This window comes from Variovorax sp. DAIF25 (assembly GCF_050711835.1).
Lineage (GTDB): Bacteria > Pseudomonadota > Gammaproteobacteria > Burkholderiales > Burkholderiaceae_C > Variovorax.
The window spans coordinates 1,629,593-1,686,384 of record NZ_CP136636.1; the positions used below are offsets into that span (position 1 = coordinate 1,629,593).

Here is a 56,792-nt window from a genome sequence, read left to right on the forward strand (position 1 = left end):
GGGGTCGATCACGGTCGACAGCTCGCCGCAGGCCTTCGCGCGGATGATGGCCGGCGAGCGCATCCGCTGGCAGCAACTGATCCGCGAGGCCGGCATCAAGCTGGATTGAGGTCGCGCGCCATGCCCCACATCGTTGTCGAGGCATCGCCTCCTCTGCTCGCGGCCATCGATTGGCCGCGGACCCTGCGGACGCTGCACCGCGCGCTCGCGGACAGCGGATCGGCCGCGCTCGGCGATCTGAAGTCGCGCGTGCAACCCATCGTGGCCGAACTCTGCGGCGACGAGCCCGGCGCGCAGCAACTGATCGCCACGCTGGTGCTCACGAATCCGCGTGCGAGCCAGGTGAGCCAGCGGATGGCCGACACCGCGTTCACGGTGCTGTCCCGCGCGGTCGAGGCGCTGTCGCCCGACCAATGGGTGCAGTGCTGCGTGTTCCTGCGCGAGCACCCCAAGGCGAACTACTGGAAGCAGCAGTGGAACCCGCCGTCGAACCCCCACCATCCATGAAAGGGATCCTCCAGATGAACGCCAACCCCTCCATCGGCAGCCTCGAGCGCCGCAACATCCTGCGCGGCGGCGCGGGCACGGTGGCGGCCGCCGCGCTGTCCGGCCTCGCGGCCGGCGAAGCGCGGGCCCAGGCGCGGCCGAAGGCTGCAGCCACGGCCGGTACCGGCCGCCACTGGCCGAACGGCGCGCGGCTCGTGATCTCGGTATCGATGCAGTTCGAGTCGGGCGCGCAGAGCGAGCACGACAACGGCTCGCCGTTTCCGCCGATGGATGCGAAGTACCCGGACCTGCCGGCGCGCACCTGGTTCGAATACGGCGTGCGCGAAGGCATCCCGCGGCTGCTCGACCTGTGGGACCGGCATGGCGTGAAGGTGACTTCGCACATGACCGGCCAGGCCGTGGAGCGCAACCCGCAGCTCGCGCGCGAGATCGTGCAGCGCGGCCACGAAGCCGCCGCGCATGGCCAGACCTGGACCCCGCATTGGGACATCTCGCCCGAGCAGGAGCGCGCCTCCTACCAGGCCAACATCGATGCGCTGGTCAAGGCCACCGGCACCCGTCCCGCGGGCTACAACGCGTTCTGGCTGCGCGGCACGCCACGCACGCTCGGCATCCTGCAGGAACTGGGCTTCACGTACCACATCGATGACCTCTCGGCCGACGAGCCGATGACCACGCAGGTCAACGGCAAGCCCTTCGCGGTCGTGCCCTACACGCTGCGCATGAACGACATCGCCCGCTTCGGTGCGGAGGGGCCGCTCACGGCCGCGGCCTTCGGCCAGGAGCTCAAGGACGAGTTCGACCAGCTCTATGCCGAGGCGGCCGGACGCCGGCGGATGATGTCGATCTCCACCCACGACCGCATCGGAGGCACGCCCGCGCGCGTGAAGGCGCTGGGCGAGTTCCTGGCCTATGCGAACAAGCACCCGGGCGTGGCCTTCGAGCGCAAGGACCGGATCGCGCAGTGGGCGCTGTCGATGTCGGGCGTGCCGAACCGCACCTATTGAGCGGGAGCCTCGGCTCAGGGACTGAAGAGGAGCAGCCCGAAGATCGCGAACAGCGCCAGGTGCATCCAGCCCTGGACCGCCGAGGTCTTCTGGCCGTTGAAGCTCAGCATGCCCAGCGCCACGGTGGCGATGTAGAGCACGGTCTCCGTGTTCGAGATGCCCATGATCACCTGCTTGCCGGTCACGAGGCCGATCACGAGCACGGCCGGCACCGTCAGTCCCACGGTGGAGACGAAGGCGCCGAGGCACAGGTTGATGGCGCGCTGCATCTCGTTGTTCATCGCGGCCTTCACGGCCGTGATGGACTCGGGCGTGAACACGATGATGGCGATCAGGACACCGCCCAGGGCGGTGGGCGCGCCCGCCGCCGCGATGCCGTAGTCGGTGACCACCGCGAGATGGTGGGCGAGCAGCACGATCGGCAGGATCAGCGCGATCAGCAGGGCCGAGCGCAGCACGAGGAACTTCGTGTCCGTCCGCGCGGGCTGGGGCAGCAGGCCGACGGCATGGCGGGCCGGCTCGGCATCGACGCCCGGTGCGGGTTCCATGTAGAGCTTGCGGTGGCTTCGCATCTGCAGGCCGAGGAAGACCGCGTAGACCACGGCCGTGACCCCCGTGATGCCGATGGCCTGGAAGGTCGTGAACTCGCCCGCGCCGCTCAGGTACTTCGGCAGCACCAGTGCGATGCTGGCCAGCAGCACCACCATCGACAGGTACGACGCGGTGCCTTGCGCGTTGTAGCCCTGATGGCCGTTGCGGCCGTAGCCCGCGATGAGGCACAGGCCCATCACGAGGTTCATGATGATCATCATGACGGCGAAGATCGAGTCGCGGCCGATGGTGGGGAAGTCGCCCGGCCCCAGCAGCACGGAGGCGATCAGCACCACCTCGATCAGCACGATCGACAGCGTCAGGATCAGGGTGCCGTAGGGCTCGCCGAGCGCATGCGCGAGATGGTCGGCCTCCCTCACCACGCCGAAGGACGCGGCCAGGATCGTGACGAACAGCGCCGCGAACGCGATGCCCGCCGTGACCGGTGTCATCGAGGGGCCGAGCCAGCCGGCGCCGAAGACGGTGAACGCGCCGACGACGGCCCATGCTGCGATCAGCAGCAGCCAGGTCTGCGGTGGGATGGAGATGGTGGCAGCGGTGAGGGGCTGCGCGCTACGAGGATGGACCATGGTTGAACTTCACAGGAAGTGCAGGGTCGTCCCCGGGCGGCGATCGCGCCCTGGAGTCGTCCCCGGGGCCGAGCGTGGCAGTGGCAGTCACGCTGCGGCGGACTCTATCACGCGGAGCGCGCGCCGCCGAGACCCGGCTGCCCTCAGGTCGCCTTGCGTGGCGGCGAAGGGACCACCATGGCCATGAGGCTGTCCATGCTCTTCTCGACGATCTCCATGTCGAGGTCGGGCTCGCGCGCCGCGCGAAGCACCAGGCCGTCGATGAAGCATCCGAGGGCCATGGCGCGGATCTGGATCTCCTTCTCGCTCACTGTCTCCCCGGCCTGGGTGGAGAGGTCCGTCAGCCAGGCGATCAGCGATGCCCTGGCTTCCTTGTCGGCGTCGACGACGTGCTTGGCGATCGCTTCGTTGCGCGTGCTTTCCGCGCTCATTTCCAGGATCAGCGGCGGGCTTGGAACATCGGGGTCGCCCGCGAGCCACCGGCGCAGGTATTCGCAGATGCGGGCCGTCACCACCTTCGGCGTCAGTCCGGCGATGCCCGGGCCGAAGCCGGCCTTGACCTGCAGGCGCATGAGGCCGAGAACGATCTCCTCCCGGCTCGAGAAGTAGCGGTAGATCAGCCCCGGGCTCATCTGCGCGGTTTCGCTGATGCGGGCGATGGTGCCCGCATGCAGCCCGTCCTGGATGAAGCAGGTTCTCGCGGCCTTCAGGATCCTCAGCTTCTGCAACTCGGCCCGCTGTTCGCTGCTGGGAGACGAGCGCTTGATCTTGTTATTCACGCGTGAATTTCCTTGAGGTGTGGTGTCGGCTGGCTGGGGAGCTTACGTCGGCGCTCATGGAGTAAAGAAAGTATAAATGCTCATTCATTTTTCATGATCTGAGAGGCAAGCTTTCCGGCGCTGGCGCCCTTGTCTCTGCCGGTTCGTGGTTGCATTCGTTTTCCCCGAAGAAGGCCGCTGTTTGCTGACAATCGACTGATCTTGCCGAGGGGTGGCCGAGAACTAGTTCCTCCTTTCCGGGGAAATATGACACTTGTCCCTAGGATTTGGGCCGGCAATGCCGTGGTCGTGCGGAGACTGGAGTAACCTAACAAAAACTGAATGTTCACTCTCTTTTCGTGAGGCGGATTCTGTCTACGAAGAAGTGGGCCGAAAGGATTCAATTGCAGGGAAATAAATTGCAGGCGGCTGGCACGGGAAGGGAAGGCGCGGTCCGCGACCGCATTCTCCTGGCCGCAAGCGCGTGCTTCGCGGAGCGCGGCATTCGGCCTGTCTCCATGGTGCATATCTGCGACGCGGTCGGCATGAGCCCTTCCGAGATTCGCCTTCACTTCGAGACCAAGGACGACATCGTGCTGGCCTTGCTGGAGCGCCTGCAGGGCCTGGGCCTCGGCGACTTGCCGGATCTGCGGCCCGAGACCGTGGCGGCGTTCGTCTGCGAGCGGCTGCGCAGTTGGCGCGCAACGGGGGCTTCGAATGCCGCCTTCGTGCTGGAGGCGGTCGCGGAGGGCACTCGCAGGGCGCGCGTGGCCGGCGCCACGGCCGAAGCCCTGGCGGGCGAGCGTCATGCGCTCGTCGCGCTGTTGCAGGCCCGCATGCGCCAGGCCTGCCATGCACTGCCCGAGGCCGAAGTGCGCGGCCGGGTGTTCGCCTTGCAGTGCTTCGTCGAAGGCGTGGTGCTGCGTGTGGCTCGCGAGCCGGACATGGACCTCGAGATCGTCGGCGAAAGCGTCAGGCGCTTCGTCGCCCAGGCGGTTCCGAACTTCGAGCCGGAAACCTCGACCCTGGGAGTTTGCGCATCATGAGTCCCACCACGAACACCGGGCTGGGCTTGCCCAGGTCCATTTCCTCGCTGGCGCTGGTCTTCGGCGACGAGCGCAACCGTGGCACCTTGCGCAGCGCGCTCGACTCGCAGGGCTTCGCCTCGGCGGCCTTCGATTCGGTGCAGACCCTGTGGGAGTCGATGTCCTCGGGCCGTCACTACGACGCGCTGATCGCCTGTGCCGACAAGGGATGGAGCCAGCGGCGCTGGGCGAACCTTCGGACCATGGTGAAGCTGCCCATGCTGGTCGTCGTGTCGCGCGATGCATTGGAACTCGCGGCCACCTTCGACGAGGACTCGCTGAATGGAGAGCGGATCGAATTCGCCACGGCGCCGGTGGACGGTGCCGAACTGGCGATGAGATTGCGATTGCTCCACACGCGCAGGCAAGGGGGGCAGGTGCCGCCGGCCGAGGAAGACCTGATCTGGGGGAGCTTCCATTTCAAGCGATTGGCGCGCGTGGTGCTGGTCGATGGCGTGGAAGTGCGCTTGCAGCCGCGCGAATTCGAGGTCGCCTGCATCCTGTTCCAGAACCTCGGCAAGGTCGTCGCCCGCACCGAGATCGAGGAACGGCTCTTCGACCGGCCCAGCAGCCCCGGTTCGCGGGTGCTCGACGTGCACGTGACGCGCGTGCGCCGCAAGTTGGGACTGGGCCCTGAGAAGGGCATCCGGCTGTTGACGATCTACGGGGTGGGGTACCGCCTGGTGGCCCTGAATCCATCGTCCTAGTCGCCGGCTGCGCGAGCCCGCCCGAGCGCCGTCGTGGGTGGGCAGCGTGGTCGACGGTCATCCGTGACGAGGGCCATTGGCAGCGTCATCGCGACTCAATGGCCTGAATTGACGCCAATCAATCTGTGATTCCTGCTCAATTCAACTCAATGGGAGATCAATGATCGAAAAACCGTAGTCAAAAAAATTAACCAAGGAATATTAATTCACCGCCGGGCTCTCTGTGTTTCCGCAGCAGCCGGCGATGTTGTCTTGCAGGGCCTGCCGCCATGGAGCGGGCTCTCATCGATTGAAATCAAGGAATCAAATGCTCAAGCATCCCCTCGCCAAGTTCTTCGCCCTCGCCGCTGTCGGCGCCCTCTCGCAAGCCGCGATGGCCTTTGACGGCACCATCAACTTCCAGGGCGACATCATCGACGCCACCTGCTCGGTGGCGCCCAGCAGCCAGAACAAGACCGTGCAACTCGGCAAAGTCGTGAGCCGGAAGTTCACCGGCACCGGCAGCATTTCCACGCCGGTCGACTTCAGCATCGATCTGCTCGACTGCGACACCGCCTCGGCCAAGAATGCCCAGGTCACTTTCTCCGGCACCGCCGATGGCGAGAACCTGGCCATTGCAAATTCCGGGCAGACCGTGGCGGCCGCAACGGGCGTAGCGATCCAGTTGAAGGATTCGACCGGCAAGGTGATCCCGATGGGCAAGGCGTCTTCCCAATACATCCTGGGCAACGGCACCAACTCGCTGCAATTCAAGGCGAACTACTTCGCAACGAAGGACGTGGTCACGGTCGGCCCGGCCAACGGCATGGCCCAGTTCACCGTCGCCTACAACTAAGTCCGGCGGTCCACGGCCGCGGCTCCTGCAGCCTCCGGCCGTTGGCGCCGCCCTGCGGCGGCGCCCCCGTTCTCCTTCTTTGTTCATGTTTCGTACGGCGGCGTACCGCCGCATGGGGCGCGTGCGCCCGAAAACTCCTATGTGCAGCAAGCAGACATTCGGTTGGGTCCTGGCCATGGCATCGGGGCTGGGCTTTTCATGGCACGCCGATGCGGCGGTGTCGCTCAGCGGCACGCGCGTGATCCTCGGCGAGAAAGAGCGCGAAGCCTCGATCCCCATGCGCAACACCGGCAGTGCGCCCTATGTCATCCAGGCCTGGGTCGATGCGGGCGAGGGTCTGACCGACGTGCCGCTGATGGTCACGCCGCCGCTGTCGCGGCTCGATCCCGGCAAGGAAAACATCCTGCGCATCCTGCGGATGCCCGGTGAATTTCCCCGCGACCGCGAATCGGTGTACTGGCTCAACGTCAAGGAGATCCCCGAGAAGACGCAGGAAGAAAACGTGCTGCAGATCGCGGTGCGTACCCGCATCAAGCTGTTCTATCGTCCCGCCGCGCTGTCGGGCCAGCCGGTGGACGCGCGCGCGCAGCTGCGGTGGAGCGTCGGTCCCGGTGCGCCGGACCAGGGCCCCGTGCTGAAGATCCGCAATCCAACGGTCTATCACGTGACCTTCACCGGCTTGACCGTCAACGCCGGTCAGCAGGTGATTCGAGCCGTCATGGTCGCGCCGCTCGCCGAGTCGAGCTTTCCGCTCGAGGCCATGAAGACGCCGCAACCGATCGAGGTCCGGTTCACCACGATCAACGACTACGGTGGCGAGACGCCCGAGGAACGCGTGCGCGTGCCCGTGGCCGTCGATCCCGTGGCATTGACGCCCGAGGTCGTCGATGCGCCATCCACGAGCGATGCAGCGCGCTGAGGCCATGCGCCGCATCCTGTGCGCCGCGCCGTTCCGCCGCACGCTGTGCGCGACGGTCATCGCGAGCCTCGGCATCCCTGCGTTGGCGCAGCAGGTCGCCGGTTCGCGTTTCGAGGAGGAATTCCTCGGCATCGGCGGCGGCAAGCAACCGCGCGCCGATCTCTCGATCTTCGCCTTCGGCAATCGGGTGCTGCCCGGCACCTATGCCGTCGACGTGACGATCAACGGGCGGGCCGCCGGCCGCAGCACCATCCGTTTCGACGACGTGCCGGGCAAGAACGATGCCGTGGCCTGCCTCACGCGCGGCATGCTGGGCGGATGGGGCGTCAACGTGGAGGCCTTCCCCCCGCTGGCCGGTGCGGCCGACGATGCCTGCGTGGATCTGCCGGGCAGCATTCCCGAGGCGACCGTGAGCTACGACGCGGGTCAGCTCGCGCTGTCGATCGGCATTCCGCAGGCCGCGCTCAAGCGCACGGCGCGCGGCGCGGTCGAGCCCGCGCGATGGGACAGGGGCATCACCGCCGCCATGCTCGATTACCAGTTGAACTTCGCGCGCCATGGCGGCGACAACCAGCGCGAGCGGCAGAACCTCTTCGCGAATTCGCCGAGCCTCTTCGACGGCAATCCTTTCCTCGACCGCAGGCGCCAGGACACCCGGCGCAACACGTTGTTCGCGGGCCTGCGCGGCGGCTTCAACATCGGTGACTGGCGCTTGCGCCACTACTCGACCTACAACCGCGATACCGACGGCCGCGGCCGCTGGCAGGCCGTCACCACCACGCTGCAGCGCGACCTGCCCTCGATCCAGGGGCAACTGCAGATCGGCGACGGCAACACGCCCGGCAACTTCTTCGACAGCGTTCCGTTTCGCGGCGTGCAGATCGGCACCGACGAGGCCATGCTGTCCGATAGCCAGCAGGGCTACGCGCCCACCATTCGCGGCATCGCGCAGACGAACGCGCGCGTCACGGTGCGCCAGAGCGGCTACATCGTCTACAGCACCTTCGTCGCGCCGGGGCCGTTCGTGATCGACGACCTCTATCCCACGGACTCCGGCGGCGACCTCGAAGTCACGGTCACCGAAGCCGACGGGCGCGAAAGCAGATACATCCAGGCCTTCTCGGCGGTGCCGACGCTGCTGCGCGAAGGCACCTGGCGCTACGGTGCCACGGTGGGCAAGTACCGCAGCGCCTTCGGCTACAGCAGCAGCTACATCGACGACACGCGCCTGGGTGGCGCCGGCATGCTGCTGGCACCGTGGCTGCGGGAGCAGGGCGCGCGCATCGAGCCGGTCTTCGTGCAGGCGACACTGGCGCGCGGCCTGGGCGGCGACTACACGGTCTATGGCGGCTTCATGGCCTCGAGCCGCTACCAGTCGATGCTGGCCGGCGTGGGCAAGAACATGCGCAGCTTCGGCGCGTTGTCGGTCGACCTCTCGACCGCCAGCACCACGGCGCCGCGTAGCCTGCCGACCGATCCGGCGGGAACGCCGATGGCGCTCGTGCCTGGCGGGAAGGAGCGCCAGAGCGGCCAGTCGCTGCGCTTTCTCTACGCCAAGTCCTTCGTCGACAGCGGCACCAATTTTCGCGTGGCGGGCTACCGCTATTCCACCAGCGGCTACCGCACCTTCCAGGAAGCCATGGACATGCAGGCGCTGTCGCCGTCCGAGCGCCTGCACGGCCGCCGCAACGAGCTGCGCTTCGAGCTCGCGCAGAAGATCGGAAGCTGGGGCTCGGTCTTCGCCTCCGCGCGCCAGCAGAGCTATTGGGGAACCTCTCTCAAGGACCGGCTGGTGCAGGTGGGTTGGTCGGGCAACTACAAGCAGTTCAGCTACAGCGTCTTCTACAACCGCAGCGCCTACCAGGACCGCCGGGCCACGAGCCAGCTCATGTTCACGCTGAGCATTCCGCTCGGCACTTCCGCGGCCAGCGCGCAGTACGCGGTCTCGCGTGATCGCGAGGGCAACACCAGCCAGCAGGTGAGCCTGTACGGCGCGGCCCTGGAGGATCGCCGCCTCAGCTACAGCGTGAGCGCCAGCCATGCGAGCGAGCAGGGCGCCGGCGGCAGCGTCGGTGCCGGCTACCTCGCGCCGTTCGGCCGCTTCGACCTCGGCCACTCGCAGGGCCGGGGCTTCCGCCAGACCACCTTCGGCATGGCGGGCGGGCTGCTGGTGCATGGCGGCGGCATCACGCTGTCGCAGCCCCTGGGCGAGACGGTCGCGCTGGTGCAGGTGCCCAAGGCCGGTGGCGTCGGTTTCGACGCGCGTCCGGGCGTGGTGACCGATGGCTCGGGCCGTGCCGTCATCCCCAACCTCAGCCCCTACAGGCTCAACCGCGTGGCCCTGCGCACGCAGGACCTGGGCGACACGACCGAAGTGAAGTCCGCCGCCACCGAACTCGTGCCGACGCGCGGCGCGGTGGTGCTGACGACCTTCGAGACCTCGGTGGGCTACCGGCTGATGCTGACGCTCACCGACGGCCGCGGAAAGCCGCTGCCCTTCGGTGCGCGCATCGAGAACGACGCCGGCCAGGAGGTCGGCATCGTCGGGCCCGAGGGCCGGGCCTATGTGACCGGCGCGGGCCAGAGCGGCCGCCTCGCGGTGCGCTGGGGCCAGCAGTCGGCGAACCAATGCGCGGTGTCGTACAGCCTGCCCGAGGAGGCCAGTCCGCTGCCCGTTCGCCAGTTCGCGGGCCGGTGCGTCGACGAAGCGCAGGCCGTGTCGCTCAAGGGCCGGCGATGAGCGCGTATCGGTCGTCCGTCCGGGCGGATTGCCACCGCGGCCATGCGTGCCCTAACTCCCACCTCTCGTGAAGTAGAGAAGACATGTCAATCAGAACGATGGTGCGAAAGATCCGCGTGTTGACGCTCTGGGCTGCCGTCGCCATGGCGGCGACCGTGGCGCAAGCGGCGGAATGCTTCTATTCGGAAGGCATCCGGATCGGCGAATTCAGCTTCGACTTCGGCCAGGTGGTCGTGGACAACAACCAGCCTGTCGGCGCTGTCCTGGCGCATCGACAAGGCGCGCTCAGAAATGCCTGGATTGCCAACTGCAACTTCGGAGAGACGTTGACCGTTCAACTGCGAGGAACCCAAGGAGCGCTCGTGAGCAACACCTCCATGTGGGAGCGAATCTACTCCACCAACGTACCGGGGGTCGGCTATCGGATACAGGTCTTCGGAGGGCGGGAAAGCGCCACGGGCGCTCTTCCCTTCGAGTTCTCGGTCGAGGGCACCACGCCGAGTTCCACCACGTCGAACTATCGAGGCTGGGTCCAGTTCAACTTCGACCTGATCAAGACGGCAAAGCGCGTCGGCAACGGGCTGTTGACGCCCGGACTCTATGGGCACGCGATCGTCGCCAACAAGCCGCGGGACTACTACTTTCGAGTCAGCCTCAGCGGCGGCAAGATCGTCGCACCTTCGTGCACCCTGAGCGAGTTGTCGCGCAATCCCACAGTCCGAATGGGCCGCGTGCCGATCCGCGATTTCGCCGCCGGCATCGGAACCGTTGCACGCGATACGCCGTTCAACATCGAGGTCGCGTGCCAGGCGGCACCGGGCACCGTGCAGTCCACCGTCTCGATGACCATGGACCCCACGCGCGCGACGACGTTGCCGGGCGTGCTGGCGATCAATGAGGGCGGCCCGGGGCAGATCACTGCCAGCGGCGTCGGCATCCAGGTGCTCGACGCGCAGCGCCGACCCGTGGAGTTCGGCAAGGCCGCGACGGTGGGCCAGTCGAGGGACTCCACCTACGTCGTGCCTTTCGTCGCGCGCTACATGCGCACCGGCAGCGAGCTGAAGCCGGGCATTGCCAACGCGACCGCGACGATCACGCTGACGCATCAGTAGTCGGCCACACCGTGCCTGGGACGCGACGACCGGACGCGTGACGCCGATCGCATGCGTTGGTTACCGAACGTGTCGGCCTCCTCCCGAAATCATGCGGATTCGACGCTTGCGCGCAAGCGCTCGACCGCATCGAAAATTAACAAATACGATGCAATTTTCTTGATGAAAATGAATTGACTTTTTTGAGTTCACATTTGTCATTGAATGGGCAACGATAGTTAATCACGGTTTCCTGATGTATTGTTCTATTCGACCTGTTCATCCTCAATTCATTGATAGCATTTCGACGGTCTGCAATTGATGTGCAGGCAATTTTCATATCAATCTTTAGGATATCCATGTCGAAAAAATATCTTTCCAAGTTCGCAGTGATCGCGGCCGTGGCCGCTGCATCGCAAGGCGCCTTCGCGGCCGCCAATGACACCGGCACCGTCAACTTCGAAGGCGAAATCGTCAACAGCATCTGCTCGATCGCACCGGAGAGCCAGAACATGAAGGTTTTCCTCGGCAAGATCGCGGCCAAGACCTTCAAGGCGGCAGGTGACGAGTCGTTGCCGCAAGATTTCACCATCAAGCTGCTCGACTGCCCCGCTCCCGACGCGGCCACTGGCAAGGCCAGCGTTGCGACCGTGACGTTCCTGGGCCAGAAGGACCGTACCGACGCCACGCTGCTGCTGATCGACAACTCGGGTCAGGTCGGCGGCGTGGATGCCGCCAAGGGTGTCGGTATCGAGATCTCCGACTCCGCCAACACGCGCATCGACATGGGCGCGGCCTCGGGTGGCTACAACCTGGGCGAAGGCACCAACTCGCTGAGGTTCAAGGCCAACTACAAGTCGACCGTCGCAGCGGTCACGGCCGGCCCGGCGAACGCGAGCACGACCTTCCAGGTCGACTACAAGTAAGTCGTTCGACGACGCGAGGCCCTTGCGGCTTCGCGTTGCTGCTGGCGCGGCGAGCAGCGGTGCAAGGCCGTTCGGCATTCGCGCCAGCATTTATTTCAGCTTCTCCGGTTTGTTTTTTCTTCAGTGCGCCGCAAGGCGTGCGGAGTGTTTGCGTGCGTGCCGCGGCTGCGGCTTGCACCGGGAATACAGATGCATATGTGCAGCAATCAACGCATTCGCAGGGTCTTCCTCGCCATCGCGCTGCTCGGTTTTCAATGGACCGCCGACGCCAGCATCATGCTCAGCGGCACGCGCGTGATCCTGCGCGAGACGGACCGCGAGGCCGCCCTGCCGATGAAGAACTACGGGACCTTGCCCTATGTGGTGCAGGCCTGGATCGATGGCGGTGAAGGCAAGAGCAAGGTCCCGCTGCTGGTCACGCCGCCGCTGTCGCGGCTCGATCCCGGCAAGGAGAACATCCTGCGCGTCATGCGCATGGGCGGCGAGCTGCCGTCCGACCGCGAGTCGGTGTTCTGGATCAATGTGCGTGAAATCCCCCAGAAGGCGACGGAAGAGAACGTGCTGCAGATCGCGATACAGAACCGGCTCAAGGTTTTCTATCGTCCGACAGGCCTCGAGGGCACGGCCGCGCGCGCGCGGGCCCAGCTCAAGTGGGTCGTGAGCCCCGGCGCGCAAGGGCAGGGTGCAGTGCTTCGCATCGCCAACCCGACCGGCTATCACATCACGCTCTTGCAACTGGACATCAACAACGGCCAGCAGGTCATCGACCCCGGCATGGTTCCGCCCTTCGGCGAGTTGTCCTATCCGCTGAAGGCGATCAAGACGCCGCAAGCCGTCCAGGTCAACTTCATGACGATCAACGACTACGGCGCCGCGACCCCCGAGGAAGTCGTGAAGGTCCCCGAGGGCGCGGAGCCCGTGGCGATCCAGGCCGAGGTGGTGCCGAAGAAGAAGCCCGAGACTCCCGCGGCCGATGGCGGTGGGCGCTAGTTCCATGGAACGGGTTTTCTCCGCGCGCGTGCCGTCCCGCCTCAGTCTGTGTGCCGCCGCGATCGGTGCGCTCGTCGCTCCGGCCGTCGCGCAGCCATTGCAAACGGCGCCGGTGCCGAAGCAGCCGCCCACCTCGGTCTTCAACGATGCATTGCTCGATACCGGCAGTGGCCAGAAGAGCGTCGACCTGTCGCTCTTCGCGTTCGGCAATCGGATCTTGCCGGGGCGCTACACCGTCGACGTTTCGCTCAACGAGCGCAATGTCGGCAGGGTCGCGATCCAGTTCGACAACAAGGAAGGCGCGAGTGATGCCGTGCCCTGCCTGACGCGGCGCATGCTGGAAGAGTGGGGCGTCAACGTGCCCGCGTTTCCGGCCCTCGCGGCGCTCGCGGATGACGCGTGCGTGGCCGATCTGGGCGCCGCCGTCCCCGACGCGTTCTTCGGCTACGACGGGGTCAAGCAGCGTTTGACGCTCAGCATTCCGCAAGCGGCACTGCACCGATCGGCGCGCGGCACGGTGGATCCGAGCAAGTGGGACAGGGGGATCAATGCGGGGATGCTGGACTACCAGATCAACTTCTCCCGCTATGGTGGCGATGGCTATCGGCGCGAGCCGGATCAGTTCGCGCTGACGCGCAGTCTCTTCGACAACAACCCGTTCGCGCCCCGTCCCCGGGACCCGGAGCGAAACACGCTGTTCGTCGGCTTGCGCGCCGGGTTCAATTACGGAGACTGGCGTTTCCGCCACTATTCCACCTACAGCCGCGGCGTGAGCGGGGCCGGTGGCTGGCAGGCCGTCGAGACCTATGCGCAGCGGGATCTCGCATCGCTCAAGGGCCGCCTGCTGATCGGCGACGGCAGCACGCCGGGCAACTTCTTCGACAGCGTGCCGTTCCGCGGCGTGCAGCTCGCTTCCGACGAATCGATGCTGCCCAACAGCCAGCAGGGCTACGCACCCACCATCCGCGGCATTGCGCAGACGAATGCGCGGGTCACGGTGCGGCAGAACGGCTACGTGATCTACAGCACCTTCGTCGCGCCGGGTGCATTCGTGATCGACGACCTCAATCCCACGGGCTCCGGCAGCGACCTGGAAGTGATCGTGACCGAGGCCGATGGCCGCGAGACGCGGAATTTCCAGAGCTTCGCCACGGTGCCCACGCTGCTGCGCGAAGATGCCTGGCGCTATTCGGCGACGGTCGGCAAGTACCGGCGCGCCTCGGGCCTGGGGCGCAGCTACAACAGCTGGGGCGGCCTGTCGCAATGGCCGTGGACCCAGTATCGCCAGCCGCTGGCGGAGCCGGCCTTCGTGCAGGCTTCGCTGGCACGCGGGCTGAACGACGACTACACGATCTACGGCGGCCTGATCGCCTCGGGGCGCTACCAGTCGCTGCTGGCCGGCGTGGGCAGGAACCTGCGGGCGTTCGGTGCCGTCTCCGCCGACATCACGGCCGCGCGCACCTTGGTGCCGATGCCGCTGCTCGTCGACCGGACCTACAACGGCCAATCGATCCGCTTCCTGTACTCCAAGGCTTTCGATGCCGGGACCAGCATCCGCGTGGCCGGCTACCGCTACTCCACGGGGGGCTACCGTACCTTCCAGGAGGCGGTGGACATGCAGGGCCTGCTGCCGTTCGAGCGGCTCAACAACCGTCGCAACGAACTGCGGCTGGATCTCTCGCAACCGCTGGGCGACGACTGGGGCGCGCTGTACGTTTCGGCGCGCCAGCAAAGCTACTGGGACGAGCCTCGCAAGGATCGCGCGGTGCAGATCGGCTGGACCGGCAACTACAAGCAGGTCGGCTTCAGCGTGAACTACAGCCGGGGCGTCTATCAGAACTTCCGGCCCAGCAGCCAGGTCATGTTCACGGTCAGCGTGCCGCTGGGCGACTCGGGCGTGCGTTCCCAATACTCGGCAACGCGGGAGAGGGATGGTCGCACCAACCATCAAGCCAGCGTTTCTGGATCGGCGCTGGACGACTCCCGGCTCAACTACAACGTGATGGTGGGTCGCGACGACACCCAGGGATCGACTGGTGCCGCCAGTGCCAGCTATCTCTCGCCCGTCGGGCGCTTCGATCTGGGTCATTCGCAGGGCAGGAACTACAGGCAGACCACCGTTGGCATGGCCGGCGGACTGGTGGTCCATGCGGGTGGCGCGACGCTCTCGCAGTCCTTGGGCGAAACGATTGCGCTGGCGCAGCTGCCCAAGGCCTCGAACGTGGGCTTCGAATCGCGCCCCGGGATACGGACCGACTGGGCAGGCAATGCGGTCCTTCCCAGCCTCTCGCCCTACCGCATGAACCGGCTGGCGGTGCGCACGCAGGACCTGGGCGACAACATCGATGTCAAGAATGCGGCGACCGAGGTGGCTCCCACGCGCGGGGCCGTGGTGCTGGTGAATTTCGAGACCGCTGTGGGTTACCGGCTGATGCTCACTTTGACCGGGCGAACCGGGGAGCCGCTGCCCTTCGGCGCCAGGATCGAGAACGAGGCAGGCGTGGAGATCGGCATGGTGGGTGCCGAGGGCCAGTCCTTCGTGAGCGGTGCCGAAGCCAAGGGGCGCATGACCGTGCGTTGGGGACAGGGTTCAGCGGACCAATGCACCCTGAGCTACGAATTGCCGGAAGAAGCCAATCCGCCGCCCATCCGAGAGTTGAGCGCGGTCTGCGGATGAAAAAGCACGATGCAAGAAAAGAGACGGCTCGCCGCAGAAAGATCGAGTGCTGGAACCCGCCGCCGGAAGCCAGAGCAGGTCGTTTCGATGGGGCTCGTTCGTCGAATGCGACCAACGAGAGGCAAAACACTGCCCGAGGTCCGGTGAGAAACAAATCCTTCCTGTTTCGTTGGTGTCGAACAGGTCACATTGCCGAAAATTGAAATGAAAAATGCTTGGATGAAATTATTCCGCTATGAAAATCCTGGTCGAACGAATTTCTTTTGTCGGACATGCGCTTTTCTTGCGTTGATTGCGGCGAGCATTCTGCTTCCCAAATATGCAGGCGCTGCTTGCATGGGTACCGTAGGCATGGCTCCTTACAGAATTTTTCTTGGAGATGTCAACGTGCCCGTCTCTGCCGCGATAGGTGTTCCTTTTTATTCTCGAACATGGTATATCCCCACCAATGACATGGCCCCGATTGGACGTTGTTTCAACGGGGGCTACCTAGTCTACAACGTAGGATATGGAAGACCTGTTCCAGGATTCGACAGCGTATATGAAACCAATTTGAGGGGGATTGGGTATAGGATCAAGTATGCGTTTGGCAGGGCCGAATGGTCCAATCCCAGGACAATGCCATTTTCACAATATCTGGCTGGAAACACACCGTACGGTTTGGGAAATCCCCAGATGTTTCAGGTCGAACTCATCCTCACGGCCAATGAGGTGGAGACAGGAAATTTATTCAGCGGCAACATGTTCACGGGAGCTGCTGATGGGAATGGTTTCGTCAATATTCTTGCCGAAATTGACGGAAGTGCGAGCAGAGTTATTCTGCCTACCTGCGAGGTCGACAACGTCAATCGAAAAATTACCGTCCCGCTGGGTTCGGCGAACAGGAGCAATTTTACCGGTATAGGCAAGACGTCCAACGATACGGATTTCCTCATCAAACTGCAGTGCAGGGCGGGACTGAATGCACAAAGAACCATTACCTTGCGCCTGGACGGCATAGTGGCTGATCGGGAAAATGGCGTGCTGCGATTGACCAATCCCAATGACAGTTCGACCGCAAAAGGCGTGGGTATTCAGGTGCTAAAGGACACCCGGCCGGTCAGATTTGGCGATCGGGTTCCACTGACCGTGTCGAGCACCGGGGTTCTGTCATTGAAATACAGCGCGCGCTTCTATCAGATCGACAATGCGGTTTCTGGTGGTAAAGCCAATTCGACCGCCACTTTCACGATCGAATACCGTTAAGAAGTGATTTCGCTCGGCTCCATCGAGCCGGGTTCTCCGGCTCTTACAACTGATCCGTTGGCACGAGCCACGAGAACAGCAGCCGCGTCAGCATGCTCGAGTGGGGCTCGCTGTCGAGCACCTCGTTGTTGACGTCCCCCGTACCGATCCACTGCACGTTCTCGCCGTCGGGCTTGAGCACGACCCGGTAGACGCCCTCGATGTCGTCGAACTGGCAGGCATAGAGCAGGGCCTGGGTCAGGTCGAAGCTGCGCACGCGCACGCCGAACTCGGTGTTGAGCAGCACCGAGCACGGGTCGAGGTTCATGGAGCCCAGCATCACCCATTCGCGGTCGATCAGCGCGAGCTTGGCATGCAGCCGGCCGCGCGCCTTCTTCAGCAGGCCGCGGAACTGGCCGTTGCGCTTGAGCTGCTGGGTGCTGACTTCGTAGAGCTCCACGCCTAGCTTGAGCATGTCGACGCGGTAGCGGTTGTCGTTGATGTCGACCAGCGGCTCGTCGCTGTCGGAGCATCGAAGAACGGCCGCGGCGACGTGCCGTTCGTCGTGCACGACATGCAGACCGTGCGCTCGGGCTGGGACTTGCCAACGGCACCCCGAACGTCGCGCTGATCCTTCAAGGCCGGTCGCGCTTTCTCACGCTTTTCCCCTGCGGCCCGGAGTCTGCATACCGGGGTCAAGCTTCGCGGCGCGTGACGCAATAGATCAACAATTGGAAATTAACAACAAATAAAAAATTCAATTGACTAAGATAGTGCATCTTATAATTAATTAATTGCAAACATAATTAATCACAGTTGTCTGGGTAATTATTCCTCGAGGAATTCTTTCTTGGGTTTTGTTTCTATGATCGATTTGACGTGCTTCATTTTGTAGGCATGTCAATCATCGATACGTAATATTCACTAAGGAATTAAATGCTCAGAAGTTCATTGACCAAACTCGCTGTGATCGCCGCTATCGGTGGCATGTCGCAAGCGGCCCTGGCGGACGGTGGCGTGATCAACTTCACGGGATCGATCACCGACAGCATCTGCTCGGTGGCGCCCGAAAGCCAGAACATGACCGTGCCGCTCGGCGATGTCTCCATCAAGGTTTTCCCGACGGTGGGTACGCGCGCTCCCACCCCGGGCAAGTTCACCATCAACCTGAAGGATTGCCCTGCGGGCGCCGCAAAGGCCAAGGTGACTTTCACCGGCACGCCCGATCCTGACAACGCGACCCTGTTGAAGACCAACAACGCAGGCTCCGGCGTCTTGGCTGCTCAGGGCGTCGGCATCGAGATCGGTGACTTTGCGGGTACCAAGATCGACCTGGCTTCGGCCTCGGGCGAATACCAACTGGGCCAAGGCGACAACAACCTCAAGTTCGAGGCGCGCTACGTCTCGACCCTGCCGGTGGCGCCGGTCGCCCCGTCGACCCGGAAGATCGCACCCGGCGAGGCCAGCGGTACCGCGCAATTCACGGTTGCCTATAACTAACTAGGCGCGACGGCGTGAGGTCTTCGCGACCTCATGCCGTCATGAACGCGTTGGTCGGCGGCGGAAGGCCGCGCAACTTTCGCGTTCATCTCCCATGGATCGATTTTTCTTCGAGGCGCCGCCATCGGTGCGTTGGAGTGCCTGTGCGCGCGCGTTGTGGGCGTGGGTCGCACCGAGGAAGACATATGTGCAGCAACAAACGAATTCGATGGGCCTTCGGCATTCTGGTGATGCTGGGGCTTCAGTGCTCGGCGAGCGCGAGCGTGATGCTCTCCGGCACGCGCGTGATCCTGGGCGAGAAGGCCCGCGAGACCTCTCTGCCGATGAAGAATACCGGCACGTCGCCCTACGTGGTCCAGGCCTGGATCGATGCCGGTGAAGGCAAGAACAAGACCCCGCTGCTCGTCACGCCGCCGTTGTCTAGGCTTGATCCAGGCAAGGAAAATCTCTTGCGCATCATGCGCGTCGGCGGCGAATTGCCGGCCGACCGCGAATCGGTTTTCTGGCTCAACGTCAAGGAGATCCCCCAGACTCCGACCCAGGAGAACGTGCTGCAGGTAGCGATACGCAGCCGGCTCAAGGTGTTTTATCGGCCCGCGAGTCTTCCGGGCTCGTCCGTCGAGGCCCGCACCCTGCTCAGGTGGGCGGTGAGCGCGGGTCCGCAAGGCCAAGGCGTCGTGCTCAAGGTCGGCAATGCAAGCGCTTATCACGTCACTCTGCTGAAACTGACGGTCAATAAGGGCCAAGGTCCGGACAAGAAGGACCAGGAAGAGCTCGATGCGGGCATGGTGCCGCCGTTCGGCGAGTTGCGCTTTCCGCTCAAGACCCTCAAGGCCCCGCAGGCCGTCCAGATCAACTTCACGACGATCCACGACTACGGCGGCGAAACGCCGGAAGAATTCGTCAAGGTGCCCGAAGGTATCGAACCCGTGCCCTTGAAGCCCGAGCCGGCGCTCAAGCCAGAGGCTCCCTCCATCGCCCTCGGCGGTGCGCAACGCTGAGCCATGCGACGCATGCCTTCCTCGCGGCCGCGCCCGGCTGCTCCGTTTCGCCTGGGCTTGTGCGCCGCCGCGCTTGGCGCCCTGGGTTCTCCCGTTTTTGCTCAGGAGTTCGCCGCCTCGACCTTCAACAAGGATTTTCTCGGCGTCGGTGGCGATCAGCAGAACGCCGACCTCTCGTTGTTCGCCTTCGGCAATCGCGTGTTGCCAGGGCGGTACACCATCGACGTATCGGTCAACGATCGGCGTGTCGGGCAGGCCGTGATCGATTTCGATGCCAAGAAAGGCAAGACCGACGCCGAGCCTTGCCTCACGCGCAGCATGCTCGACGACTGGGGCGTCAACGTCGCGGTGTTTTCGTCTCTGACCTCGCTTGCGGGCGACGCCTGCGTGGACCTGGGCACGGCCATTCCCGACGCCTCCTTCAGTTACGACAGCGGCAAGTTGCACCTGGCGGTCAGCATTCCGCAGGCAGCGATGAAGCGTTCGGTGCGCGGAGCCGTCGACCCCAGCAAGTGGGATCGGGGCATCACGGCCGGCATGGTCGACTACCAAGTCAATTTCGCGCGTCATGGTGGCGATGACTACCGCCGCGGGCCCGATCCCTTCGCAATTCCGAACGGCGTGTTCGATGGCAATCCCTTCCGCGAGCGCCGCAAAGAGCCTCGGCGCGACATCCTGTTCCTCGGCCTGCGCGGCGGCTTCAATTACGGCGACTGGCGCCTGCGCCACTTCTCGACCTACAGTCGCGGGACAGACGGGCGAGCCCGCTGGCAGGCGGTCAACACCTACGCCCAACGCGACCTGCACTCGCTCCACGCCCAGTTGCTGATCGGCGATGGAAGCACGCCCGGCAATCTGTTCGACAGCGTGCCGTTCCGCGGCGTGCAACTCGCCTCCGACGAGTCCATGCTGCCCGACAGCCAACAGGGCTATGCACCCACCATCCGCGGCATTGCGCAGACCAACGCGCGCGTGACGGTGCGGCAGAACGGCTATGCGATCTACAGCACCTTCGTGGCCCCCGGGGCCTTCGTGATCGACGATCTCTATCCCACGGCGTCGAGCGGCGATCTCGAGGTGGTCGTCACCGAGGCCGACGGCCGCGAGATCAAATTCATCCAGGCCTTTTCCGCGGTGCCCACGCTGTTGCGCGAAGGAACGTGGCGCTTTTCGGCCACCGTCGGCAAGTACCGCCGTGCGCCTGGCGACGAGTTCATTCCTTCTTACCACGGCGATGGTGGCCTTTCGTCATGGCCATGGATCCGGTCGCAGCGATCGCGTGCCGAACCGGCCTTCGTGCAAGGCACGGTGGCGCGTGGCCTGAGCGACGGCTACAGCGTCTATGGCGGGCTGATCGCTGCGGGGCGTTACCAGTCGGTGATGGCAGGGGTGGGCAAGAACATGCGTGCCTTCGGCGCCGTCTCTGCCGACCTGGCGGCCGCGCGCGCCGTGGTGCCGCAGCCGCTGCTGACCGACCGGACCTACAACGGCCAGTCGGTGCGCTTCCTGTATGCGAAGGCTTTCGACGCGGGGACCACCGTGCGCGTGGCTGGCTATCGCTATTCCACCAGCGGCTACCGGACCTTCCAGGAGGCGGCGGACATGCAGGGCCTCGATCCCCGGGAGCGCCTCCACAACAGGCGCAACGAATTGCGCCTGGAACTCTCGCAGTCGCTGGGCGAATGGGGTGCGGTGTTCGCCTCGGCGCGCCAGCAAAGCTACTGGGGTACGAGCGCCAAGGACAGCTTGGTGCAGATCGGCTATTCGGGCAACTACAAGCAATTCGGCTACAGCGTCTACTACAACCGCAGCAGCAGCTACCTGGGGCGTGCGCCGAGCAACCAGATCATGTTCAGCTTGAGCATTCCGCTGGGCAGCTTCGGAACCAGCGCCCAGTATGCGGTGACGCACGATCGCGACGGCCGCACCAACCAGCAGGTCAGCCTGTTCGGTACCGCGCTCGAGGATTCGCGCCTCAGCTACAGCGTGTCGGCCAATCATGTCGAACAGCAGGGTTCCACCGGTAGCGCCAGCGTCAGCTATCTGGCGCCCGTGGGGCGATTCGACCTCAGTCATTCCCAAGGCTCGAACTATCGGCAGACCAGCTTCAGCATGGCCGGAGGATTGCTGGCGCATGGCGGCGGCGTGACGCTGTCGCAGCCGCTGGGCGACACCATCGCGCTGGTTCAGCTTCCCAAGGCTTCGGGTGTGGGCATCGAGTCGCAGCCCGGCGTGGCGACCGATTGGGCCGGCAATGCGGTCGTCTCCAACGTCAGCCCCTACCGTGCCAACCGCCTCGCGGTTCGCACGCAGGATTTGGGCGACACCATGGACGTCAAGAACGCGGCGACCGAGGTGGTGCCGACACGCGGCGCCGTGGTGCGAGCGGTGTTCGAGACAGCTGTGGGCTATCGAGTGATGCTGACGTTGACGCGGGCCAATGGCGAGCCCTTGCCTTTCGGCTCCAGGGTCGAAAGCGAAACAGGCCAGGAAATGGGCATCGTGGGCCCCGATGGCCAGGCCTTCGTGTCCGGCGTGGAACAAAGCGGACGATTGATCGTGCGTTGGGGCCAGCGTGAGGAGGACCGGTGCACCGTGTCTTATAGCTTGCCCGACGAGCCGAGTCCTTCGCCGATTCGGGAAGCGAAAAGCAGTTGCGCGGTACTTGTGCCCGACGAGCCCAAACAGAAAGGTACACCGTGAACCACCTCCCCAGCGTCCGGCGGATTGTCAACCGGCCATCTGTCGAGAGGTCTCGAATGACGGTCCCGCAAGCAAGACGAGTCCTCTCGAAATTCGGGAGATGCCTTCGCTGCAGCCACAACAACTACGACCAGGTCGGCGAATGCCGCAATGGTCGCGATAGTACGGAGCAAAAGGCATGAGCCGATTTCCCATATCTCCCTCGCACCTGCGACACGGCGCCTTGCTGAGCCTTACCGTGTTCGGTTTGTTGATTGGCGCAAAGGACGCCTTAGCTTACTGCGGGGCAAACCCGGCCTACCCGACCAAGGATATCCTCATGCAGGTAGGAAAGGTGGTCATCCGGCCAACCGACCCGGTGGGTACGGTTTATCCGGCAGGTCCCAGCGGTGCTGGCTGGGAGTTCCCGGCCTCTGCGTCAACTACCATCAAGCCCTTTGTCTGCGACATGGCCGTAGGCGGCGCATTGAAGGGTTCGATTCTGAAAGGTGTGGCCGACGGGGACGGTTGGGTCCAAACCAACGTTCCGGGTATCGCGATGCAGATGTACCGCAATCGTGGTGGTGTAACAGTGGAAACGCGATATCCGCATACCATTGTCTTTCCGCCAGGATATGACGTGGGTTTTTTCGAATCCAATCTGAAGTTCGGCCTGCGGTTGAAGAAAATTGCGCCAGCGACTGGAAGTGGCCCTCTGAGCGAGGGGCAGTACAGCCAATATACGGGGGACGATCCCAGTTCTCGGAGGTCGGTGCTGAACACCTACGTCTTCGGTGAAGCCATCACCATCGTCACGCCGACCTGCGAAGTCGATCATCCCAGCAGGAACCTGACCGTACCTCTGGGCCAGCAACCCAAGAATCTGTTCACCGGCGTGAACAGCGTTTCGCCTGCCGTTCCCTTTCAGATTCGCCTGAAGTGCAATGCCGGCCTGGGTGAACCGCGAAGAAACAAGATCTACCTGCGCATGGAAGCGAAAGAGCCCGTCGCTGGACAGCCCGGGGTGATGAAGCTGGCGCGCGAAGACAACGCGGCCACGGGCATCGGCATCCAGATTCGCGACTGGAATTCCCAGCCGGTCGAGTTCAATGGAGAAGGGACCTATGTCGGCGAGACGGCGGATCGCAACTTCGATCTGCGTTACACCGCCAGGTACTACCAGACCGGCGCCGCGGTCACGGCGGGCAAGGGTAACGGTACCGCCACCTTCACCATCGAGTACGACTAGAGCTGGTCCGTCGGCACGAACCAGGAAAACAGCAATAACTGCAGCCGCGTCAGCAGGCTCGAATCGGGCTCGCTGTCGAGCACCTCGTTGTTGACGTCGCCCGTGCCGATCCACTGCACGTTCTCGCCATCGGGCTTGAGCACGACGCGGTAGACGCCCTCGATGTCGTCGAGCTGGTAGGCATAGAGCAGGGCCTGGGTCAGGTCGAAGCTGCGCACGCGCACGCCGAACTCGGTGTTGAGCAGGGCCGAGCGCGGGTCGAGGTTCATGGAGCCCAGCATCACCCATTCGCGGTCGATCAGCGCGAGCTTGGCATGCAGCCGGCCGCGTGCCTTCTTCAGCAGGTCGCGGAACTGGCCGCTGCGCTTGAGCTGCTGGGTGCTGACCTCGTAGAGCTCCACGCCGAGCTTGAGCATGTCGACGCGGTAGCGGTTGTAGTTGATGTTGACCAGCGGTTCGTCGCTGTCGGCCAGCGAGTTGGTGATCACGCTGACCTGCACGCCGCGCCGGCGGCCTTCGCGGATGCGCGCCATGCCTTCGTCGCCCGGGATGAAGTAGGGCGAGATCACGAGCACGCTCGAGCGCGCGGTGGCCGCCAGTTCGTGGAAGCGTTGCGCCACCGATTCGGTGGGGTGACGCATCACGCCCAGCGCCTTGTTCGGGCTGTCGGCGCTGGCGTGCGCGTCGGCGCGCATCCATTGCAGGGTGGGGATGTTCAGCAGTTGCAGGCCCAGCGGCGGATCGCCGAGCACATCGCTGTCGCCCGGTGGATCGGGCCAGGGCGCGAAGCGCAACGAGGTGGCGGTTTCGAAGTCGGCCTTCAGCACGGCCGGCGTGCGGTGGTTGATGGCCACCGTCTCGATCGGATAGACGACGTCGCTGTTCCAGTAGGTGTCGAAGACCGCGGCCGATTCGGCCACCACCGGGCCGGCCATCAGCAGTTCGAAGTCGATGAAGTTGGCGACTTCGCTGCGCAGGAAGTATTCGTCCGCGAGGTTGCGCCCGCCCGCGATGGCGATGGCGCCGTCGGCCACGAACAGCTTGTTGTGCATGCGGTGGTTGAGCCGCCGGAAGTCGCCGAGGAACTCCATCCAGCGCGTGGCCGAGTGGTCGCGCGCATTCACGAAGGGGTTGAACAGCCGCACCGAGGCGTTCGACTCGGCCGCCAGGCCGAGCAGCAGCGGGTCCATGCCGGAGGTATAGAAGTCGTCGAGCAGGAGCCGCACGCGAACGCCGCGGCGCGCGGCATCGCGCAGTTCGCGCAGCAGCAGGCGGCCGGTCTTGTCGTTGCCGAGCTGGTAGGTCTGGACGTCGAGCGAGCTCTGGGCGCGGCGGATCAGCTCGAGCCGCGCATCGAGCGCGAACGAGGCCTCGATCAGCGGCCGGACGCTCGAGAGCCCGTCGCGCGGCGCGTCGAGATGGGCGGCGGCGCGGCCGAGCAGGGTGGCATTGGAGGCCGGAATGGCGAGCACCGGCGTGTCGGCGGTCCGCGGCGGCAGGCCGGCACAGCCCGCGAGCACGAAGGCGGTCGCCAGCGCGAGCAGCCATGCCGCGGCGCCGCGCAGGGCGAGGAACCGGGAGGCGAGGGTGGTGTGCATGACGGCGGACGCGCGAATGTTGCAGGGACGGCGGAAGAAGCTTGACGGGACTATCCCGCGCCTGGCGCGCGCCGATGCTAGCTGTGTTGCGCCGAAACCACGAGTCGCAAGATCAGGTGGCACCCCTTGCACCCACCCGGATTTGTCGGAAATGTGAATTATTCCGTTTTAGAATGAGAATGGTTCTTAATATCTAGAGGAGTGGAGTCGGAATGGCGGTCTTGTTGACGCAGCGCAATGCCTTGGCGCTGATGGGGTGTCTGGCGATCTACGCGAACCAGCAGGTGCTGGCGCAGACGGCCGCCACGACGGCACTGCCCGAAATCCGGGTCGAGGCCCCGGCCGAAACGGCGACCACGCCGGTGAACGGCTACCGCGCGAGGAATGCGGCGACCGCCACCAAGACCGATACGCCGCTGGCCGAGACGCCGCAGTCGGTGACGGTCGTGACCCGCGACCAGATCCTGGACCAGGGCGCCACCAACCTGCAGGATGCGCTCACTTACGCAGCCGGCGTGCGCTCCGATGCCTACGGCCTGGACTCGCGCTCCGACAGCTTCCTTGTGCGCGGCAGCGATGCCTCGGTCTATCTCGACGGGCTGCAGCTCTTCTCCGCGGGCTGGTACACCGCGACCGCGCGGCCCGATCCCTACACGCTCGAGCGCCTCGAGGTGCTGCGCGGCCCGTCGGGCATGCTGTTCGGCGCCGGCACGGCGGGCGGCGTGATCAACATGGTCAGCAAGCGGCCGCAGACGCAGGCCGCGCGCGAAGTGGGCGTGCAGTTCGGCTCCTGGGGCCGCAAGCAGATCCAGGCCGACCTGACCGGCCCGCTGACGGCCGACGGCGACTGGTCGTACCGCCTGGTGGCGCTGCAGCGCAAGGCCGACACCCAGGTCGACTACGTGCCCGACGACCGCACGCTGGTCATGCCCTCGCTGACCTGGCGCCCGAGCGCCGCCACCTCGCTGACCCTGCAGGGCCTCTACCAGAAGGACAAGACCGGCAGCACCTCGCAGTTCCTGCCGTGGCAGGGCACGATCCTGCCGAACGTCAACGGCAAGCTGCCCGTGAGCCGCTTCATCGGCGAGCCCGGCGACGGCTACGACACCGAGCGCAAGACCTTCGGCTGGCTGTTCGAGCACCAGTTCAACGACCACTGGTCCTTCCGGCAAAACTTCCGGATGTCGCGCACCTACAACGACTCGCACTACCACTATGCGGACTTCTTCTCCATCCCCGGCGGCTGGGGCATGGACCCGATCGGCCAGCGCGTGATCGGCCGCATCAACGACAAGTCGCTGACCTGGACCCGCATGACGGGCATCGACAACCACGTCGAGGGCCACTTCGACACCGGCGCGCTGCGCCACACGCTGCTGGTGGGCGCCGAGTACTCGCGCCAGCGCCAGGACAAGTACGAAGGCTCGGCCTACAGCGCCATCGATGCCTATACCCCGGTCTACGGTCTGGGCTATGTGCCCGTGACCGACCTGAGCTGGAAGCCCCGCACCACGCAGCGCAATGCCGGCGTGTACCTGCAGGACCAGATGAAGCTCGACAACTGGATCTTCGTCGCGGGCCTGCGCTACGACCGCAGCACGGCCGGCACCGAAGGCAGTGCCTCGGAGACCACCACCGCCACCTCGCGCCGGCTCGGCGTGATGTACACGCTGCCCTCGGGCTGGGCGCCTTACCTGAGCTACACCGAGTCGTTCACGCCGCAGGCCGGCACCGACGCCAACGGCCGGCTGTTCAAGCCGCTGCGCGGCGAGCAGGTCGAGGCCGGCGTCAAGTACCAGCCCGCGGGTTCGCCGACCAGCTTCACGGCCTCGGTCTTCTCGCTCAAGGAAAAGAACCGCACCGTCTCCGACAGCACCAACCCGAACTACGGCCGCCAGGTCGATTCGAGCAAGAACAAGGGCCTCGAGCTCGAGCTCAAGACCACGCTCGCGCGCGACCTCGACCTGATCGCCAACTACACCTACATCGAGGTCGATCCCAAGCTCACCGACACGCCGCGCAACCAGTTCTCGGTCTGGGGCAAGTACCGCTTCGCCGTCGGCGGCATCACGGGCTTCTCGGCCGGCGCCGGCGTGCGCTACATGAGCGGCTTCCGAGACATCGAAAGCACGGGCGCGGGCCCGCGCGTGCCGTCGGTGGCGCTGCTCGACCTGATGCTGGCCTACGAGTCGGACAAGTGGCGCTATGCGCTGAACATCAACAACGTGACCGACAAGATCTACTTCAGCACCTGTCTGGCCCGCGGCGACTGCTGGTACGGCACGCGCCGCAACGTGGTCGCCACCGCGACTTACAAGTTCTGAGGCTTTTCGAGCCGCCGCCACACCGAGCCTCGGGGACAATTCCGCCATGTCGATGAACAGCCGAAAGATCAAGACCTGGGCCTGGGTGCACAAGTGGAGCAGCCTCGTGTGCACGGTCTTCATGCTGCTGCTGTGCCTGACGGGATTGCCGCTGATCTTCCACCACGAGATCGGCCACCTGCTGGGCACCGAGGTCGAGGCGCCGAAGATGCCCGCGGGCACGCCGCGCGTGAGCCTCGACCGCGTGCTCGAGGTGGCGCGCGCGCAGCATCCCGACCGCGTGGTGCAGTTCGCCTCGCAGCCCGAGGACGACGACGGCCTGTGGTTCGTCACGCTCACGCCCACGCCCGCGCCCACCGACGACTTCAAGTCGGTCGCGGTCGATGCGCGCACCGGCGTCATCCTCGCGCAGCCGAAGTTCGACGAGGGCTTCATGTACGTGATGTTCAAGCTGCACGTCGACCTGTTCGCGGGCCTGCCGGGCAAGCTGTTCCTCGGCTTCATGGGCTTCCTGCTGCTGGTCGCGATCGTCTCGGGCGTGGTGCTGTATTCGCCGTTCATGCGCAAGCTCGACTTCGGCACGGTGCGCCGCGAGAAGCGGCCGCGCCTCAAGTGGCTCGACCTGCACAACCTGCTGGGCATCGTCACGCTGGTGTGGCTGTTCGTGGTCGGCGCCACCGGCATGATCAACACCTGGGCCGACCTGGTGATCAAGTACTGGCAGTACGACCAGCTCACCACGCTGCTGGCGCCCTACAAGAACGAGCCCGTGGTCGCCGTGAGCGAGCGCGGCTCGGTGCAGCGCTCCTACGAGGCGGCGATGCAGCAGGCGCCGGGCAACCGGCTGTCGTTCATCGCCTTCCCGGGCACCTCGTTCTCGAGCCCGCACCACACCACCTTCTTCCTGCAGGGCAAGGAGCCTTTCACCTCGAAGCTGCTGCAGCCGGTGCTGGTCGATGCGAAGACCGCGCAGGTCACGGCGGCGCCGAAGCTGCCCTGGTACCTCACGGCGCTGCTGGTGTCGCAGCCGCTGCACTTCGGCGACTACGGCGGCATGCCGATGCAGATCCTCTGGGCGCTGCTCGACATCGCGACCATCATCGTGCTGGGCAGCGGCCTGTACCTGTGGCTCAAGCGCGGCAACACCGTGCCCGCGGCGGCTTCCAGGGCGACCGCCGAACGTCCGCAGCGCGAGGAGGGCGGCGCGCCGCAGGCCGATCCCGCGCCCGCATTGAAAGCCTGATCCATGACCGCAAAGCATCTGCAGCACCACGGCTTCTGGCGCCTCTGGGGCTGGCCGATCGTCCTCGGCCTGCTCACGAGCTTCGGCCTGATCTCGGCGCTGTTCAGCGACGGCGGGCTCGGCGACGTCCTGGCCTGGATCACGCTCGGCATTCCGGTGGCGGTGGGTGCGTGGTACGGCTGGCGCCGTCCGCGTCCGGCGAGCGAGTAACGCATCGCATCGGCGTGTGCACGGCGCGCGCCACGGTGAGAAACCCCGAGGCCCGGCCGCCGCGCGGCACCGCAGAATCGGCGGCATGAAACCCGTTGCCGCCGCTGCCGTCGCCTGTCTCCTGCTCGATCTCTCCACGGCCTCGCGCGCCCAGTCCGCCACCGAGGCGCCGTCGCCGTTCGCGGGCGCCTCGCTGCGCGAGATCACCGTCTCCACGCCGCGCGGCGAGGTCGCGCCCTTCAACGTGCCGGGCTCGGTCGATCGTGTCGACGGCGAGTCCATGCGCGACGGCCGCCTCGGCGTGAACCTCTCAGAGAGCCTGGGCGCGGTGCCCGGGCTGCAGGTGCAGAACCGCCTCAACTACGCGCAGGACCTGCAGCTCTCGGTGCGCGGCTTCGGCGCGCGCTCGACCTTCGGCGTGCGCGGCGTGCGGCTCTACGTCGACGGCATTCCCGCCACCCTGCCCGACGGCCAGGGCCAGACCTCGAACATCGACATCGGCTCGCTCGACCGCGTCGAGATCCTGCGCGGGCCGTTCTCGGCGCTCTACGGCAATTCCTCGGGCGGCGTGCTGCAGGCCTTCACCGCCTCGGGCGAGGGCCGGCCGAAGCTGGCCTATTCGGCGGCCGCCGGCAGCAACGGCACCTGGCGCCAGTCGCTGCAGGCCAGCGGCTCGCAGGGCGCCGTCGACTACCTGCTCGGCGCCAGCCGCTTCCAGACCGATGGCTGGCGCGAGCACAGTGCCGCGCGGCGCGATATCGCCAACGGCAAGCTCGGCATCGCGCTCGACAACGGCGATCGGCTCACGCTGGTCGTCAACAGCGTGCGCATCGATGCGCAGGACCCGCTGGGCCTCACGGCCGACCAGTACGCGCTGGCGCCACGCCTCGCGCCGCTGGCCGTGCAGTACGACACCCGCAAGACCGTCGAGCAGACCCAGGCCGGGCTGCTCTACGAACGCCGCCTGAGCCAGACGCAGCAGCTGCGCCTGATGGTCTATGGCGGCGAGCGCAAGACCACGCAGTACCAGTCGATCCCGCCCTCGGCGCAGCAGAGCCCGCTGCATGCGGGCGGCGTGATCGACCTCACGCGCCAGTACGGCGGCCTCGACCTGCGCTGGACCGGTGCCTTCACCCTGGCCGAGCGTCCGTTCGAACTGGTGGCGGGCCTGGGCTACGACAGCCTGCGCGAATGGCGCCGCGGCTACGAGAACTACCTCGGCAGCGGCGCGGCGCAGATCCTCGGCGTGCAGGGCCGGCTGCGGCGCTACGAGCGCAACGAGGTCTGGAACCTCGATCCCTATGCGCAGGCCACCTGGCGCTTCGCCGAGCGCTGGACGCTCGAGGCCGGCCTGCGGCGCAGCAGCGTGCACTTCGATTCGGGCGACCGCTACATCGTCGGCAGCAACCGCGACGACAGCGGCAGCGCGCGCTATGCCAAGACCCTGCCCGCGGCCTCGCTGCGCTTCCAGGCCACGCGCGACATCGCGCTCTACGGCTCCATCGGCCGCGGCTTCGAGACGCCGACGCTCAACGAGCTGTCGTACCGCGCGGGCGGCGCGAGCGGGCTCAACTTCGCGCTGCGGCCCTCGGTCAACGACAGCCTCGAGCTCGGCGCCAAGGCGCGGCTCGGCGGCGGGCTGCTGACCGCGGCGCTGTTTCGCACCCGCACGCGCGACGAGATCGTGACCGACACCAACCTCGGCGGCCGCGCCACCTTCCAGAACGCGGGCCGCACGCTGCGCAACGGCTTCGAGCTGGCCTGGCAGCACGAGACCGAGAACCACTGGCGCACGCAACTGGCCTACACCTGGCTCGACGCCACCTACCGCGACGCCTTCTGCTCGCCCTCGCCGTGCGCGGCCGCCAACACGGTGGCCGCGGGCAACCGCATTCCAGGCATCGCGCGGCAGTCGCTGTTCGCCTCGTTGGGCTGGGTGCCGCCCGAAGGCTGGCGCGCGGGCGTGGAGATGCGCGCGCTGGGCCGCATCCAGGCCAACGACCTCAACAGCGCGAGCGCGCCCGGCTATGCGGTCGCGGCGGCCTATGCCGGTTATCTCAAGAAGTGGGAGCGCTGGGAGTTCAACGCCTTCGCGCGCGTGGACAACCTGTTCGACCGCCGCTATGCCGGCTCGGTCATCGTCAATGAAGGCAATGCGCGCTATTTCGAGCCCGCGCCGGGGCGCAACTGGACGGTGGGCATGAGCGGTTCGTATCGCTTCTGAGCCTGCGGGCCGCCATGAAAAACGGCGGGCACTGCCCGCCGTCGCGATGGATTGCCGAGCGCCTCAGAAGGCCGCGGGCCGCCATTTCAGCAGCCGCTTCTCGAGCGAGCTCAGCAGGAAGTCGGCCGCCAGCGCGACCACCGCGAGCACGATCATCGCCGCGAACACGCCGCTGGCATTGAAGGCGCCCTGCGCGGTCGAGATCAAGAGGCCGATACCTTCCTTGGCGCCGAGGAACTCGCCGACCACCGCGCCGACCAGCGCGAAGCCGAAGCTCACGTGCAGGCTCGCGAGGATCCAGGACATCGCCGAGGGGATCACCACCGCCATCGTGAGCTGGCGCGGCGAAGCGCCGAGGATCTGCGCGTTCGCGATCATGTACTTGTCGGCTTCGCGCACGCCCTGGAAGGCATTGCCGAAGACCACGAAGAACACCATCACCACCGCCAGCGCCACCTTCGAGGCCATGCCCAGGCCGAGCGCGATCACGAAGATCGAGCCGAGCACCACGCGCGGGATCGAGTTGGCGATCTGGATGTAGAGGCTGAACACGTCCGACAGCAGCTTGTTGCGCCCGAGCACGATGCCGCAGATCACGCCGGCGATGGAGCCGATCAGGAAGCCGATCACCGTCTCCTCGAGCGTCACCGCGACCTGCATCCACAGCGACCCCTGGGCCGTGCCGTCGCGCATCCATTCCACGAGCTGGTCGTAGATCATGGTGGGCATCGAATAGAAGAAGGGGTCGATCCACTTCAGGCGCGCCGCGATCTCCCAGCCGCCGAGCGCGACCACCAGCACGACCAGCCGCAGCGCGATGATCATGCGGCGCCGGCCGCGGATGGCCGCCTGCGCGATCTCGGATTCGCGCGCGAGCGCGGCGTCGCTGAGGGCCGAGGGCAGTTGCGCGGCGGCAGGCGTGGTGGTGGATGTGCTCATGGCGGTGCGGGAGGGTGTGACAGCGTTGTTCATTGGATGACGACCTCTTCGCGCAGGTCGTCCCAGATGTGCTTGGACAGTTCGATGAACTGCGCGTCGTAGCGCACCTGCGCCATCACGCGCGGGCGCGGCAGGTCGATCTCGTAGACGCGCTTGAGCGTGGCGGGCCGCGCCGAGAGCACGAACACGCGGTCGGCCAGCGCGATCGCCTCCTCGAGGTCGTGGGTCACGAAGACCACGCTGCCGCCGTTGTTCGACCACAGCTGCAGCAGCTCGTCCTGCATCAGCGTGCGGGTCTGCATGTCGAGCGCGGAGAAGGGCTCGTCCATCAGCAGGATCTCGGGGTCGTTGATGAAGGTCTGGGCCAGCGCCACGCGCTTGCGCATGCCGCCGGAGAGCTGGTGCGGGTAGTGCTTGCCGAACTTGGACAGGCCCACGCGGTGGATCCACTGCTGCGCCAGTTCCATCGCTTCCTTCTTCGGCTTGCCGCGGAAGATCGGGCCGGCCGCCACGTTGTCCTCCACGCTGCGCCACGGGAACACCGCGTCGGCCTGGAACACGAAGCCGATGCGCGGATCGACGCCGGTCACCGGCTGGCCCATCACGCGCACGTGGCCGACGGTGGGCTTGAGCAGCCCGGTGATCATGTTGAGCGTGGTCGACTTGCCGCAGCCCGTGGGCCCGACGATGGCGACGAACTCGCCGCGCGCCACCGACATGCTGAAGTTGCGCAGCGCGACCGTGGCGTTGCCGTCCTGCGAGATGAAGCGCAGCGACACGTCGTCGAAGTCGATCGCGGAGGTGGCCGCGACGTTGCCGCCGGCGGTGGAGGGAGTGCCGTGGCGCATGTTCATTTCGCCGCCGCGAGGTAGGCGTTGCTGTAGGTCTTCGACAGGTCGATGTTCTTGCTCTTGACCAGCGGCTTGTAGGTGGCCAGCACCTTGAGCACGGTCTCGGGGCCGCCCGCGGGCATCTTCGCGTCGGCGGTGAACATCGGCAGCGAGGCCTTGAGCGCCTGCACGTAGAGTTCCTTGTCGTTGCCGTAGTAGTCGCGCGGCACCTTCTCGGCGATCTCCTCGGCGCTGTGCGACTGGATGTACTGCATGGTGCGCGCGAAGGCGCGCGCCAGCTTGCCGGCCTCGGCCTTGTGCGACTCGGCCCAGGTGTTCTGCACGTAGAGGCTCGCGGCCGGGTAGAGGCCGCCGAGTGCCTTCACCGTATCGGCCTCGGTGCGCAGGTCGACCAGCACCTTGGCGTCGCCGCTCTTGACCATCTGCGACACCGTGGGCTCGGTCGTCATGCCGGCCTGGATGCGGTCCTGCTTCATCGCGGCGATGAAGGTGTTGCCCGCGCCCACGGGCAGCAGCGAGTAGTCCTTCGAGGCCACGCCCGCGCGGTCGGCGAGGTAGCGCGTGAGGAAGTCGGTGGACGAGCCCAGGCCGGTCACGCCCAGGGTCTTGCCGCCCTTGGCGTCGGCCATGCTCTTGAAGCCGGCCGCGTCGGCCTTGGTGCTGACCAGCTCGACCTCGCCCGGCACCTTGCAGAAGACGGCGATCGCCTGGATCTCCTTGCCCTTGCTCTGCAGGTCGATGGTGTGGTCGTAGAAGCCGACCACGCCCTGCACGGCGCCGGCGATCAGCTGGTTCTCGGCGTCGACGCCCGCGGGCTGCGACTGCAGCTCGACGTTCAGGCCCTCGTCCTTGAAGTAGCCCAGCGCCTCGGTGAGCTTGGCCGGCAGGTAGATGATCTTGTTGATGCCGCCCACCATGATGGTGATGGGCGCGTCGGCGGCCTGGGCGAAAGGCGTGGCGAAGGCGGCGCAGAGGGCGGCGGCGAGCAGGGTGCGGCGGGTGGCGGACATGGGGTCGGGTGTCTCCGGTCGAGGTTGTTCGGTCGGGCCAGTCTAGGAATCGCCATCCTTCGGCCAGCTTTCAGCACCGCGCGCGATTCCTCATGGTTATCCCTAGGCCCGCGCCCTGGCCGTCACCCTTCCTAGAATCCACGGCCACTCCCGCCGACCGCATGAAGCTGCTGCTGATCGAAGACAACCCGCAACTCGCGCACTGGCTCTCCAGCCTGCTGCGCGAACAGGACTTCGTGGTCGACCACGTCGCCAACGGAGAGGCCGCCGACCTGCAACTGGCGCAGGCCGGCTACGACGTGGTGCTGCTCGACCTCAACATCCCCGGCCTGCCGGGCAAGGCCGTGCTGCGCCGGCTGCGCGAGCGCGGCGACACGGTGCCGGTGATCATCCTCACGGCCACCGCCTCGCTCGACCAGAAGGTGCTGTGCCTGGAGATCGGCGCCGACGACTACCTGGTGAAGCCCTTCGAGATCCGCGAGCTGGTGGCGCGCATCAAGGTGCTGGTGCGCCGGCAGATGCCGGGCAAGGCCAACGACATCGCCTGCGGCGACCTGCGCTACGACCTGCGCACGCGCCAGTTCGCGCTGGCCGGCGAGGAACTCGCGCTGCCGCCGCGCGAGCGCACGCTGCTCGAGACCCTGATGCTCAAGGCCGGCAGCACGGTGTCGAAGCAGGCGCTGATCGATGCCATCTTCGGCCTCGACGACGAGCCCAGCGCGGATGCGGTGGACATCTACATCCATCGCCTGCGCAAGAAGCTCGAGGCCAGCCAGGCGACCATCATCACGCTGCGCGGCGTGGGCTACCTGCTGCGCACGCGCCAGGAAGAATGAAGAAGCGCTCCAGCCTGCGCCTGCGCCTCGCGCTGTGGCTGCTGCTGCCGCTGTCGCTGTTCGTCGCGCTGTGCGGCTGGCTCAACTGGCGCAACGCCGCCGGCGTGGCCGACTACGTGCAGGACCACGATCTTCTGTCCTCGGCCAAGGTGCTGTCGGACCGGCTGATCTGGGAGGACGACGACGTGCAGGCCAGCGTGCCGCCGTCGGCGCTGAGCCTGTTCGTCTCGCCCGAGCACGACCGCGTGTTCCTCAGCGTGACGGGCACCAACGGCGAGGTGCTGGCCGGCTCGGCCGACTTCCCGTTGCCCGCGCGGCGCAAGCCCGAAGGCGTCGACCGCGCCCAGTGGTACGACACGGAATTCGCGGGCCTGCCGCTGCGCGCGGTCGTCACCACGCGCTCGATGTACGAGGTCGGCGGCGCGCGCGACATCACCATCGCCGTCGGCAAGACCGAGCGCAGCCGCGACCACATGCTGCGCACGCTGTGGTGGCCGTCGATGGAGTACCTGCTGATCGCGCTGGCGCTGGCCATCGCGCTCGCCGTGGCCGCGCTGACGCTGGAGCTGCGGCCCATCGTGCGGCTGAGCCAGCAGCTCGCGCAGCGCGACCCGCTGCATCTGGACCTGGTGGTGGATACCGGCGCGCTGCACTCCGAGCTGCGGCCGGTGGCCGACACCATCAACCGCTTCGTCGCGCAGCTGCGCGCGCACTCGGAGGCGCAGCGGCGCTTCATCGCCGACGCGGCGCACCAGCTGCGCACGCCGCTGGCGATGCAGGCCTCGCAGATCGAGTACGCGCGCTACACGCGCCAGCACCGCGGCGAGTGGGACACGCGCCGCGCCGACATGGATGCGATGTGGCTCGCGATGCAGACCAGCAACCGGCGGCTGGTCGACGTCACCAACAAGCTGCTGCTGCTCGCGCAGGCCGAGCATGGCGATGCGCACACGCGGCTCGAGCGGGTCGACCTCGCGGCGGTGGCGCTGCGCTGCGTGGAGCAGCTCGCGGCGCTGGCGGATCGGCGCCGCATCGACCTGGGATTGGAGGCGACTGGCACGGCGTTCGTGCGGGCGCAGCCGGCGCTGCTCGATGCGCTGGTCACCAACCTGCTCGACAACGCACTGCGCTACACGCAGGAGGGCGGCCGGGTGACGCTGGGCGTGGGAGTGGATGAGGCCGCGGACGCGGTCGTGCTGAGCGTGGAGGACAACGGCCCCGGCATTCCCGCCGAGGCGCGCGAGCGCGTGTTCGAGCGCTTCTACCGGGTGGCGCAGGACAGCGAGGGAACGGGGCTGGGACTGGCCATCGTGCGCGAGATCGCGCGGGCCTTCGAAGCCGACGTGGACCTGGCGGCCAACCCGCGCGAGGCGAGCGGGCTGCTGGTCACGGTGCGGTTTCCGCCGGCGGGGCCGGCGGAGTAGGCCTTACAGGCCGGCGGCTGCGCGCAGGGCCGCGGCCTGCGTGGTCGCTTCCCAGGTGAACTCGGGCTCCTCGCGGCCGAAGTGGCCGTAGGCGGCGGTCTTCTGGTAGATCGGGCGCAGCAGGTCGAGCATCTGGATGATGCCCTTCGGACGCAGGTCGAAGTGCTCGCGCACGAGCTCGGCGATCTTCTCGTCGGGGATCACGCCGGTGCCTTCGGTGTAGACCGTGATGTTCATCGGCTGGGCCACGCCGATGGCGTAGGCCACCTGGATCTGGCACTGGCGCGCCAGGCCGGCGGCCACGATGTTCTTGGCCACGTAGCGCGCGGCATAGGCGGCCGAGCGGTCGACCTTCGAGGGGTCCTTACCCGAGAACGCGCCGCCGCCGTGCGGGCAGGCGCCGCCGTAGGTGTCGACGATGATCTTGCGGCCCGTGAGGCCGCAGTCGCCCTGCGGGCCGCCGATGACGAAGCGGCCGGTCGGGTTGATCAGGTAGCGCGTGTTCTGCAGCCATTCCTTGGGCAGCACGGGCTTGATGATCTCCTCGATGATGGCTTCGTTGAACGAGGCCTTCATCTTGGTCGGCGTCTCGCTCTGGTCGGGGCTGTGCTGGGTCGAGAGCACCACGGTGTCGATGCTGTGCGGCTTGCCGTCGACGTAGCGCATCGTCACCTGGCTCTTGGCGTCGGGGCGCAGGAAGGGCAGGCGGCCGTCCTTGCGCAGCTGGGCCTGGCGCTCGACCAGGCGGTGCGCGTAGTAGATCGGCGCGGGCATCAGCTCGGGCGTTTCGTCGCAGGCGTAGCCGAACATCAGGCCCTGGTCGCCGGCGCCGGTGTTCAGGTGGTCGTCGCTCGCATGGTCCACGCCCTGGGCGATGTCGTTGGACTGCTTGTCGTAGCAGACCATGACCGCGCAGCCCTTGTAGTCGATGCCGTAGTCGGTGTTGTCGTAGCCGATGCGCTTGATGGTGTCGCGCGCGACCTGGATGTAGTCGACGTGCGCGTTGGTCGTGATCTCGCCGGCGAGCACCACGAGGCCGGTGTTGGTCAGCGTTTCGGCGGCCACGCGGCTGCGCGGGTCCTGTTCGAAGATCGCATCCAGGATGGCGTCCGAGATCTGGTCGGCAACCTTGTCGGGGTGGCCTTCGGAGACGGATTCGGAAGTGAAGAGGAAGTCGTTCGCCATTTGTTCAAAGCTCCTTGAAGTGGTTTGGCGCGTTGCCAACTCTGCGGAGCCCTGGCGAACGCTTTAGCAGAATGCCGATGAGCCATCGGCGGGCACAATCGCCATGCGGCGCCCGTGCTTGTCGCCCTGCAAGTTGTTCCGTAACTCGGCGACAATTTCGATTCTATTCGAGCCGCGCCAAACCGTGCGCGCGCGTCCTTGACCCCATTCCCGACCTGTCCATGATCCCTCTCTTCCGATTGCTTGCCCGCGTACCGATGCCCGTGATGCATTGGTTCGGCGCCGGGCTCGGATGGCTGGTCTGGGCCCTGGCGCCCGACTACCGGAGGCGCTTCCGGGCCAATGCCCACAGCGCGGGCTTCGGCCCCGACGCCTACCGCCCGGCCATCGCCGCGGCCGGCAAGATGGCCTCCGAACTGCCCTGGCTCTGGCTGCGCCCCCATGGCGAGACGGTGCTGCCGCGCGTGCTGCGCTGGGAGGGCGTGGAAGCCTTCGAGGCCGCGCTGCAGGCGAAGAAGGGCGTGATCCTGGTCGCGCCCCACCTGGGCAGCTGGGAGATGTGCGGCCAGGCGATCGGCGAGCGCTTCCATGAACGCTATGGCCCGATCACCGCGCTGTTCCGTCCCGCGCGCAAGAAGTGGATGGCCGCGCTGATCGCCGCCGGCTCGCGCGACCGGCCCGGGCTGCAGACCCTGCCGACCAGCATCACCGGCGTGCGCGGCCTGATGCGCACGCTGCGCAACGGCGGCTACACCGGCATCCTGCCCGACCAGGTGCCGCCGCTGGGGCAGGGCGTGTGGGCGCCGTTCCTGGGCCGGCCCGCCTACACCATGAGCCTGCTGCCGCGACTCGCGCAGCAGACCGGCGCGGCCTGCTTCCTCAGCGTCTGCGAGCGGTTGCCGCGCGGCGCGGGCTATGTGATCCGCTTCGAGCCGATCGTGGGCACCGCGCTGACCGACCCGAAGGCCTCGCTCGAGGACGCGGCCGCCGCGATGAACGAGGCCATCGGCCGGCTGATCCGCAGCCTGCCGGGCCAGTACGTGTGGGACTACGCGCGCTACAAGGAACCGCGCGGCGACGCGCCCGTGGTGGCCGAGGCCGGGGGGGCTGCACGATGAGTCTGGGTTCCCGTCTGGGCATCGGTTTCATGCGCGTGATCGCGCCGCTGCCGCTGCCGCTGGTGCGCGGCTTCGGCGCCTTCCTGGGCCGCGTGCTGCACACGATCGCGCTGCCGCGCCGGCGCGTGGTCGACACCAACCTCGCGGTCTGCTTCCCCGAGAAGTCCGAGGCCGAGCGGCGCGCGATCGCGAAGGAGAGCTTCGTCTACGTGGCGCAATCGTGGCTCGACCGCAGCTGGCTCTGGCATGCGCCCGAGAAGGTGGTGGCGAGCCGGCTGAAGATCGTGGGCGCGGCCGCGGAGATCCGCGAAATCGCCGAGGGCAGCGAGCCGATGATCCTGTTCGCGCCGCACTTCTACGGCCTCGACGCCGCGGCCACCGCGCTCACGATGCACACGGCGCGGCCCTCGGCCACCATCTACACGACCCAGCGCGACCCGATGGTCGATGCCTGGATCCGCGAGGGCCGCACGCGCTTCGGCGACGTGGCGGCGCTCAACCGGGTCGACGGCATCAAGCCGGTGCTCTCGGGGCTGCGCAAGGGCGGGCTGCTCTATCTGCTGCCCGACATGGACTTCGGCCGCGACCAGACCATCTTCGTGCCCTTCTACGGCGTGCAGGCGGCCACGGTGCCCTCGCTCTCGCGCTTCGCGCGGCTGGGCAAGGCGAAGGTGGTGCCGATCGTCGCGAAGCTCACGCGCGGGGGCTACGAGATCGAGGTGCTCGAGACCTGGCGCAACTTCCCGACCGACGACGTCGAGGCCGACACCGCGCTGATGAACACGCGGCTGCAGGGCTACATCGACCCGATGCCGGCCCAGTACTACTGGGTGCACCGCCGCTTCAAGACGCGCCCCGAAGGCGACCCGCCGATCTACTGAGCCCCCGGCTTTTCAGTCGCTTCGCGCCTGTAACTCCACCCCCCGAGGGGGAGGCGCGGTCCGCCTTGGGGCGGCCCGGCGGCGGCCGCCTCAATGGCGATTGAGGAAGGCCTCGATCTCGCCCGCCACGAGCTGCGGCTGCTCGTGCACGATCCAGTGGGTGGCGTTCGGCACCTTCTTGACCACGAGATCGGGCACGTACTCGTCGAGCCCTTCGAGCAGGCCCGGCAGCAGCGCGGCGTCGTCGAGCGCCCAGAACACGAAGGTCGGCACGTCGACCACCAGCCGCTCGCGCGGCAGCACCGGGATGCCGTCGATGGTCTGGCCCGGCAGCGGCGGCTTCATCGGCGTCACGCGGTAGAGGTTGCAGGCACCCGTGAGGCCCGCGCTCCAGACCTCGCGGTACTGCTGCTTCACTTCCTCGGTGAGCCAGCCGAAGCCGTCGGGGCCGGCCTTCATCAGCAGGAAGAAGGGCCACATGCGCTTGAAGTCGTCGGCCGCGAGCAGGGCCTCGGCATCGGGCCGCGCGAGGAAGTTCATGTAGGCGCTGGCCTGCTGCTGCGCCGCGCTGTTGCGCAGCTCGCGCGTGAAGGTGCCGGGGTGCGGCGAGTTGATGATCACCAGCTTGCCGACCTGCTGCGGGAACGCGTTGGCGTAGCCCCAGCCGAAGGCGCCGCCCCAGTCGTGCGCGACCAGCGCGGCCATCGTGCCGTCCTTGCTCTCGGTGGCCACCAGTTGCTGGATGTCCTGGATCAGCAGCTGCGCCTTGTACTCGGCCACCTCGGTGGGCGCGCTCGACTTCTCGAAGCCGCGCAGATTGGGCGCCACGCAGCGGTAGCCGCCATGCGCGGGATCGGCGAAGTAGGCGAGCAGTTCGTCCCAGATGAACGCGGCCTCGGGGAAGCCGTGCAGGAACACCATCAGCGGGCGGCCGGGCTCGCCGGCGGCGCGGCAGCTCAGGGTGATGCCGTTGGGCAGGCTGCGTTGGAAGGTCTCGATCATGCGTCTTGTCTCCTCTTGGTTGCTATCTTTTCGATAGTGAGTTCGGCAGATGGGACGGCCGCTGCAGCTGGTCGTGCTCAGGATTCCTCGGGCGGCTCCGCGGCGGGCCCGCCGCTGTCCTCGTCGGGCTGGGCCGAGGCATCCTCCGTGTGGACCCAGCGCGACAGCAGTTCGGCCGCCTCGCCCACGCCCTGTTTCTTCAGTGCCGAGAACAGTTTGACCTCGCCGCCGCCGGCCTGCAGTCGCACGATGGACAGCACCTTCGCGCCCTCGGAGCGCGTGAGCTTGTCGGACTTGGTCAGCAGCACCAGGAACTTGAGGCCCTGCTCGACGCGCGGGCGGATCACCTCGAGCAGGATCTCGTCGAGCTCGGTCAGGCCGTGGCGCGGATCGCACATCAGCACCACGCCGCGCAGGTTCTCGCGCGTCATCAGGTAGTTGCCCATCACGCGCTGCCAGCGCAGCTTGGCCTCGCGCGGCACGGCCGCGTAGCCGTAGCCGGGCAGGTCGGCGAGCACCGCGTCGTCGACCTTCTGCCGGCCGATGCCGAACAGGTTGATGTGCTGCGTGCGGCCCGGCGTCTTCGAGGCGAAGGCCAGCCGCGTCTGCTGCGTGAGCGTGTTGATGGCGGTGGACTTGCCGGCGTTGGAGCGGCCGACGAAGGCGATCTCGGGCAGGGCGAAGGGCGGCAGGTGCTCGAGCTGCGGGGCGCTGGTCAGGAAGTGCGCGGTGTGCAGCCAGCCCAGTGCGGCACGTTCGCGTTCGGCGGTCTCGGGGTCTTTGGCGGGGGCCGCGCGGGAAGGAAATGCGGTGCTCTTGCGCGACGGCGTGGTCATCAATGGGCTTTCGGAACGGGGCGCCATTGTAGAATCGCGGGGTTTTGCGCCAATAAATTCGAGCCCCCGATATGAAGTTGTTTGCCAATTTTCTGCTTGCGGCCCTCGTGGGGATCGCTGGTACCGCAGTCAGCACTGGTGCTTTTGCCGAGGAGACGGCAGCCGCACCGACCACACCGGTCAAGGCCAAGCCCGACCCGGCCAAGGGCGACACCATCTTCAATGCCACCCCGGCCAACAGCCAGAGCTGCGCCTCCTGCCACAACGCGGACGGCAACTCGGCGATCCCGGCCAATCCCAAGCTGGCGCAGCAGCACCCCGAATACATCCTCAAGCAGCTCGAGGACTTCAAGTCCGGCAAGCGCAAGAGCGCGATCATGAAGCCGCTGGCCTCGGCGCTGTCCGAGGAGGACATGCGCAACATCGCCTGGTTCGTCGGTTCGAAGAAGGTCAAGCCCGGCTTCTCGAAGGACAAGGACACCATCGCCCTGGGCGAGCGGATCTACCGCGGCGGCATCGCCGACCGCCAGGTCCCGGCCTGCGCCGGCTGCCACAGCCCGAACGGCGCCGGCATGCCCGCGCAGTACCCGCGCCTGGGCGGCCAGCACGCCGACTACACGGCGGCCCAGCTCACGGCCTTCCGCGGCGACGGCACCACGGTGCGCGCCAACAACGCCGTGATGACCGGCGTGGCCGCCAAGCTCAACGACCGCGAAATCAAGGCCGTGGCCGACTACATCGCCGGTCTGCGTTGATCCCGCACGCGCGAGCGTGAACTAACCGCCGACAACAACCCCAAAAGAGGGCGGGCCGATCCAGAAGGATGGCCCGCCCTTTTGCGTTTCGCTTCTTCCGGACGCCTTTTCTTCTCTCTTCTCTAGCAATCGATGTCAGTCTCCACTCACGGCCTTCGCGTCCATCGCGGCCCGCAAGCGGTTCGCGCGGCGGTGGAACTGCTGTCGTCGATGCGCTTCGCGATCGCGCTGCTCACGATCATCTGCATCGCCTCGATCATCGGCACGGTGCTCAAGCAGCACGAGCCGATCAACAACTACATCAACCAGTTCGGGCCGTTCTGGGCCGAGGTGTTCCGCGCCGCGCGGCTCGACTCGATCTACAGCGCCTGGTGGTTCCTGCTGATCCTGCTGTTCCTGGTGATCAGCACCACGCTGTGCATCGTGCGCAACACGCCGCGCATCGTGGTCGAGCTGCGCACCTTCAAGGAAGACATCCGCACCCAGAGCCTCAAGGCCTTCGGCCAGCGCGCGCAGACGCAGCTCGGCGAAACGCCCGACATGGCCGCCAACCGCATCGGCCAGCTGCTCGTGAGCGGCGGCTGGAAGGTCAAGCTGCAGCAGCGCGAGGCCACGGGCGACGGCAAGACGCCGGCCGGCTGGATGGTCGCCGCGCGTGCCGGCGGCGCGCACAAGCTCGGCTACATCGCGGCGCACAGCGCCATCGTGCTGGTGTGCATCGGCGGCCTGCTCGACGGCGACCTCGTGGTGCGCGCGCAGACCTGGTTCAACGGCAAGAGCGTGTTCACCGGCGGCGGCATGATCGCCGACGTGCCGCCGCAGCACCGGCTGTCGGCCAGCAACCCGACCTTCCGCGGCAACATCCTGGTGCCCGAGGGCGGCCAGGGCAGCGTGGCCATCCTCAACCAGGCCGACGGCGTGCTGCTGCAGGAGCTGCCGTTCTCGATCGAGCTCAAGAAGTTCATCGTCGACTACTACTCGACCGGCATGCCCAAGCTGTTCGCGAGCGAGGTGGTGCTGCACGACCGCGAGACCGGCGCGCAGGTGCCCGCGCGCATCGAGGTCAACCATCCGGCCAGCTACAAGGGCGTGGAGATCTACCAGTCGAGCTTCGACGACGGCGGCTCGACGGTGAAGCTCAAGGCGGTGCCGATGGCGGCCGCGGCCAAGCCCTTCGAGGTCGAGGGCGTGATCGGCGGCCCGAGCAGCGAGATCACCAACGGCAAGGAGAAGCTCACGCTGGAGTTCGCCGCGCTGCGCGTGATCAACGTCGAGAACTTCGCCGACGGCGGAGCCATGGGCAGCGGCGCCGACGTGCGCAAGGTCGACCTGCGTCACGACATCGAGTCGCGCCTGGGCGCGGCCAACAAGACCAACAAGCCCAAGGTGCTGCGCAACATCGGCCCGAGCATCGGCTACAAGCTGCGCGATGCGGCCGGCCAGGCGCGCGAGTACCAGAACTACATGGTGCCGGTCGACACCGGCGACGGCCAGCCGGTGTTCCTGCTGGGCATGCGCGAGAAGCCCGAGGAGCCGTTCCGCTACCTGCGCGTGCCGGCCGACGAGCAGGGCTCGATGGACGGCTTCGTGCGCATGCGCGCCACGCTCGAGGACCCGGCGATGCGCGCGCGTGCCATCGAGCGCTACATCGCCAAGGCCAGCGATCCGCAGCGCCCCGAGATGGCCGACCAGCTGCGGGTGTCGGCCACGCGCGCGCTGGCGCTGTTCGCGGGCAGCGAGCCCGCGCGCGCCGATGCCGCCTCCGCGGGCGGCTGGCAGGCGATCGCCGAATTCATGGAGAGCAACGTGCCCGAGGCCGAGCGCGAGCGCGCGGGCGCGGTGCTGGTGCGCATCCTCAACGACGTGCTGTACGAGGTGCTGAACCTCAGCCGCGAAGGCGCGGGCCTCGCGGCCCTGCCGGGCGACGAGAAGTCGCAGGCCTTCCTCACGCAGGCGGTGATCGCGCTGAGCGACGCCCACTTCTATCCGGCCCCGGTCGCGATGATGATGACCGACTTCACCCAGGTGCAGGCCAGCGTGTTCCAGGTGGCGCGCGCCCCTGGCAAGAACGTCGTCTATCTGGGCTGTCTGTTGCTGATCGTCGGGATTTTTGCCATGCTGTACGTGCGCGAGCGTCGGCTCTGGGTGTGGCTGACACCCGCCGGCGCCGCCGGAGACAACACCACCGAGACCGCCGCGACGATGGCGTTCTCGGTCAATCGCAAGACCATCGACAGCGATCGGGAGTTCGAGCATCTGAAGCACAAGCTGCTCGCCCTGAAGAAAGAAGAGTCCGCCTCACCATGAACACCACCACCCTCACGCTCAACGAAAGCTGGCTCTCGCGGCGCAACCTGTTCGACTGGGTGTTCGCGGCGCTGGTGCTCGCGGGCGGCCTGTTCGCCTTCGCGCGCCACGCGGGCTCGATGGACTCCTACGAGAAGCCGATCCTGGTGGGTGCGCTGATCTGCGTGATCGCCATGGGCTGGTTCTGGCGCCCGCTGCGGGTGCTGGCGATCGTGGTCGCGGCGGCCTCGCTGCTGGCCATCGCGTCCTACCAGGGCGACCTGGCGCGCGCCGACACCGTGTTCTGGCTCAAGTACTTCCTCTCGAGCCAGTCGGCCATCCTCTGGATGAGCGTGCTGTTCTTCATGAGCACGCTGTTCTACTGGCTGGGCTTCTTCGGCGGCAAGCAGGGCGATGCGCTCGAGGCGATCGGTTCGCGGCTGGCCTGGGCCGCCATCACCATGGCGCTGATCGGCACCATGGTGCGCTGGTACGAAAGCCACCAGCTCGGCCCCGACATCGGCCACATCCCGGTCAGCAACCTCTACGAGGTGTTCGTGCTGTTCTGCTGGCTCACGGCCGCGTTCTATCTCTACTACGAAGAACACTACCGCACGCGCGCGCTCGGCGCCTTCGTGATGCTGGTGGTGAGCGCGGCGGTCGGCTTCCTGCTCTGGTACACGCTGGTGCGCCAGGCGCACGAGATCCAGCCGCTGGTGCCCGCGCTGCAGAGCTGGTGGATGAAGCTGCACGTGCCCGCCAACTTCATCGGCTACGGAACCTTCTCGCTCGCGGCCATGGTGGCCTTCGCCTACCTCGTGAAGGAACAGGCGAGCGAAACCCGCTGGTACAAGCTCACGCCGATCTGGCTGCTGGGCATGGCGCTGTGCTTCGTGCCGGTGGCATTCCGCCAGCGCGTGCAGGAGGCCGGCGGCAGCTACTGGGTCGCCTATGCGGCGATCTCGGCGCTGATCGCGGCCGGCATCCTGCTGGGGCGCAAGCGCATCGCGGCGCGCCTGCCGGCCAACGAGGTGCTCGACGACGTCATGTACAAGTCGATCGCGGTCGGCTTCGCCTTCTTCACCATCGCCACCGTGCTGGGCGCGCTGTGGGCCGCCGATGCCTGGGGCGGCTACTGGAGCTGGGACCCGAAGGAGACCTGGGCGCTGATCGTCTGGCTCAACTACGCGGCCTGGCTGCACATGCGCCTGGTCAAGGGCCTGCGCGGCACCGTGGCGGCCTGGTGGGCGCTCGCGGGGCTGGCGGTCACGACCTTCGCCTTCCTCGGCGTCAACATGTTCCTGAGCGGCCTGCACAGCTACGGCACGCTGTAGGCGCGCGCCGGCCGCCTTTCGCGAAGAATTGAAACCGCACGCCCCGCGTGCGCGTAACCGAATCGGAGGTAGCCACGAACTACCTTCCGAGTACAACGATTCCAGCGAAAGGCCCGTCATGTCGTTCCATTCCCGTCCGTCGCGCCGCAGCTCCAGCGGTTTCATCCATCCGCTGTCCAGCGAGATCACGCCGCGCGCCCTCTACGAAGGCCGGCGCGACCTGCTCAAGCTGATGGCCGGCGGTGCCGCCGGTGCCGCGCTGGCCTCCTTCGCGGGGCGCGAGGCGCTGGCCCAGACGGCGCGGCCGAACAAGCTGGAAGCGCTGCCGGGCGCGAAGTCCGCGGTGCCCGGTGCGCAGACGATGGAAAAGCTCACCGACTACAAGGACGCGACGAGCTACAACAACTACTACGAGTTCGGCACCGACAAGGGCGATCCGGTCAAGAACGCCGGCACGCTCAAGACCCGGCCCTGGACCGTCGAGGTCGAGGGGCTGGTGAAGAAGCCCGGCAAGTACGCGATCGAGGACCTGCTCAAGCTCAGCGCGCAGGAAGAGCGCATCTACCGGCTGCGCTGCGTCGAGGGCTGGTCGATGGTGATCCCGTGGGTCGGCTATTCGCTGGCAGAACTGATCAAGAAGGTCGAGCCGCAGGGCAATGCCAAGTTCATCGAGTTCGTGACCCTGGCCGATCCCAAGACCATGCCCTTCGTCGGCTCGCGCGTGCTCGACTGGCCCTACACCGAGGGCCTGCGCATGGACGAGGCGATGCATCCGCTCACGCTGCTGGCCTTCGGCATGTACGGCGAGGTGCTGCCGAACCAGAACGGCGCGCCCGTGCGGCTCGTGGTGCCATGGAAGTACGGCTTCAAGTCGGCCAAGTCGATCGTGAAGATCCGCTTCGTCGAGAAGGAGCCGAGCACCGCCTGGAACAAGGCGGCCGCGCAGGAGTACGGCTTCTATTCGAACGTGAACCCGAACGTCGACCATCCGCGCTGGAGCCAGGCGACCGAGCGCCGCATCGGCGACGGCGGCGGCCTGTTCGCCAAGCGCAACAAGACGCTGCTGTTCAACGGCTACGAAGCGCAGGTCGGCCAGCTCTATGCGGGCATGGACCTGAAGAAGAACTACTGAGGCGGGCGCGCACCCCCTGCAACCCGCGGGGGCGCGACCCGAACGCCATGAACAAGCTGCTGCTGCATCCCGCCGCCAAGCCCGTCGTCTTCGTGCTGTGCCTGCTGCCGTTCGCGTGGCTGGCCTACGGCGTGGTGGTCGACCAGTTGGGCCCCAATCCCCAGGAGTACCTGATCCGCGCGACCGGCGACTGGACCTTGCGCTTCCTGTGCATCGTGCTGGCGGTCACGCCGCTGCGCGTGACGACGAAGTGGAACGGCCTGGCGCGTTTCCGGCGCATGCTGGGCCTGTATGCCTACTTCTACGTGGTGCTGCACCTGCTGTGCTACGCGTGGTTCGACATGGGGCTCGACTGGGGCGAGATCGCGAAGGACATCGCGAAACGGCCGTTCATCCTGGTCGGCTTCTCGGCCTTCGTGCTGCTGACGCCGCTGGCGCTGACCTCGTTCAACCGCGCGATCAAGGCCATGGGCGCGAAGCGCTGGCAGCTGCTGCACAAGCTGGTCTACCTGATCGCGGGGCTCGGGCTGCTGCACTTCTTCTGGATGCGCGCGGGCAAGAACAACTTCGCCGAGGTGTTCGTCTACGCGGCGATCATCGGCCTGCTGCTGGCGTGGCGGCTCTGGCGATGGATGAGCGCCCGCAAGGCGCGCGCACCGGCGGCGCGCGCCGGCGCGCGGGCGCGGCCGTCGAATTAGCCGCGGCCCCGTTCAGCCCTTGGCGGCCTGCAGCTCGGCCTGCAGCTGGTCCTCGATGGTTTCGCGCCGGCGGATCAGCGTGGCCGCCGCGCCGCTCACGAGCACCTCGGCCGCGCGTGCGCGCGTGTTGTAGTTGCTCGCCATGCTCATGCAGTAGGCACCGGCCGAGAGCACGCCCAGCAGGTCGCCGGCCACCACGTTGAGTTCGCGGTCGCGGCCGATCCAGTCGCCGCTCTCGCAGACCGGGCCCACCACGTCGTAGCTGGTGGCCGTGCCGGCGCGCTCGCGCACCGGCACGATGCGATGGAAGGCCTGGTACATCGCGGGACGCGGCAGGTCGTTCATGGCCGCATCGACGATGCAGAAGTTCTTGTCCTCGCCGGGCTTGGTGTAGAGCACCTCGGTCAGGCACACGCCGGCATTGCCGACCAGCGAGCGGCCCGGCTCGATGACCAGCTTGCGCTGGCCGAAGCTGCGCGCGTCGAGCCGCGCGAGCAGCTGCTGCCACAGCGCATCGGCCTGCGGCGGCGTCTCGCCGTTGTAGTCGATGCCCAGGCCGCCGCCGAAGTCCAGGTGATGGATGGGGATGCCCGCGGCCTCGATCGCCACCACGAGGTCGAGCACGCGCTCGAAGGCATCGAAGTAGGGCGAGGCCTCGGTGATCTGCGAGCCGATGTGGCAGTCGATGCCGACCACTTCGAGGCCCGGCAGGCTGGCCGCATGGCGATAGGCCTGCACCGCGCGGTCGTGCGCGATGCCGAACTTGTTGCCCTTGAGGCCGGTGGAGATGTAGGGATGCGTCTTGGGATCGACGTTGGGATTGATGCGGATGCTGATCGGCGCGCGCGCCTTCTCGGCCAGCGCCACCTCGTTGAGCACATCGAGCTCGGCCTCGCTCTCGACGTTGAAGCAGGCGATGTCGGCCGCGAGCGCCTGGCGCATCTCGGCGCGGGTCTTGCCGACGCCCGAGAAGATGATCTTCTTCGGATCGGCGCCGACCGCGAGCACACGCGCCAGTTCGCCGCCCGAGACGATGTCGAAGCCGCAGCCGGCCTCGGCGAACACGCGCAGCACGCCGAGCGAGGAGTTGGCCTTCATCGCGTAGCAGATCAGCGCATCGCGGCCCTCGAAGCCGCGCTGGTAGGCGGCCAGGGCGTCGAGCATCCACTGCTTCGAGTAGACGAACAGCGGCGTGCCGTGCTCGCGCGCGAGCGCGTCGAGCGACACGCCTTCGACCTGGAGCGCGCCGTCGCGCTGCGCGATATGGGGATGGCCGGGCAGGGGAAGGGTGCTCATCGGGCGGCTCCGCTGCTGGCGGTGGCGGGCTTCGGCGCGGCCTGGCCGGCGCCGGAAGAGGGAGTGGCATCGCTGTTGCCGCCGGGCATGCTGGGCGTCAGCAGATCGGGCAGCGTGGCGCGCTGCGAGGCGGCCGGATCGGTCGGCAGGTAGAGGGCGCCGCGTTGTCCGCAGGCGGCCAGGCCGAGGGTGGCGGCGGCGAGGCAGACCATGAGCGCAGTGCGGCCGCGGGCGCTCACTAGAATTTGGTGGACATTCAACATAACGAAATTGTAATGACGGACTCCGAATACATGGACCGCGCCGAAGCCGCGCTGGCGGCGATCGAGCAAAGCTGCGACCGCCTCAACGACGCCACGGACGCCGACATCGACAACCAGCGCGTGGGCGGCATGATCACGATTTCGTTCCCCAACGGCAGCCAGCTGATCGTGAACCTGCAGAAGCCGCTGCAGGAGATCTGGCTGGCGGCGCGCTCGGGTGGCTACCACTACCGCTTCGACGGCCAGGCCTGGGTCGACACCAAGAGCGCGGAAGAGTTCTTCGGCAACCTGTCGCGCGAGGCGACGCTGCAGGCGGGGCAGCCGCTGAGCTTCACCGCGGGCTGAGCCGGGCCCGCGGCTTCGCCTCAGTTGCGGAACAGGTCGAGGATGCGGCTGCGCTCCTCGGGCGGTGCCGGCGGGCTCACCGGCGCGCCGCTCAGCGATTCGGCCGGCGCCGCCGGCGTCGTATCGACACCCAGGCTGGCCACGCCGCGGCCCGGCGCGTAGTCGTCGTAGTACCACTCGCCGCCCACGCTCACCACGCCGGAAGGCGGGGCGGTCGAGAGGTCGGTGACCGGCGCGCCCTTGATGGCGGTTTCCATGAAGTTGATCCAGATCGGCAGGCTCAGGCCGCCGCCGGTCTCGCGGTCGCCGAGGTTGCGCGGCGTGTCGTAGCCGATCCACGAGATCGCGGTCATGGTGGGCTGGAAGCCCGCGAACCAGGCATCGAGCGAATCGTTGGTGGTGCCGGTCTTGCCGTAGAGGTCGGGCCGCTTGAGCATCGCCTGGGCCTTGGCGGCGGTGCCGGCGCGCGCCACCGATTGCAGCAGGCTGTCCATGATGAAGGCATTGCGTTGCGGGATGGCGCGCAGCGCCTCGTTGAGCAGCGGCGGCTGCTTGTCGACCAGCAGCTTGTCCTTGTGGTCGGTGATGCGCGTCACGAGGTAGGGATTGACGCGGTAGCCGCCGTTGGCGAACACCGAGTAGCCGACCGCCATCTGCATCGGCGTGACCGAGCCAGCGCCGAGCGCCATCGGCAGGTAGGCCGGGTGCTTCTCGCGCTCGAAGCCGAAGTTGGTGATCCAGTCCTGCGCGTAGCGCGTGCCGATCGACTGCAGGATGCGGATCGAGACCAGGTTCTTCGACTTCATCAGCGCGGTGCGCATCGACATCGGACCGTCGTAGCCGCCGCCGTAGTTCTTGGGCTCCCAGGGCTGGCCGCCGGTGGTGCCGGCATCGAAGAACAGCGGGCCGTCGTTGATCACGGTGGCGGGCGTGAAGCCCTTCTCGAGCGCGGCCGAGTAGATGAAGGGCTTGAAGCTCGAGCCCGGCTGGCGCCAGGCCTGCGTGACGTGGTTGAACTTGTTCTTGCCGAAGTCGAAGCCGCCGACCAGTGCCTTGATCGCGCCGTCGCGCGGGTCCATGGCGACGAAGGCGCCTTCGACCTCGGGCAGCTGGGTGATCTCCCAGGTGTTCTTGGGCGTCTTGACCACGCGGATCACCGCGCCGCGGCGGATCTTGATGTTGGGCGGCGCCTTGTCGGAAAGGCCCGACTGCGCGGGCTTGAGGCCTTCGCCCGTGATCTGCACCGCGTCGCCGTTGCCGCGCACCGCGTCGATCTGCTTGGCCGTGGCCTTGAGCACCACGGCCGCCATCACGTCGCCGTTGTCGGGATGGTCGCTGAGCGCGTCGTCGACGGCTTCGTCGAGATCCTTGGCATCGTTCGGCAACTCGACGAACTTCTCGGGGCCGCGATAGATCTGGCGGCGCTCGTAGTCCATGATGCCCTTGCGCAGCGCCTTGTAGGCAGCGGCCTGGTCGGCCGCCACGAGCGAGGTGTAGACCTTGAGGCCGCGCGTGTAGGTGCTGTCGCCGTACTGCGCATACATCAGCTGGCGCACGGTCTCGGCCACGTACTCGGCATGCAGCCGGTTCGGATCGGCGGCATCGCGCAGGTGCAGCTCTTCCTTCTTGGCAGCCGCGGCCTGCTCGGCGGTGATGAAGCCGGCGTCCTGCATGCGGTCGATCACGTAGAACTGTCGGCCGCGTGCGCGCTGCGGATTGTTCACCGGGTTGTTCGCGCCGGGTGCCTTGGGCAGGCCGGCCAGCATCGCGGCCTGCGCGATCGTGAGCTCGGACAGCGGCTTGCCGAAATAGGCTTCGGAGGCGGCGGCGAAGCCGTAGGCGCGGTTGCCGAGGTAGATCTGGTTCAGGTAGATCTCGAAGATCTGGTCCTTGCTCAGCAGGTGCTCGAGCTTGAAGGTCAGCAGCACCTCATAGATCTTGCGTGTCAGCGTCTTCTCGGAGCTCAGGTAGACGTTGCGCGCCACCTGCATGGTGATGGTGGAGGCACCCTGGCTCTTCACGCGGTTCATGTTCGCGAGGCCGGCGCGGATCATGCCCTTGTAGTCGACGCCGCCGTGGTCGTAGAAGCGGGTGTCCTCGGCCGCCAGCACGGCGTCCTTCACCACCTTGGGGATGGCGGAGATCGGCGTCAGGTTGCGTCGTTCCTCGCCGAATTCACCGATCAGGATGCCTTCGGCCGAGAACACCCGCAGCGGCAGCTTGGGCCGGTAGTCGGAGAGCTCGGAGATGTCGGGCAGGTTCGGATAGGCGACCGCCAGCGCCACCGCGACCACGCAGATCACCGACAGCACGCCGGCCGCGGCGATCCCAAGCCCCCAGAACACGAAGCGCAGCAGCCATTTGAGCCAGGCGGGCCGGGTGGAGGTGGGTGGGGTCTTGGCTGGGCGCTTGGGGTTTGGCGTTGGCCGTGTGTTTTCTTGCATGGAGGGCCCGAGAGTCACCGCGCATTATAAAAAGCCACCCCCTGAGCGGGCCCGGATGTTTCCTCGGGCGCCCAGTCCTAATCCGAAAGTTACAGAACGAGGCTTTAACGTCAGGTTTTGACAACGTTCGACCATTCCGCCCCGATCCCTCGCTTGGATGCCTTGGAGCGTGCTGCTAGCATGCAACCGAACGCATATTTTTCTATTGGTTACAAATGCAGGGGAAGAGGGACAGAACTTGGCTGCTCTTGGAACGTTGTTTCGTCGTCAGAACGCCCCCCTGCTCGGGCTGGATGTCAGTTCGTCCAGCGTCAAGCTGGTCGAGCTCGGCCGTGAAGCCAGCGGCAAGCTGATCCTGGAACGCTGCGCCATCGAGCCCCTGGAGCGGGGCTGGATCACCGATGGCAATGTCGAGAAGTTCGACGAAGTCGCCGAGGCCGTGCGCCGCGTGGTGCGCAAGAGCGGCACGCGCACGCGCAATGTCGCGCTGGCGCTGCCGCCGTCGGCGGTGATCACCAAGAAGATCATTCTTCCGGGCGGGATGAGCGAGCAGGAGCTCGAAATCCAGGTCGAATCGGAAGCAAATCAATACATTCCTTTCTCGCTGGACGAAGTGAGCCTCGATTTCTGCGTGACCGGGCCGAGCCTGAGCTCGGCGGGCGACGTCGAAGTGCTGATCGCCGCCTCGCGCAAGGAAAAGGTGCAGGACCGCGAAGGCCTGGCCGAAGCGGCGGGCCTCAAGGCCATGATCCTGGACGTCGAGTCCTACGCCTCGCGCCTCGCCACCGCGCGCCTGATCGAGCAACTGCCGAGCAAGGGCCAGGATGCGATCGTCGCCCTGTTCGAGGTCGGTGCCTTCACCACCAGCATGCAGGTGCTGCGCAACCAGGAAGTGCTGTACGACCGCGACCAGGCCTTCGGCGGCGCCCAACTGACCCAGATGATCGTGCGCCAGTACGGCTTCTCGGCCGAGGAGGCCGAAGCCAAGAAGCGCAGCGGCGATCTGCCCGACGACTACGGTGCGGGTGTCCTCAAGCCCTTCGTCGAGAGCATCGCCCAGGAAATCGCGCGCGCGCTGCAGTTCTTCTTCACCAGCACGCCGCACAACCGCGTCGACTACGTGATGCTGGCCGGCGGATCGGCCTCGCTGCCGGGCCTGAGCAATGCGGTGACGCGGCAGACCTCCTTCGCCTGCTCGCTCGTGAATCCCTTCGACGGCATGGAGCTCGGTTCGAACATCCGCGAGAAGAAGGTACGGCGCGAAGCGCCTTCCTACCTGACCTCCTGCGGTCTGGCCATGCGGAGGTTCCTGCAGTGATCCTGATCAATCTGCTCCCTCACCGCGAGGCCGCGCGCAAGCGCCGGCGCGAGGCCTTCTTCGGCACCCTGGCCGCCGCCGCGCTGCTCGGTGGCCTGATCGCCTGCCTGGGCTACCTCTGGTTCGAGGCCCAGATCTCGGCCCAGCAATCGAAGAACCGCTTCCTGCAGGGCGAGATCAAGAAGCTCGAGGTCGAGATCAAGGAGATCTCGACCCTGCAGGAGGAAATCGCGGCGCTGCGCGCACGCCAGCAGGCCGTCGAAGACCTGCAGGGCGACCGCAACCTGCCGGTCCATCTGCTCAACGAGTTGGTGCGGCAACTGCCCGATGGCGTCTACCTGTCGAACATGAAGCAGGACAACCAGACCGTCACGCTGCAGGGCATGGCGCAGTCGAACGAGCGCGTGTCCGAATTGCTGCGCAATCTCGGCAGCAACAGCCCCTGGCTCGTGAAGCCGGAGCTGGTCGAAATTACTTCCGCCACCGTGAGCTTGAGCTCGAACCAGCGTGACCAGCGGCGCGTGGCGAACTTCACCATGCGCATCGGCCTCAAGCGGCCGACCGACGCGCAGAAGGCGGCGGCGGACAAGGCGCTGGCCACCGCATCGCAGTCCAAGGGCTAGGCGATCATGGCAAGCAAACGCTCTTCCCCCAAGGTTGATGTCGGCGCCGCGATGCGCCGCTTCGGCGATCAGTTCCGTGGACTGAACCTCAACGATCCCGCGAACTGGCCGCCAGTGCCGCGCTATGCGCTGTGCCTGGGCCTGTCCGTCGTCGTGGTCGTGGCCCTGTGGTTCGTCTGGCTCACGAATTCGAACGACGAACTCGAATCGGAGCGCAGCAAGGAAACCGCGCTGCGGACCGACTATCAGAAGAAGGTGGCGCAGGCCGCCAACCTCGACCTGCTGAAGAAGCAGCGCGAACAGGTGCAGCAGTACGTCACGGTGCTCGAGAAGCAGTTGCCGAGCAAGGCCGAAATGGATGCACTGTTGTCGGACATCAATCAGGCCGGACTTGGCCGCAGCCTCCAGTTCGAGCTGTTCCGCCCGGGGCAGGTCGTCGTCAAGGACTATTACGCCGAGCTGCCGATCTCGGTGCGCGTGACGGGCCGTTATCACGACATGGGCGCTTTTGCGGCCGACGTCGCGAGCCTCTCGCGCATCGTTACGCTGAACAACCTGAGCGTGACGCCGCAGAAGGACAAGGACGGTGCGTTAACCATGGATGCCACGGCGCGTACCTATCGCTATCTCGATGAAGAAGAGCGGGCAGCCCAGAAACGCGCTGCGGCGCCCAAAGGCACGAAGAAATGAGAGCGGCGTTCAAGTTGTTGTGGCTCGCGATGGCCGCGTCGGGATTGAGCGCCTGCGGAGACTCCGACCAGGAAGATCTTCAGCGCTGGATGGTGGAGCAGCGCGCGCAGGTCAAACCCAACATCTCGCCGATCACGGAGCCGAAAAGATTTACGCCACAGGCCTACACGGAAGCTTCCTCGTTCGAGCCCTTCAATATGCTGAAGCTCACGCAGGCATTGCGTCGCGAATCGAACCAGCCGGGCAATTCCGATCTGATTGCGCCCGAACTGGCGCGTCGCAAGGAGGCCCTCGAGGCCTTCCCGCTCGATTCGATGGCGATGGTCGGCACCATGAACCGCAACAGCCAGCCGGTGGCTCTGGTGAAGGTCGACAAGCTGCTCTACAAAGTCCGCGTCGGCGAGTACCTGGGCCTTAACTACGGCCGCATCACCCGGATCAACGAAAGCGAAGTCGCCCTGCGTGAGATCGTGCAGGACGCGGCGGGCGAATGGATCGAACGCGCAGCATCGCTGCAGTTGCAAGAGAGTGCGAAATGAACCTAGAAAAATCGAAGATGGCACAGCGGCTGCGAAGCGCCGCGCTCGGGCTGCTGGCATTTGGTGCGCTGGCCGTGGCCCAAGCGCAAAATGCCATCGAGTCTGTGACGAGCTCGATGCAATCGGGTGCGGAGGTGATCCGCATCGACCTGGCGCAACCGTTGGCTGCGGTTCCCAATGGCTTTGCGGTGCAAACGCCTGCGCGCATCGCGCTCGATTTTCCCGGTGTCACGAACGCCATCGGGCGCTCCGCGATCGAGGTGAACCAGGGCAATCTGCGCTCGGTCAACGTGGTACAGGCCGGTGAACGCAGCCGCGTGGTGCTTAACCTCAAGCAGGCCACCGCATACAAGGCCGAGGTCCAGGGCAAGTCGCTGCTGGTAACGCTCGAACCCACGGCGGGCGTGGCGCTCGCGGCGCCGGTTTCCGCAACCTTTGCCGAAAACCGCAACCGAGACACCCTGGCGCTGCGCGATGTCGATTTCCGTCTGGGCTCCGACAACACCGGCCGCGTCATCATCGATCTGGCAAACAACCAAGTGGGCGTGGATCTGCGGCAGCAGGGCAAGAGCCTGGTGGCGGAGTTCACCAAGTCCACGCTGCCCGAAGGCCTGCGCCGTCGGCTGGACGTGGCCGACTTCAATACACCGGTGCAGTCCATCACGGCCCAGCAGGCTGGTGACCGCGTGCGCCTGACGATCGAGTCCAAGGGCGATTGGGAACACAGTGCCTACCAGAGCGACAATCAGTTCGTGGTGGAAGTGCGCGCGCGCAAGGTCGATCCGACCAAGCTGACGCAAGGCGCTGGCTACACGGGCGAGAAGCTTTCGCTCAACTTCCAGAACATCGAGATCCGTTCGCTGCTTCAGGTGATCGCCGACTTCACGAACTTCAACATCGTGACTTCCGATTCGGTGACGGGTGCGTTGACCTTGCGACTGAAGGACGTGCCCTGGGATCAGGCGCTCGACATCATCATGCAGGCCAAGAATCTCGGCATGCGCAAGAACGGCAGCGTGCTGTGGATCGCGCCGAAGGACGAGATCAACGCCAAGGAAAAGCTCGAGTTCGAGGCCAAGGCGGCAATCGAGAATCTCGAGCCTCTGCGGACGCAGTCCTTCCAACTGAACTACACCAAGGCGATCGCCATCGCGCAGGGATTGACCGGTACTGGTGCTTCTGCGGGCGGTGCGGGTGGAGGCGGGGGCAACTCGGGCACCACCACGCGTATCCTGAGCCCGCGCGGCAGCGTAATCGCCGAGGCGCGTACCAACCAATTGTTCGTGTCCGACATCCCCTCGCGCCTAGCGCAGGTCGCGGAGCTCATCCTGAAGCTAGACGTGCCCGTGCGTCAGGTGCTGATAGAGGCGCGGATCGTCGAGGCGACCGATACCTTCGGTAAATCGCTTGGCGCCAGACTGGGTGGCGGTATCGCGAACGAGCGGATCGCTTCCGCCAACGGCAATCGCGCGTTCGGCACTATCGGCGCCATGCCTCTGTCTGGCACTGGATCCGGCTCTGGCTCTGGTTCTGGCGGCGGAAACAGCGGTGGAAACACCACGACGACCTGGACCAATTCGAATTTCGTGAACCTGCCGGCCGTCGATCCTCTCAACAACGGCACTTCTCCAGGCACCTTTGCGATTTCGCTGTTCAATTCCAGCTTCTCGCGCATGCTGAACCTCGAAATTTCCGCACTGGAGGCGGACGGCAAGGGCAAGCTGGTGTCCAGCCCCCGTGTCATCACTGCCGACCAGACCAAGGCCTTGATCGAGCAGGGCGAGGAAATTCCCTACCAGCAGGCGACCTCGAGCGGTGCCACTTCGATCGCGTTCCGCAAGGCGGTGCTCAAGCTCGAAGTCACGCCGCAGATCACGCCCGAAGGCAACATCATCCTGACGCTGGATGTGAGCAAGGACGCCCGAGGCGTCAACACCACTGCCGGCCCGGCCATCAACACCAAGCATGTCCAGACCGAGGTGCTGGTCGAAAACGGCGGCACGGTCGTCATCGGTGGTATCTTCGAGCTCAACGAATCCAATGACGAGTCGCGCGTGCCGGTGCTGGGTGAAGTGCCCTATGTGGGGGCGCTGTTCCGCACACGCACTCGCATTGCGAACAAGACCGAAATGCTCGTCTTTATCACCCCGAAGATGATTACCGACCGCAACGCCGCGCGCTGACGCGCGGGCGTAGCAGCCACGGCGTGGCCGTCGCACTCGTCGGATTGCCCGGCGCCGGAAAGTCCGCTGTGGGCCGGCGGCTGGGGCTTCGACTCGATCTTCCCTTCGTCGACACCGACCACGAGA

Annotated in this window: 50 protein-coding genes (2 of these 50 running past the window's edge); 37 read left to right on the forward strand and 13 right to left on the reverse strand. The window is 66.3% G+C overall.

The window, feature by feature from the left end; translation table 11 throughout:
* The 3 genes in view from R0232_RS07480 to R0232_RS07490 are tightly spaced (at most 14 nt apart) and all read left to right on the forward strand, a layout consistent with a single transcriptional unit that may run on beyond the window.
* A protein-coding gene (locus R0232_RS07480; RefSeq protein ID WP_431511733.1) for a Bug family tripartite tricarboxylate transporter substrate binding protein crosses the window boundary here: on the forward strand, nt 1–109 show its 3' portion. 863 nt of this gene lie to the left of the window's left edge; only the last 109 of its 972 coding nucleotides appear in the window; its start codon lies off the left edge, out of view; it ends in the stop codon at nt 107–109.
* 11 nt (nt 110–120) lie between these two features.
* Nucleotides 121–507: a 5-carboxymethyl-2-hydroxymuconate Delta-isomerase gene (locus R0232_RS07485; protein ID WP_431511734.1), complete on the forward strand. Its 387-nt coding sequence runs from the start codon at nt 121–123 to the stop codon at nt 505–507.
* Between the two features lie 14 nt (nt 508–521).
* Nucleotides 522–1,514 carry a polysaccharide deacetylase family protein gene (locus R0232_RS07490; protein ID WP_431511735.1) on the forward strand — a complete coding sequence of 331 codons (993 nt, stop codon included), beginning with the start codon at nt 522–524 and terminating at the stop codon, nt 1,512–1,514.
* Nucleotides 1,515–1,528: 14 nt separating this feature from the next.
* Here R0232_RS07490 and R0232_RS07495 read toward each other — a convergent pair whose 3' ends face one another.
* Both R0232_RS07495 and R0232_RS07500 read right to left on the reverse strand, forming a co-directional pair.
* A complete protein-coding gene (locus R0232_RS07495) occupies nt 1,529–2,695 on the reverse strand; it encodes a calcium:proton antiporter (protein ID WP_431511736.1) in 1,167 nt (388 codons plus the stop codon).
* A 143-nt stretch (nt 2,696–2,838) separates the two neighbouring features.
* Nucleotides 2,839–3,474: a TetR/AcrR family transcriptional regulator gene (locus R0232_RS07500; protein WP_431511737.1), complete on the reverse strand. Its 636-nt coding sequence runs from the start codon at nt 3,472–3,474 to the stop codon at nt 2,839–2,841.
* A 383-nt stretch (nt 3,475–3,857) separates the two neighbouring features.
* On the opposite strand from R0232_RS07500, the gene R0232_RS07505 reads away from it, so the two are divergent.
* From R0232_RS07505 to R0232_RS07550, 10 genes are all read left to right on the forward strand, one after another.
* A complete protein-coding gene (locus R0232_RS07505) occupies nt 3,858–4,499 on the forward strand; it encodes a TetR/AcrR family transcriptional regulator (protein ID WP_431511738.1) in 642 nt (213 codons plus the stop codon).
* Entirely contained in the window at nt 4,496–5,245 is a 750-nt protein-coding gene (locus R0232_RS07510) for a winged helix-turn-helix domain-containing protein (protein ID WP_431511739.1), read from the forward strand. Before R0232_RS07505 ends, R0232_RS07510 begins: the two co-directional genes overlap by 4 nt.
* A 307-nt stretch (nt 5,246–5,552) precedes the next feature.
* Nucleotides 5,553–6,080, forward strand: a complete 528-nt coding sequence (locus R0232_RS07515; protein ID WP_431511740.1) for a fimbrial protein — start codon at nt 5,553–5,555, stop codon at nt 6,078–6,080.
* Between the two features lie 112 nt (nt 6,081–6,192).
* Nucleotides 6,193–6,999: a fimbrial biogenesis chaperone gene (locus R0232_RS07520; RefSeq protein WP_431511741.1), complete on the forward strand. Its 807-nt coding sequence runs from the start codon at nt 6,193–6,195 to the stop codon at nt 6,997–6,999.
* Nucleotides 6,968–9,739: a fimbria/pilus outer membrane usher protein gene (locus R0232_RS07525; protein WP_431511742.1), complete on the forward strand. Its 2,772-nt coding sequence runs from the start codon at nt 6,968–6,970 to the stop codon at nt 9,737–9,739. The genes R0232_RS07520 and R0232_RS07525 overlap by 32 nt, the downstream gene beginning before the upstream one ends.
* An 83-nt stretch (nt 9,740–9,822) precedes the next feature.
* Entirely contained in the window at nt 9,823–10,851 is a 1,029-nt protein-coding gene (locus R0232_RS07530) for a fimbrial protein (RefSeq protein ID WP_431511743.1), read from the forward strand.
* A 338-nt stretch (nt 10,852–11,189) separates the two neighbouring features.
* Nucleotides 11,190–11,756, forward strand: a complete 567-nt coding sequence (locus R0232_RS07535; protein ID WP_208509916.1) for a fimbrial protein — start codon at nt 11,190–11,192, stop codon at nt 11,754–11,756.
* Between the two features lie 195 nt (nt 11,757–11,951).
* On the forward strand, nt 11,952–12,746 hold the full coding sequence (locus tag R0232_RS07540) for a fimbrial biogenesis chaperone (protein WP_208509917.1): 795 nt from the start codon (nt 11,952–11,954) through the stop codon (nt 12,744–12,746).
* 4 nt (nt 12,747–12,750) lie between these two features.
* Entirely contained in the window at nt 12,751–15,423 is a 2,673-nt protein-coding gene (locus R0232_RS07545; RefSeq protein WP_431511744.1) for a fimbria/pilus outer membrane usher protein, read from the forward strand.
* Between the two features lie 219 nt (nt 15,424–15,642).
* A complete protein-coding gene (locus R0232_RS07550; RefSeq protein WP_431511745.1) occupies nt 15,643–16,668 on the forward strand; it encodes a fimbrial protein in 1,026 nt (341 codons plus the stop codon).
* A gap of 43 nt (nt 16,669–16,711) precedes the next feature.
* On the opposite strand, the gene R0232_RS07555 is transcribed toward R0232_RS07550, so the two are convergent.
* On the reverse strand, nt 16,712–17,218 hold the full coding sequence (locus tag R0232_RS07555) for a phospholipase D-like domain-containing protein (RefSeq protein WP_431511746.1): 507 nt from the start codon (nt 17,216–17,218) through the stop codon (nt 16,712–16,714).
* 380 nt (nt 17,219–17,598) lie between these two features.
* On the opposite strand from R0232_RS07555, the gene R0232_RS07560 reads away from it, so the two are divergent.
* The 4 genes from R0232_RS07560 (at nt 17,599) to R0232_RS07575 (ending at nt 23,079) form a co-directional block, all read left to right on the forward strand.
* Nucleotides 17,599–18,147 (forward strand): fimbrial protein, encoded by a 549-nt coding sequence (locus tag R0232_RS07560; protein WP_431511747.1) that lies wholly within the window; start codon nt 17,599–17,601, stop codon nt 18,145–18,147.
* A 185-nt stretch (nt 18,148–18,332) separates the two neighbouring features.
* A complete protein-coding gene (locus R0232_RS07565; RefSeq protein ID WP_431511748.1) occupies nt 18,333–19,148 on the forward strand; it encodes a fimbrial biogenesis chaperone in 816 nt (271 codons plus the stop codon).
* A gap of 12 nt (nt 19,149–19,160) precedes the next feature.
* Nucleotides 19,161–21,851 carry a fimbria/pilus outer membrane usher protein gene (locus R0232_RS07570; protein ID WP_431511749.1) on the forward strand — a complete coding sequence of 897 codons (2,691 nt, stop codon included), beginning with the start codon at nt 19,161–19,163 and terminating at the stop codon, nt 21,849–21,851.
* A gap of 178 nt (nt 21,852–22,029) precedes the next feature.
* Nucleotides 22,030–23,079, forward strand: coding sequence for a fimbrial protein (locus R0232_RS07575; protein ID WP_431511750.1), 1,050 nt, complete (start codon nt 22,030–22,032; stop codon nt 23,077–23,079).
* Here R0232_RS07575 and R0232_RS07580 read toward each other — a convergent pair.
* The gene (locus R0232_RS07580; RefSeq protein ID WP_431511751.1) at nt 23,076–24,677 is read right to left on the reverse strand and encodes a phospholipase D family protein; all 1,602 of its coding nucleotides are present in this window, start codon (nt 24,675–24,677) and stop codon (nt 23,076–23,078) included. The genes R0232_RS07575 and R0232_RS07580 overlap by 4 nt on opposite strands.
* 212 nt (nt 24,678–24,889) lie before the next feature.
* On the opposite strand from R0232_RS07580, the gene R0232_RS07585 reads away from it, so the two are divergent.
* The 4 genes from R0232_RS07585 to R0232_RS07600 all read left to right on the forward strand — a co-directional run bounded on the left by R0232_RS07585 (nt 24,890) and on the right by R0232_RS07600 (nt 30,678).
* Nucleotides 24,890–27,001 carry a TonB-dependent siderophore receptor gene (locus R0232_RS07585; protein WP_431511752.1) on the forward strand — a complete coding sequence of 704 codons (2,112 nt, stop codon included), beginning with the start codon at nt 24,890–24,892 and terminating at the stop codon, nt 26,999–27,001.
* A gap of 52 nt (nt 27,002–27,053) precedes the next feature.
* Nucleotides 27,054–28,244, forward strand: coding sequence for a PepSY-associated TM helix domain-containing protein (locus R0232_RS07590; RefSeq protein ID WP_208509926.1), 1,191 nt, complete (start codon nt 27,054–27,056; stop codon nt 28,242–28,244).
* 3 nt (nt 28,245–28,247) lie between these two features.
* Entirely contained in the window at nt 28,248–28,454 is a 207-nt protein-coding gene (locus R0232_RS07595) for a hypothetical protein (RefSeq protein WP_431511753.1), read from the forward strand.
* A gap of 85 nt (nt 28,455–28,539) precedes the next feature.
* Entirely contained in the window at nt 28,540–30,678 is a 2,139-nt protein-coding gene (locus R0232_RS07600) for a TonB-dependent receptor domain-containing protein (RefSeq protein WP_431511754.1), read from the forward strand.
* 63 nt (nt 30,679–30,741) lie between these two features.
* Here R0232_RS07600 and R0232_RS07605 read toward each other — a convergent pair whose 3' ends face one another.
* From R0232_RS07605 to R0232_RS07615, 3 genes are read right to left on the reverse strand one after another with little or no spacing between them, the layout of a single operon-like run.
* Nucleotides 30,742–31,617: an ABC transporter permease gene (locus tag R0232_RS07605; protein ID WP_209544717.1), complete on the reverse strand. Its 876-nt coding sequence runs from the start codon at nt 31,615–31,617 to the stop codon at nt 30,742–30,744.
* A gap of 29 nt (nt 31,618–31,646) precedes the next feature.
* On the reverse strand, nt 31,647–32,471 hold the full coding sequence (locus R0232_RS07610; protein WP_431511755.1) for an ABC transporter ATP-binding protein: 825 nt from the start codon (nt 32,469–32,471) through the stop codon (nt 31,647–31,649).
* The gene (locus tag R0232_RS07615) at nt 32,468–33,478 is read right to left on the reverse strand and encodes an ABC transporter substrate-binding protein (RefSeq protein ID WP_431511756.1); all 1,011 of its coding nucleotides are present in this window, start codon (nt 33,476–33,478) and stop codon (nt 32,468–32,470) included. Before R0232_RS07615 ends, R0232_RS07610 begins: the two co-directional genes overlap by 4 nt.
* 161 nt (nt 33,479–33,639) lie before the next feature.
* Here R0232_RS07615 and R0232_RS07620 point away from each other — a divergent pair, with 161 nt between their 5' ends.
* Together R0232_RS07620 and R0232_RS07625 are read left to right on the forward strand one after the other, a co-directional pair.
* Nucleotides 33,640–34,314, forward strand: a complete 675-nt coding sequence (locus tag R0232_RS07620) for a response regulator transcription factor (RefSeq protein ID WP_057596005.1) — start codon at nt 33,640–33,642, stop codon at nt 34,312–34,314.
* Nucleotides 34,311–35,738 (forward strand): sensor histidine kinase, encoded by a 1,428-nt coding sequence (locus R0232_RS07625; protein ID WP_431511757.1) that lies wholly within the window; start codon nt 34,311–34,313, stop codon nt 35,736–35,738. Before R0232_RS07620 ends, R0232_RS07625 begins: the two co-directional genes overlap by 4 nt.
* Nucleotides 35,739–35,741: 3 nt before the next feature.
* On the opposite strand, the gene metK is transcribed toward R0232_RS07625, so the two are convergent.
* Complete coding sequence (gene metK / locus R0232_RS07630; RefSeq protein ID WP_093352062.1) at nt 35,742–36,923, reverse strand: methionine adenosyltransferase; 1,182 nt, start codon at nt 36,921–36,923, stop codon at nt 35,742–35,744.
* A 221-nt stretch (nt 36,924–37,144) separates the two neighbouring features.
* Here metK and R0232_RS07635 point away from each other — a divergent pair, with 221 nt between their 5' ends.
* Together R0232_RS07635 and R0232_RS07640 are read left to right on the forward strand one after the other, a co-directional pair.
* Complete coding sequence (locus R0232_RS07635) at nt 37,145–38,041, forward strand: lysophospholipid acyltransferase family protein (protein ID WP_431511758.1); 897 nt, start codon at nt 37,145–37,147, stop codon at nt 38,039–38,041.
* Nucleotides 38,038–38,922, forward strand: coding sequence for a lipid A biosynthesis acyltransferase (locus R0232_RS07640; RefSeq protein ID WP_431511759.1), 885 nt, complete (start codon nt 38,038–38,040; stop codon nt 38,920–38,922). The genes R0232_RS07635 and R0232_RS07640 overlap by 4 nt, the downstream gene beginning before the upstream one ends.
* 90 nt (nt 38,923–39,012) lie before the next feature.
* Here the strand turns inward: R0232_RS07640 and R0232_RS07645 are convergent, their stop codons facing one another.
* Nucleotides 39,013–39,924, reverse strand: a complete 912-nt coding sequence (locus R0232_RS07645) for an alpha/beta fold hydrolase (protein ID WP_208509934.1) — start codon at nt 39,922–39,924, stop codon at nt 39,013–39,015.
* A gap of 77 nt (nt 39,925–40,001) precedes the next feature.
* The gene (gene yihA, locus R0232_RS07650) at nt 40,002–40,760 is read right to left on the reverse strand and encodes a ribosome biogenesis GTP-binding protein YihA/YsxC (protein WP_431511760.1); all 759 of its coding nucleotides are present in this window, start codon (nt 40,758–40,760) and stop codon (nt 40,002–40,004) included.
* A gap of 71 nt (nt 40,761–40,831) precedes the next feature.
* Here yihA and R0232_RS07655 point away from each other — a divergent pair, with 71 nt between their 5' ends.
* The 5 genes from R0232_RS07655 to R0232_RS07675 all read left to right on the forward strand — a co-directional run bounded on the left by R0232_RS07655 (nt 40,832) and on the right by R0232_RS07675 (nt 46,965).
* Nucleotides 40,832–41,515 (forward strand): c-type cytochrome, encoded by a 684-nt coding sequence (locus R0232_RS07655; protein ID WP_093352047.1) that lies wholly within the window; start codon nt 40,832–40,834, stop codon nt 41,513–41,515.
* A gap of 132 nt (nt 41,516–41,647) precedes the next feature.
* On the forward strand, nt 41,648–43,822 hold the full coding sequence (locus R0232_RS07660) for a cytochrome c biogenesis protein ResB (RefSeq protein ID WP_431511761.1): 2,175 nt from the start codon (nt 41,648–41,650) through the stop codon (nt 43,820–43,822).
* Nucleotides 43,819–45,135: a c-type cytochrome biogenesis protein CcsB gene (gene ccsB / locus R0232_RS07665; protein ID WP_093352042.1), complete on the forward strand. Its 1,317-nt coding sequence runs from the start codon at nt 43,819–43,821 to the stop codon at nt 45,133–45,135. The genes R0232_RS07660 and ccsB overlap by 4 nt, the downstream gene beginning before the upstream one ends.
* Before the next feature lie 118 nt (nt 45,136–45,253).
* Entirely contained in the window at nt 45,254–46,267 is a 1,014-nt protein-coding gene (msrP, locus tag R0232_RS07670; protein WP_093352039.1) for a protein-methionine-sulfoxide reductase catalytic subunit MsrP, read from the forward strand.
* A 47-nt stretch (nt 46,268–46,314) separates the two neighbouring features.
* Nucleotides 46,315–46,965, forward strand: a complete 651-nt coding sequence (locus R0232_RS07675; RefSeq protein ID WP_431511762.1) for a sulfite oxidase heme-binding subunit YedZ — start codon at nt 46,315–46,317, stop codon at nt 46,963–46,965.
* 12 nt (nt 46,966–46,977) lie between these two features.
* Here R0232_RS07675 and lysA read toward each other — a convergent pair whose 3' ends face one another.
* Both lysA and lptM read right to left on the reverse strand, forming a co-directional pair.
* Nucleotides 46,978–48,261 (reverse strand): diaminopimelate decarboxylase, encoded by a 1,284-nt coding sequence (gene lysA / locus R0232_RS07680; protein WP_431511763.1) that lies wholly within the window; start codon nt 48,259–48,261, stop codon nt 46,978–46,980.
* On the reverse strand, nt 48,258–48,473 hold the full coding sequence (lptM, locus tag R0232_RS07685) for an LPS translocon maturation chaperone LptM (protein WP_371268980.1): 216 nt from the start codon (nt 48,471–48,473) through the stop codon (nt 48,258–48,260). The genes lysA and lptM overlap by 4 nt, the downstream gene beginning before the upstream one ends.
* Nucleotides 48,474–48,536: 63 nt before the next feature.
* On the opposite strand from lptM, the gene cyaY reads away from it, so the two are divergent.
* The gene (cyaY, locus tag R0232_RS07690) at nt 48,537–48,869 is read left to right on the forward strand and encodes an iron donor protein CyaY (RefSeq protein ID WP_093352029.1); all 333 of its coding nucleotides are present in this window, start codon (nt 48,537–48,539) and stop codon (nt 48,867–48,869) included.
* 20 nt (nt 48,870–48,889) lie between these two features.
* On the opposite strand, the gene R0232_RS07695 is transcribed toward cyaY, so the two are convergent.
* Nucleotides 48,890–51,313: a penicillin-binding protein 1A gene (locus tag R0232_RS07695; RefSeq protein WP_431511764.1), complete on the reverse strand. Its 2,424-nt coding sequence runs from the start codon at nt 51,311–51,313 to the stop codon at nt 48,890–48,892.
* A 238-nt stretch (nt 51,314–51,551) separates the two neighbouring features.
* On the opposite strand from R0232_RS07695, the gene R0232_RS07700 reads away from it, so the two are divergent.
* The 6 genes in view from R0232_RS07700 to R0232_RS07725 are tightly spaced (at most 23 nt apart) and all read left to right on the forward strand, a layout consistent with a single transcriptional unit that may run on beyond the window.
* Complete coding sequence (locus R0232_RS07700; protein ID WP_208509128.1) at nt 51,552–52,631, forward strand: pilus assembly protein PilM; 1,080 nt, start codon at nt 51,552–51,554, stop codon at nt 52,629–52,631.
* Nucleotides 52,628–53,254: a PilN domain-containing protein gene (locus tag R0232_RS07705; protein ID WP_431511765.1), complete on the forward strand. Its 627-nt coding sequence runs from the start codon at nt 52,628–52,630 to the stop codon at nt 53,252–53,254. The genes R0232_RS07700 and R0232_RS07705 overlap by 4 nt, the downstream gene beginning before the upstream one ends.
* Nucleotides 53,255–53,260: 6 nt before the next feature.
* Entirely contained in the window at nt 53,261–53,944 is a 684-nt protein-coding gene (locus R0232_RS07710; protein WP_208509126.1) for a type 4a pilus biogenesis protein PilO, read from the forward strand.
* Nucleotides 53,941–54,483 carry a pilus assembly protein PilP gene (locus R0232_RS07715; RefSeq protein WP_208509125.1) on the forward strand — a complete coding sequence of 181 codons (543 nt, stop codon included), beginning with the start codon at nt 53,941–53,943 and terminating at the stop codon, nt 54,481–54,483. Before R0232_RS07710 ends, R0232_RS07715 begins: the two co-directional genes overlap by 4 nt.
* Nucleotides 54,480–56,666 (forward strand): type IV pilus secretin PilQ, encoded by a 2,187-nt coding sequence (pilQ, locus tag R0232_RS07720; protein WP_208509124.1) that lies wholly within the window; start codon nt 54,480–54,482, stop codon nt 56,664–56,666. The genes R0232_RS07715 and pilQ overlap by 4 nt, the downstream gene beginning before the upstream one ends.
* A 23-nt stretch (nt 56,667–56,689) precedes the next feature.
* A protein-coding gene (locus tag R0232_RS07725) for a shikimate kinase (protein WP_208509123.1) crosses the window boundary here: on the forward strand, nt 56,690–56,792 show its start. It continues 461 nt past the right edge of the window; only the first 103 of its 564 coding nucleotides appear in the window; its start codon is at nt 56,690–56,692; the stop codon falls past the right edge of the window.

Excerpts from the sequence above, each read along its gene's own strand:
- R0232_RS07590 (WP_208509926.1), top strand. The coding sequence starts at position 27,054 with ATGAACAGCCGAAAGATCAAGACCTGGGCCTGGGTGCACAAGTGGAGC.
- R0232_RS07485 (WP_431511734.1), top strand. The coding sequence starts at position 121 with ATGCCCCACATCGTTGTCGAGGCATCGCCTCCTCTGCTCGCGGCCATC.
- R0232_RS07675 (WP_431511762.1), top strand. The coding sequence starts at position 46,315 with ATGAACAAGCTGCTGCTGCATCCCGCCGCCAAGCCCGTCGTCTTCGTG.
- pilQ (WP_208509124.1), top strand. The coding sequence starts at position 54,480 with ATGAACCTAGAAAAATCGAAGATGGCACAGCGGCTGCGAAGCGCCGCG.
- R0232_RS07710 (WP_208509126.1), top strand. The coding sequence starts at position 53,261 with ATGGCAAGCAAACGCTCTTCCCCCAAGGTTGATGTCGGCGCCGCGATG.
- R0232_RS07490 (WP_431511735.1), top strand. The coding sequence starts at position 522 with ATGAACGCCAACCCCTCCATCGGCAGCCTCGAGCGCCGCAACATCCTG.
- metK (WP_093352062.1), bottom strand. The coding sequence starts at position 36,923 with ATGGCGAACGACTTCCTCTTCACTTCCGAATCCGTCTCCGAAGGCCAC.
- R0232_RS07695 (WP_431511764.1), bottom strand. The coding sequence starts at position 51,313 with ATGCAAGAAAACACACGGCCAACGCCAAACCCCAAGCGCCCAGCCAAG.
- R0232_RS07655 (WP_093352047.1), top strand. The coding sequence starts at position 40,832 with ATGAAGTTGTTTGCCAATTTTCTGCTTGCGGCCCTCGTGGGGATCGCT.
- R0232_RS07545 (WP_431511744.1), top strand. The coding sequence starts at position 12,751 with ATGGAACGGGTTTTCTCCGCGCGCGTGCCGTCCCGCCTCAGTCTGTGT.
- R0232_RS07660 (WP_431511761.1), top strand. The coding sequence starts at position 41,648 with ATGTCAGTCTCCACTCACGGCCTTCGCGTCCATCGCGGCCCGCAAGCG.
- R0232_RS07620 (WP_057596005.1), top strand. The coding sequence starts at position 33,640 with ATGAAGCTGCTGCTGATCGAAGACAACCCGCAACTCGCGCACTGGCTC.
- R0232_RS07530 (WP_431511743.1), top strand. The coding sequence starts at position 9,823 with ATGTCAATCAGAACGATGGTGCGAAAGATCCGCGTGTTGACGCTCTGG.
- R0232_RS07535 (WP_208509916.1), top strand. The coding sequence starts at position 11,190 with ATGTCGAAAAAATATCTTTCCAAGTTCGCAGTGATCGCGGCCGTGGCC.
- yihA (WP_431511760.1), bottom strand. The coding sequence starts at position 40,760 with ATGACCACGCCGTCGCGCAAGAGCACCGCATTTCCTTCCCGCGCGGCC.
- R0232_RS07540 (WP_208509917.1), top strand. The coding sequence starts at position 11,952 with ATGTGCAGCAATCAACGCATTCGCAGGGTCTTCCTCGCCATCGCGCTG.
- R0232_RS07640 (WP_431511759.1), top strand. The coding sequence starts at position 38,038 with ATGAGTCTGGGTTCCCGTCTGGGCATCGGTTTCATGCGCGTGATCGCG.
- R0232_RS07510 (WP_431511739.1), top strand. The coding sequence starts at position 4,496 with ATGAGTCCCACCACGAACACCGGGCTGGGCTTGCCCAGGTCCATTTCC.
- R0232_RS07645 (WP_208509934.1), bottom strand. The coding sequence starts at position 39,924 with ATGATCGAGACCTTCCAACGCAGCCTGCCCAACGGCATCACCCTGAGC.
- R0232_RS07605 (WP_209544717.1), bottom strand. The coding sequence starts at position 31,617 with ATGAGCACATCCACCACCACGCCTGCCGCCGCGCAACTGCCCTCGGCC.
- R0232_RS07635 (WP_431511758.1), top strand. The coding sequence starts at position 37,145 with ATGATCCCTCTCTTCCGATTGCTTGCCCGCGTACCGATGCCCGTGATG.
- R0232_RS07525 (WP_431511742.1), top strand. The coding sequence starts at position 6,968 with ATGCGCCATCCACGAGCGATGCAGCGCGCTGAGGCCATGCGCCGCATC.
- cyaY (WP_093352029.1), top strand. The coding sequence starts at position 48,537 with ATGACGGACTCCGAATACATGGACCGCGCCGAAGCCGCGCTGGCGGCG.
- R0232_RS07610 (WP_431511755.1), bottom strand. The coding sequence starts at position 32,471 with ATGAACATGCGCCACGGCACTCCCTCCACCGCCGGCGGCAACGTCGCG.
- R0232_RS07515 (WP_431511740.1), top strand. The coding sequence starts at position 5,553 with ATGCTCAAGCATCCCCTCGCCAAGTTCTTCGCCCTCGCCGCTGTCGGC.
- R0232_RS07600 (WP_431511754.1), top strand. The coding sequence starts at position 28,540 with ATGAAACCCGTTGCCGCCGCTGCCGTCGCCTGTCTCCTGCTCGATCTC.
- lysA (WP_431511763.1), bottom strand. The coding sequence starts at position 48,261 with ATGAGCACCCTTCCCCTGCCCGGCCATCCCCATATCGCGCAGCGCGAC.
- R0232_RS07715 (WP_208509125.1), top strand. The coding sequence starts at position 53,941 with ATGAGAGCGGCGTTCAAGTTGTTGTGGCTCGCGATGGCCGCGTCGGGA.
- R0232_RS07585 (WP_431511752.1), top strand. The coding sequence starts at position 24,890 with ATGGCGGTCTTGTTGACGCAGCGCAATGCCTTGGCGCTGATGGGGTGT.
- R0232_RS07520 (WP_431511741.1), top strand. The coding sequence starts at position 6,193 with ATGGGGCGCGTGCGCCCGAAAACTCCTATGTGCAGCAAGCAGACATTC.
- R0232_RS07595 (WP_431511753.1), top strand. The coding sequence starts at position 28,248 with ATGACCGCAAAGCATCTGCAGCACCACGGCTTCTGGCGCCTCTGGGGC.
- R0232_RS07570 (WP_431511749.1), top strand. The coding sequence starts at position 19,161 with ATGCCTTCCTCGCGGCCGCGCCCGGCTGCTCCGTTTCGCCTGGGCTTG.
- msrP (WP_093352039.1), top strand. The coding sequence starts at position 45,254 with ATGTCGTTCCATTCCCGTCCGTCGCGCCGCAGCTCCAGCGGTTTCATC.
- R0232_RS07575 (WP_431511750.1), top strand. The coding sequence starts at position 22,030 with ATGAGCCGATTTCCCATATCTCCCTCGCACCTGCGACACGGCGCCTTG.
- R0232_RS07565 (WP_431511748.1), top strand. The coding sequence starts at position 18,333 with ATGTGCAGCAACAAACGAATTCGATGGGCCTTCGGCATTCTGGTGATG.
- lptM (WP_371268980.1), bottom strand. The coding sequence starts at position 48,473 with ATGGTCTGCCTCGCCGCCGCCACCCTCGGCCTGGCCGCCTGCGGACAA.
- R0232_RS07580 (WP_431511751.1), bottom strand. The coding sequence starts at position 24,677 with ATGCACACCACCCTCGCCTCCCGGTTCCTCGCCCTGCGCGGCGCCGCG.
- R0232_RS07615 (WP_431511756.1), bottom strand. The coding sequence starts at position 33,478 with ATGTCCGCCACCCGCCGCACCCTGCTCGCCGCCGCCCTCTGCGCCGCC.
- R0232_RS07495 (WP_431511736.1), bottom strand. The coding sequence starts at position 2,695 with ATGGTCCATCCTCGTAGCGCGCAGCCCCTCACCGCTGCCACCATCTCC.
- ccsB (WP_093352042.1), top strand. The coding sequence starts at position 43,819 with ATGAACACCACCACCCTCACGCTCAACGAAAGCTGGCTCTCGCGGCGC.
- R0232_RS07625 (WP_431511757.1), top strand. The coding sequence starts at position 34,311 with ATGAAGAAGCGCTCCAGCCTGCGCCTGCGCCTCGCGCTGTGGCTGCTG.
- R0232_RS07550 (WP_431511745.1), top strand. The coding sequence starts at position 15,643 with ATGAAATTATTCCGCTATGAAAATCCTGGTCGAACGAATTTCTTTTGT.